Raw genomic sequence first — 50389 nt, 5'->3', positions numbered from 1 at the left:
CACCCAGGCGGCCGGCCAGGCGCGCGGACAACACCCCCCGCGCCAGCGCTCTCACCACGGGCTCGGCCTGGGGGGCTCGCGTCGCAGGCCCCACCACAATCACCCACCCATGCCCCGTGTCCACCGCTCGCACGCTTCCTTCGGATTCGAGCAGATTAACCACCACCCGAGGGGGCGGCTCACCTTCCCGTAGGCCCAGAAGTCGGGCCGCCTGTTGGAAGGGGGCATCCAGCAGGGGCAGCCAGGCGCGCTGCTCTGTCCGGAAGTCGGGCAGCGTCTCCGCCCGGAGCGCGGCCACCGGCCACTCGCGCTCCGCCCGGGCCAGGAGCGCCTCCAGCCCCACCAGCTCCCCGGCGGGACCTGGGACGTCGGGGCCGCCGAGGAGGCGCGCCAGGTAGACCTCCACGGGCTCCGGGTGCGCGGCGAAGAAGGCTCGCGCCGCCAGGAGGACTTCCGGGGGCGCCGTGGCCAGCCGCTCGCGGACGAGGGTGCGCGCGCGCCCGTAGCGGTAGGTGGGCACGGGGTGGGCCCGCTCCACGGGGCCCGCGTCATAGCCCGCGCGGTTCAGCAGGGCGAACAGGGTGAAGACGCGAACATCCGCGCGCACTTCCACGCCGCCCGGGGTGTACTGGTTGGCGAACCAGTCGTCCTCGGAGGCGATGGAACCCTGGGAGGTCGACCCGGCGTACGCGGGGGCCGACGCATGGACCCCGAGCAGTAGGAGGACGGCCAGGTGGGGGGCGCGCATACCGGGCCCCACGCTACCACGGGCCTCTCAGGCGGCCGGAGCCTTTCCGATGAGGGTCCGAATCATGTCCCGGTTGTCCCGGGCCTTCTGGCCGAAGAAGCCGACGATGCCCATCAGCAGCTTCACGCAGGCCTGGGGCTTGGTGGCCAGGAGCTTCTGGAAGTCCGAGGAGCGAATCTCCAGCGCGGAGACATCCGTGACGGCGGTGGCGGTGCACAGCCGCTCGCCCTTCTGAACCAGTGCCAGCTCTCCCAGGGGCTCGCCGGTGCCCACTTCGCCCAGCGACACGTCCTCGCCCGAGGGATTCCGGGCGCTCAGACGCACCGTGCCCTCACCGACGATGAGGAGCGACTCCCCCGTCTTGCCCTCGGTGAAGAGCGCGGTGCCCTTCGGGAAGGCCCGGGGCACCGCCACGCCCGCGAAGATCTGGATGCCGGTGTCGGTGAAGCCCTTGAAGAGGGGGCACGCCTTGAGGGTGTTCGCAGGCACGAGAGCCATGGGGCGGGTCCTAACACGGCGCGCGAGGGCCGGCGAGTCAGCGGCTGGAGCGGTACTCGTTGGCCAGCTCCACATAGTGGTGGGCCGACATCAGGAGGAACTCGCGCTCCGCCTCCGTGAGCAGCCGCTTCACCTTGCCGGGTGAGCCCATCACCATGGAGCCGGGCGGCACCTTCGTCCCGGGCGTCAACAGCGTCCCCGCGCCGATGATGCAGTCATCCCCTACTTCCACCTCGTCCAGGAGGATGGAGCCCATCCCCACGAGCACGCGGTTGCCCACGGTACAGCCGTGCAGCACCACGTGATGACCCACCGTCACGTCGTCGCCGATGAGGGTGCTCGACCTGCCTCCGGTGACGTGGAGCAGGGACAAATCTTGAAGGTTGGTGCGCTGGCCCACGCGGATGGGATTCACGTCGCCGCGCAGCACCGTGTTGAGCCAGATGGAGGACCCCTCCCCCAGCTCCACGTCCCCCACCACCTGGGCGGAGTCATCCACGAAGCAGCTCGGGTGGATGCGGGGGGACACCCCGCGGAACGACCTCAGCGCCATGCGGACACCTCTTGCGTGCGCGAGCCCTCAGGCCTCGGCGACGACATGGAACGGCGAGACGGGCGGCGCCACGGGCAGCGGCTCCACGGTGGGGAGCTGCAGCACCGCGAGCTGCTTGCCGGAGAGCTGGTTGGGCGTGGAGCGGTCCACCTTCACCGTCACGAAGGCTCCGGTGGGCGCGTCGCCCTCGAAGTTGACGGTGCGGTTCTCCGGCGTGCGGCCGAAGCGCTTGGCGGCGTCGTAGCGCGAGTGGCCCTCCACCATCACCTCCACCACCGAGTCGACGAGGGCCGCGGTCGTCTCCGCGCTGATGCGGCGCTGCAGCTTCTGCAGGCGCTCCAGGCGGGCGATCTTCACCTCGTGCGGAATGGGGCCCCAGTCCTTCTCGCGCAGCGCCGCGCCCGTCTTGGGGCGGGGGCTGTAGATGAAGGAGAACTGGTTGTCGAAGCGGACCTCCTCGGTCAGCTTCATCGTCATCTCGAAGTCCTCCTCGGTCTCCCCGGGGAAGCCCACGATGATGTCGGTGGTGACGGCGATGCCCGGCCGCGCCTCGCGCAGCTTGTTGAGCCGCTCCATGTACTGCACCACGGTGTAGTCGCGGCGCATCATCTTCAGGATGCGGTCGCTCCCGCACTGCACGGGCAGGTGGAAGTGCGGAGCGATCTTGGGCTGCGTGCGGAACGCCTCAATCAGCTCGTCGGACAGGTCATGCGGGTGGCTGGTGGTGAAGCGCACGCGCTCGATGCCCGGCACCTCCGCGGTGCGCAGGAGCAGTTGGGCGAAGGACACGCCGCCCAGGTACGAGTTCACGTTCTGGCCGATGAGCGTCACCTCGCGCACGCCGACCTTCGCCAGCGAGTCCACCTCCAGGAGGACCTCCGGGAAGGCGCGGCTGACTTCACGGCCGCGCGTGTGCGGGACGACGCAGAACGAGCAGACGTTGTCGCAGCCCTTCATCACCGTGACGAACTCGGTGACCTTGCCGCGGGACGTCTCCGGGTCCGCGCGCGGGAAGACGTACTCCTCCGAGTCCACGAAGGCCGTCTCGACGACTCGCTCCCGAGCCGCCTCCACGCGGCCGATGATGTCAGGCAGGCGGGCGATGTTGTCGGGGCCGAAGACGAAGTCCAGGTACGGCACCTTCTTGATGAGGCGGTCCTTCTCCTGCTGGGCCACGCAGCCGCCCACGCCGATGAGCGCGCCGCGACTGGCCTTCACCGGCTTGTAGCGGCCCAGGGCGGACAGCATCTTGTCCTCGGCCTTCTCACGGATGGAGCAGGTGTTGAGGATGATGAGGTCCGCGTTTTCCGGCACCGGAGTCGGCTCGTAGGACATCTTCGCCAGCACCTCGCTCATGCGGAGCGAGTCGTTGACGTTCATCTGGCAGCCGAAGGTGTGGATGAAGTAGCGCTTCATTGGGATTCTCTGAGCAAGAACGTGCCCTTATGCGACGGCCGGGCACGGAAATCAACCGAAGCGGGAGCGGCGGTCATCCCTGGCTGAGCAGGCCGGTCATCCGGGTGTGGAGGTCCAGGAGGGAGGCCTCGCGTTCCCGGAGGAGCGCCAGGGAGGCCTCGCCATAGCGGCGGCCCAGGGCCACCGTCTCCCGCTCCTGCTTGCCCAGCTCGTCCCGGACGCGGGTGCGCAGCTCCTCCGACGTGTCCGAGGCTGCCTCGAGTTGACGCAGCTTGTCGTCCAGCCTCCGGGCGGTCCACCGGCGGCCACCGAAGGCGCGCAGCATGGCGATGCCCTGCTCCAGGGCCCGGGCCTCCAGGCCCGAGGCAGTCTGGGCCAGGGCGTGGGCGCGGGCCAGGTTCTCCGCCCCCCGATCCGAGCCGGCATGGGACAGGAAGGCCTCCTGGTAGCGCACCAGGGCGTCGAGCAGGGCGCCGTCCACGGGCGGCATGGCCATGCGGAGGGTCCGGTCGTCCGCCGCGGAGAGGTTGATGCCCGTCTCGCGGTTGGGGACGTCCTGGTAGCCGTGGTCGTCGAAGAGTGAGGGGGCCATGGGACTCCTGGGGAAAGGCCAGGGATGTGTAACAGGGCCCGCCCCCTCACGGTAGGGCTCGCGGCTCCCCTCCCCACGGGGATTCCCATTCAAGGACAACACGGGGCCCGAACATACCTGACAGGCCGCTGTCACCCCGGGGAGGCAGGTTCGCTCCTCCTCTGCGCGGTCCAGGAGAACGCTCCATGAAGCTCTACTTCCACCCCTTGTCCGGAAACTCGCGCCGAGCCCTGCTCGTCGCCACCCACCTCGACGTCCCTCTCGAGCGCATCGTGGTGGACCTGCCAAAGGGCGAGCAGCGCGCGACGCCGCACCTGGGCCGCAATCCCAACGGGCTCGTTCCCGTCCTCGATGACGATGGATTCCTGCTCTGGGAGTCGCGCGCCATCATGCAGTACCTGGCCGAGATGACGCCGGGACAAACCCTGCTCCCCGCGGATGCGCGGGGGCGCGCTGACGTGACTCGTTGGCTCTTCTGGTGCTCGGGCCACATGGCGCAGGCATGCACCATCCTGGTCTTCGAGAACTTCGTGAAGGCGGTATCGGGCCGTGGGCCGCCGAACCCCACCGAGGTCGCACGGGGCGAGGCGCTCTTCGCGCAGCACGCACGCGTCCTGGACGAGCACCTCACGGGCAAGACGTGGGTCTCACAGGAACGCCTCACGCTCGCCGACTTTTCGTTGGCCGCGGCGTTTGCCCTCGCCGGACCGGCGCGCCTGCCACTCGGGGAGTATGCGAACCTCCGGACCTGGCTCGGCCGCGTGCAGGAGCTCGAGGCGTGGAAGCGCACCGCTCCGCAAATGCCGCCATCCTGAACGACGAGAGGGCGCGATGGCCAGACGGCGGGCACTTCATCCGATAAGCGATGCGGCGACAACGCCATCGACGCGCACCTCGTTGTTCTGTCCGCGATGCCTGCTAGCCTTTGCGCGCGGTCCTCATGCGTGCGGACCCGACAAGGAGCGTTCCGATGAAGGCGGCTTGGAGTGTCGCAATGGCCCTGACGGTGGGGCTCGTCGTGGGATGTGGTGCTGGTGCGATGGAGAAGGACCCCGGTGTGGAGGAGGCGCTCGCCACGTCGGAGTCCGAACTCGCCGTCTGTGGCGATGGGGTCTGCGAGCCCATCGAGCGACTGCGCTGTCCGGCGGACTGTCCTTCCGGCGAGTACTGCGGGAACAGGGCGTGCTGCCCTGGTGAAACGACACAGAACTGCCCCGAGGACTGCACCCAGGGAAACCCGGGCCAGTTCTGCTACCGATCATTCTGAGCCACCCCTCGCGAAGCGGCTTGCCGCGATGGCGAACCAGAACGACGACCGCTCGACGATGGGCGGTCTTCGTTACGGAGCGATGATCGTCCAAGCCGCCCTTGCTCCTCGAAGTATGGACTGACAGGATGCCCTGCCAAAGCAGGCGGCGTATCGACGTCGCTGGCAGGTTTGAGCTTGGGCTGTCGGCAACAGCCCCACCCCATCATTCCGAGTCCAAAAATACCATGGCACCTCTGCCTCTCGACGAAGCGCGGGCGTACGCGTACCAGGCCTTCATGTACGGTTACCCGCTGGCCGAGAACTACTCCATCCTGTGGCAGAGCACACTCGCCATCCAGCAGCAATTCAATACGTTCTACGGCAAGGCACAGCTCACGACTCCCGCCGATACCACCGTCGTCACTCCCAACAACGACACGGCGTACTCGCAAGGCTGGCTTGACCTGGGCGCCGAGCCGCTCGTGCTGCAGGTGCCGGCGGTGCCCCAGGAGCCACCGCGGTACTATAGTTTCCAGATCATCGATGCCTGCACCAACAACGTTGGCTACATCGGGACGTTGACGACCGGCGCGGCGGCGGGCAACTACGTGCTCGCGCCCCCCGGGATGGTGCCAGCCAGCGTCCCGAACGCAACGGTGATCCCTGTCCCGAGTCGCTACATCTTCCTGCTCGGGCGCACACAGATGTTGGGTCCCAACGACGTCCCGGCGACCCAGGCGATCATGGATGAATACGCGCTGGTCCCGCTGTCCCGGTTCCTCGGCCAGCCAGCGCCCCCACCCGCGCCCGCGACGCCCTTCCTGCCGGTGGCCCCCTCGTTCATCACGACACTGTCGTTCTTCCAGTACCTCAACCTGGCGCTGACCTTCCAGACGCCGCCGGCCGGGGATGCGCCGCTCCTCGAGCGCTTCGCGCGCATCGGCGTGGGGCCCGGCCTGCCCTTCAATCCGTCCACGCTCGATCCGGAACTGGCCGGTGCGCTCCAGCGCGGGATCCTCGAGGCCAGCAAGGCCATCACACACAAGGCCCAGGGGGGCGCGGTCGAGAACGGCTGGAACCTCCCGGAGGTGAACCTCCCCTACTTCGGCACGGACTGGTGGACCGACTATGACTTCCGGTCGCTGACGGCACGGGCGGGGATCTACGCGAACTCGCCCTCGGAGGCGATCTACTACCGCGCCTACCAGGACACGAACTCGCAGCCCCTCTCCGGCGCAAACCAGTACACGGTGACTTTCCCCGCCGGCCAGCTTCCCCCTGCCGCGGCCTTCTGGTCGTTGACCATGTACGGGGCGAATCAATTCCTGGTCCCCAACAGCATTGATCGTTACTCGCTCGGGACCCAGTCGAACCTGAGCGTCGCCGCCGACGGCTCCGTGACGATCTACATCCAGGCCAACGCCCCCTCGGCCGCCGAGATGCCGAATTGGTTGCCCTCGCCCCTGAGTGGCTCGTTCTACGTCGTGCTTCGCATCTACGGCCCGGAGAACACGTCCTACATCGCGCCGGGTCTGACGCAGGTCGGCGGTTCCGGTTCGTGACGGTCGTCCTCCCGAGCGCCCATCGAGGGCGCTCGGGAGGGTGTGCCTCTGGTGCCCCCAGGCGAGGTGGATGCCGCGTTACAAGGCCAGGGCGGGCAGACACTCCGTGATGGCGAGGAGGTTCACCCCACAGTTCACCAGACAGGGAACGAGGCTTGCCGCCGGAGCACTCGTCACACACAGCCCCACGCACGCACGTGCCGCCTGCGTCCCAGGGTTCAGACACGCGATGAACTCCTCGACCCCGGCAGCCTCGACGCCCGGAGCTTCAACAGGCGGCGCCTGCTCAGGAGTGGCGACCTCGCCGGCCGGTTCCATGGGGCCACAGCCCACGGCCGCCATCAACATGAACGCTCCAGCCAACCGCTTCATCGGATTCATCATGATGATACCTCCAGGTGTTGCATTGGAGAGCATCTCAGCTCAGCGGGTCACTCGATACCGGACTTCGGTACAAGGAGGCGTATCCATGGGGCGCCTGTCATTCCTTCATCTGAGATGAATCATCGGTGCGGGCCTCTTGCATGTATTCAGCGGTGGCTCCCTCCACCCGCATGCCCGCCCGCACATTTGATCGTGTCGAACCTCCGCACGGTCATTCGTCGTATGGAGGGATGGAGCCACGCCTCGCATCCCCACCCCAGGAGTCACCCGCATGCGCTTCATGCTCATCCCCCGCCCTTCCACGCCGGAGCCCACGCCCCAGGACGCCGCCTTCGACGAGGCCGTCTTCATCGCGCAGATGAGGTTCAACGAGGAGATGCACAAGGCAGGCGTGCTCATCGCCTCCGAGGGCCTCAGCCCGTCCCCAGGCGCGCACGTCGTCTTCAAGGACGGAAAGACCAGCGTGAGGGACGGCCCCTACGCGGAGACGAAGGAGCTCATCGGCGGCTTCTACGTGCTGGAGGTGGCGTCGAAGGAGGAGGCCATCGAATGGGCCCGTCGCTATCCGGGCGGCATGGGCAATGACGACGTGATGGAGGTCCGGCCCCTCACCGACACCGGGGACATCCCGCCGGAGCTGGTGGCGCTCATCGAGAAGGTAGCCCCCACCTGGAGCCGGACCTTCAAGAAGTCGCCGTGACGCGGCCTGCTGTCCATGAGCCACGGACAGCAGGACCCCAGGGTGCTGCCCGTCAGCGCGTCACGGCAACTGAGTGAGGCCGGGGACGAGCTTGTCGAGCGGCTCGCCATACCCCAACTGTCCATCCGAGTTGCTGCCCCAGGCCCACGCGGTGCCGTCCGGCAGGAGGGCCAGCATGTGCTCCCTGCCCGCGGCGAGGGCCATCACGCCCGTGGTGATTCCCTGGACGAGGACGGGGGCGAAGCGGGACGCCGTGGTGCCGTCACCGAGCTGTCCCCGTTGGTTGGAGCCGGCCGCCCACACGCGGCCGTCGGTGGTCGTCGCCATGCCCAGGCCGGGGCCGGAGACCACGTCGAGCAGTCCGGTGACACTCATGGGGACCGGGAGCAGGTCCTCGCTCTCGACACTCCCCATCCCGGCGCCTTGGTAATCCAGCCCCCAGGCCCATCCGCTGCCGTCGGACTTCACGGCCATGGCGTGAGAGTCGCCCCCCGCGATGGCAATGACATCCGTGAGCGTCTGGACCTGGACGGGGGTGTGTCTGTTTTCAGTGGTGCCGTCGCCGAGCTGCCCATCCGCGTTCTGTCCCCAGGCCCACACGGTGCCGTCATGGCGGAGGGCGAGCGAGAGTCCGGTCGCGGAGATCACCTTCACGACGCCGTCCAGGTTCAGGACCTTGACGGGAGTCGCGCTGGCCTGGGTCGTGCCATCGCCCAGGTTGCCCGCGCCGTTCTGCCCCCAGGCCCAGACCGTCCCGTCATCGGCGAGCACCAGGGCGTGGCTCCAGCTCACGGAGATGGCGACGATGGACGGCAGCCCTTCCACCACGTGAGGGACATCGCGTCCCTGTCCCCATGCCCAGACCGAACCATCATGCCGCAACGCGAGCGAGGAGCCCCCTCCCGCGCTGATGGCGACGACGCCGTCGAGCTCCGGGACTCGAGCGGGAAGCGGCCGTGTCGTCCGCGTTCCATCACCCAGTTGCCCGGACTCGTTCTTCCCCCAGGCCCAGACCGTTCCATCATGGTGGAGCAGCAGTGAGTGCATGTCGCCCGCCGCCACGGAGAGCGCCCCCGTCAACCCACCCTGCACGGGCGCGGGAACCGCATTGAGCGTGACGACTCCGTTCGCGAGCTGGCCATCGCGGTTGTTGCCCCAGCCCCAGATGGAGCCATCCGAGCGCAGGGCCAGCACGTAATCATGGCCCGCGGCGACCGCCGAGACGCCCGTGAGCCCTGGCACCTGGCTGGGCGTCGAGCGGAACTGCTTGGTGCCGTCACCCATCTGGCCCGCCTCGTTGCCGCCCCAGCTCCACACCGTGCCATCGGCCTTGATGACCTTTCCGGAGGAGGCGCTGCTCATGACGATGTCGATACAACCCGTCAGTCCCTCGATTCGGGTCGGCGTGGTGACGAGCCCTCCGAGCAGTGCGTCCGAGCCCCAACCCCAGACACTCCCATCCGAACGGATGGCGAACACGCTGGAGGCTCCCGCCGACGCGGCGACGACCCCCGTCATGCCAGGGACAGGGATGGGGACGGTGCTGTTGGAGAACGTGCCGTCACCGAGCTGTCCCGCGTGGTTCATGCCCCAGACCCACAGGGTGCCATCCGAGCGGATGGCGAGCGAGGTGTCAGCGCTCGTCGCGACGGCCACGATGCCGGACAGCCCCGGGAGCTGACGAGGCGTCGTGCGAGAGGTGGTCGTTCCATCTCCGAGCTGGCCACGGAAGTTGTCTCCCCAGGCCCAGACGGTGCCGTCGGTCTTCGTCGCGAGGGTGTGGTTGAAGCCCGCCGCCACGGAGTTGACCCCGCTGAGCCCTGGGACGAGGACAGGCGCGGCGCGGGTGCTCTGGGTGCCATCACCCAACTGCCCCCGCCCGTTGGCGCCCCAGGTCCAGACCGTGCCGTTGGAGCGGAGCGCGACGGAGTGGCTCCGGCCTGCCGCCACCGCCGTCACGGCCACCAATCCCTGGGCCTGGACGGGAGTCGAGCTGCTGATGAAGCCACCCGTGCCGAGCTGCCCTGACCTGTTGTCTCCCGCTGTCCACACCGTCCCATCCGAGCGGATGGCCAGGGAGTGCTGCGCGCCCGTGGCGATGCGTGCCCGTGGCCGGGTCCGCGCCACCGCCAGGGACTGGAGTTCTTCTGTTTCCGACGACACGGCCGCGGGCTGACCACAACCCGCGCCCAGAATGAGTCCCACCAGCAAGGACAGGACTCCGCCCCACTTCGATACCGCATGGTTTTTCATGTGTGTTTGTCTCCGTGTGCTTCGGGGAGACCGACGCCGGGTGCGTCCATGGATTCAACACATGACAGACAATAAGCGCGATTCACACGCGGCGACCTCATGAGCAGCCATTGTGTGGCAGCCCGGCCACATCGAGTCACGGCGCCCGCACCTCGCGGTGTCTCCATTCAGCCTCGGTCCTCTCGGAGGCGCGCTGGGCACAGGGCTTGCCTTGCTGTCGGGATCCGCGTCGCGAGTCAGACTGGAAACAGCTCGACGGGCAGCGTCCGCGGTCCACGAGCGACAAGCGAGGGGAGCCAATCGATGCGCTCCGTCCGCACTTCCACCCGACCCACCTGGGAGACCCACTCCTCGAGGGCGACTCGCGCATCCAGTCGCGCGAGCATCACCCCCAGGCAGAAGTGGGGGCCATGACCAAAGGTGAGGTGCGACGGCCCCTCGCGCCCCAGGATGAAGCGGTCCCCGTCCGGGAAGTACTTCTCATCGCGCGCCGCGGAGGCCAACGATACCAGGACCAGGCTTCCCCCGGGCACCTCCACTCCATCCACCATCGCGTCCTGAAGGCACACGCGCATCGTGGCCGCCGCGACGGGCTCGTAGCGCAGGGTCTCCTCGATGAAGCGGGGAATCAGCGCGCGATTCTCTCGCAGGCGGGGGAGCAGCTCCGGATGCATGGCGAACACCCGCGCGCTCTGGCTGATGAGGTGGGTCGTCGTCTCCAGACCCGCCAGGAACAGCATGAAGAGGAAGCCCATCAGCTCCCGCTCCGTCAGCACCTCCCCCTCCACCCGCGCGCCGAGGAGCTGGCTCGCCATGTCGTCCCCCGGCGACCGCCGCCGGTCGGCCAGCATCTCCTTGAAATACTGCTCCATCTCCTCGACGGTGCGACGGCACTCCTCCTTCCGCTGGGTGTCGTCGGGACGCACGGCGCTGAGGGACATGAGGTCGTGGGTCCAGCGCTTGAAGTGCTGCTCCAGGGAGGCGTCCAACCCGAGGATCCATCCCATGATGGTGGTGGGAATGGGCCTGGCGAAGGCGTCCACGAAGTCCACCCTCCTCTGCTCCATCATCCGGGCCACGGCGCGGATGCGCGGCTCGAACCGCGCCAGCGTCGCGGGCGTGAAGGCACGGCTGACCAGCGCCCGCAGTCGTCCGTGCGCGGGCGGGTCCAGGAAGAGGCATGACGATGCTGGGCTGGGCCAGCCAGCAGGGGCTCATCCTCACGGCGAAACATCGGGCCCGGGTGGAGCGGGCGAAGTATGCGTCATTCTCGGGCCGCAGCTTTCCCCATGCGGGGCCGGAGTTGCTCCAGGCCCTCACGGACTTCACCGCATGGCTGTTCATCATCGACGACCACGCCGTGGACCGGGTGGATCCGCTCAACGAAGCCACCCTGTCGCAGCTCACCGCCGTCCTGGACGTCCTCGACCTCGACGAGGCGAGCCCCGAGCCCGTCTTCGGGGAGCGGGCCTTGATGGACGTCTGCCGGCGCTTGAGAAGCCTCCTGTCCCCCGAGCACTTCGCGCGCTTCGCCCACGGCATCCGCATGTGGGCTGGCTCCGCGGGACTGCAGATCGTCGCGCAACTCCTGGGCAAGCCCCTCGCGATGCATCCCTACCGCGCGTTTCGCCGTCACACCGGGGGCGTGAATCCCTCCATGGCCCTCATCGACGCCGCCAACGCGGGGCCCTTGACGCCCGAGGAGTACAACCGCCCGTCAGTGGAGCGCCTCCGCCTGCACGTCAACAACATCGCCTCCTGGGCCAATGACCTGCACAGCCTCCACACCGAGGCGCGCGAGCCGGACCAGGGCCGGAACATGGCCATGATCCACGCGGCGCAGGGCCACTCCCTTCAAGAAGGCGCCAACTACACAGCGAGGCAGATCCACGCGGAGATCAGCGCATTCCAGGAAGAGGCGGCGGTGCTGGAGCGAGATGCGAGCAAGGAGCTGCGAGGATTCATCTCCGGCCTGCGTGATTGGCTGATCGGCTACCAGGACTGGGGGGACCACATCACCCACCGCTACCGGGCGGAGTACGCGGAGCAGGACGCCCATGAAGAGGACTCGCATCCCCCTGAATGCTTGGGAGTCGAAGGTGGGCGCGGCCCGCCACGCGGGGCGTAGGATGAGGCATGCCCTGTCCCAAATGACTCCTCCTGGCTGCCCTGGCATTCGCTTGCGTCGCCTCCGCGGCCAGCCCCGTTTCGCCGTGAGCGAGGAGCCCTGGGCATCCTGGCTCGGGGGCCCGCCGTGCGGATCCAGGGCTCAGGCGTAGAGGCCCGGGATCTCCTTCGGCGGCGGCAGGGCATCCGCCTCGACGACGGTTCCCGCCACGAGCCGTCGCTGATGGTCCAACCGGTAGAGCGCGAGCTTGAGCTGGTCGAGCTTGTCTTGCTTGATGAAGGTCTGTGCCTCGGTGAAGTAGTCGCCAACCTCGCTGGTTCCCGCCTGCGCTTTGTCCAGGAACGTGGCCAGTCGGTCGAGCTCATCGCCCGCCAGTCCGTTCTTCACCAGCAGCCCCGTGAGCGCCGCGAGCTTGGCCGGGGCATCGGAGCCGGGAAGCGTCGCATAGGTCGTCGTCCCCAGCTTCACCGACAGGTGGGGCCGGCCGGCGTTCAGCAGCAGGCTCGCGGTGTTGGCCCCTTCAAACAGCACGGGAAGCTGGGAGTGGAGGACGAGCTGTCGGAACAGGGCCGTCGGCAACGCGCCGGCGGTGGTCACGAGGATGACCTTCACGGCCGCGTTCGCGAGCGCCCCTTGCAGTGACGCCAGGGACGTGGGGTCAGCCACATCCAGGTTGATGACGTGGGTGCCCACGACCTGCGCGGCGCCCTCCCCGAAGGCTGGGAGCTTGCACGGAACGACGGTGATGAGCTTCTTCTGAGCCGCCAGCCTCGCCAGCGCGGTCGCGAGGTTCTTTCCGACGGTGGCGGGAGCCGCCGCTTGATGCACGCCATAACCGATGTGGAGTCGAGCATCGCCGCGCTGCTTCGCCGCGAGGAGCGCCGTGAAGAAGCCACGAAGGTTCTCGCTCGCGAGGTTCGCGGTGTCCGCGTCTCCCAGCGCCGCGACGTCGTAGACGTAGGAGGCCTGCTCGGGCAGGCACAGCCTTTCGAAGGTGGCGTCGTCGCGTCGCAGGTGGCGCGTGGTCGGCTTCCAGAGGAAGGGCTGGAGGACGAACTGGTCGGTGACCTTCATCATGGCCGCGAGTTCGTTGAGCTTCGCCCGCTCTGGCTGGGGCAGGCTCACGCCGATGTCGAATGCCGGCAGGATGCCGATGCGATTCGCGCGCGCGTTGGCGGTGAAGTCCTCCTTGGTGGCGAGGCTCTGGGTCGCGGCTCGAACGTTGGCGAGGTTGGGTTCGAGCTTCCTCAGCCGCGCGGCCGGACTCACCTCCTCACAGCTCAGGACGGTGAGCTTGAGGGAGAGGTTTCCTCCCGTGGCGACCAGGATGGTCTTCTTTGCCACCTCGTTGGAGATGGACACCTTGTCGGGGGCGAGCGCGACGACCGAGGCGTGGTTGAGCATCCCCTTCAGGACGTACTTCAGATGGAGCTGGGTCGTCTGGAAGTGATTGACGTCATCCGCCGCGTCGGCGGCATCCTCGACATCCGTCGCCACCACGGCCTGCCTGGCACAGGGCCTCAGCAACCGGATGGTGGCACTCATGCCTGTCCCATCCAGGAAGTAGCCCTGTTTCTCCTCGCCACTGTCCTCGCGCGCCTTGACCTCGAGCAGGCCTTCGATGACGGCGGGGAGGTATGCCGCCCAGAAGGCCTTCCGGCTCGCCGGGGTGTTCTTGCTCGCGTCCGGCAGGTTCATCGCGATGGAGTGCTCGTACTTCTCGAACTCGGTGTGGCTGTTCGCCAGGACGCGCACGAGCGGCTTCGGGTCCGGCGTGGTGGCGGCGGTCCGCTCAATCCGGTCGATGGCGCGCAGCAGGTCGAGACACGCGGCCTGGTTGCCATTGTTCGCGCCGTCGTCGACGTAGATGCGGATGTCCGCATTCGACAGCACGGCCTTCACCCGGGGATCGAGGTCCTCGGGCGGGGTGACCCAGTTCGACGCGAGCGTGAGCTGGACCCGTGAGTTCTTGCCCGGCGTCATGGGCACCGCCGTCCAGGGCTCGACCTCCTCGTGGTAGAAGTATTGGCCTCCCGCCGGGAGCTGGAAGCCCACCTCGAAGGTCTGTGGGGCCACCATCGGTGCGAGCACACGCGCCCTTGGGACTCCGAACGTCACGCGGCCATGTTTGTCGGTATCGAAGGGGCCGACAGTCTTTGCGCCCAGCCGGAGGCTGACCTTGATGCCCGCGACGCCCCGGTGCAGGCAGCACTCGACGACACGCACCCGGATGTGGAGGAACTCCCCACATCGTTGCTCGATGCCCAGCTCGTCGGGGGGTTCGGGATTGACGATGTCGACCTTGAGCATCAGCGCGCCGCTTCTTCTTCGTCGAGCGCGCGCACCGCGGCGTCGACGAACCGCTGGACCCGCTCGGCGGGCTCCAGGTGGATGTCAGCCAGCGGTCTGGCGAAGGGAGCCGTCCAGGGGGGCGGGCCGTAGGCGGCGAACACCGCGGCGACGGCTTCGAGTGTCAACCGGTCCGTCGCACGGCGGCGCTCGGACCACTCGAGGGAAAGCGCGACACAGTCGTTGATTGGCTGGGACGGGAGCGCGAGGCGCGATGGCCACCGCGTGCGGATGTTCTCACCCACCTCTGCTGCCACCACGCGGCGGCGCTCCTCGCGAAACGCATCCATTTGCGCCGATCGGATTTGCAGCAGGTGCATGTTTGACCCACTCGATGAACATCATCCTGGAGGAAGATTTCATGTTGGGTATAGCTGGGAATGCGTGATGCCGTCGAGGGAGGTCCTCTCGGACTGCTGGCTCCCCGTTGAGCCTCCCTTGACGCGAAGACCCCAGGTCCGCCAGGGTTTTGCGTCAATACCCCCGTGGGGTGAGGGACAGAATTCCAGTCCAGACCTATAGACGGGGGCATCCTCGCACACCCCTCGGGGTTGCCTGACAAGGAGACGCGGATGTTCAATCCGATGGACTTCAACTCTCGCGAGCTCATGGTCCGGGACGATGTCATCGCGTCCCTCGGCAGCGAGCGGACCATTCCGCGAGTCCTTGAAGCGGCCCGAGCGCAGATGCTCGAGTTCGCCCAGGCCGACGCCATGGCCCTGTGCCTCATGCGCTTCTCCCCGTCGCCCGACTTCCGATGGCACGTCCCGGGCCACCCCATCCCCATTCTCGATGAGTATGCCCGCCTGGTCGACCATGACTTCCTCCGGGCCCCCATCATCGCCCGGCCCGAAGTGCCCATCTGCGACACGCAGCTCATCTCCCGCGGGGAGTACGAACGAACCCCCATCTACCAACGCAGCCTGGAGCTGGCGCTGCCGTTCGAACACCTCATGGCCGTCCTCGTGCCCATCCGCCCCGGCCTCGTCGGCGCCCTCGCGTTCTACCGGCACAAGCGGTCCCCGTTCACGGCCCAGAGCATCACCGCCGTCGCCAGCGTCACCAGGCACGTGGCGACCTCCCTGGGCAGATGCCAGGACTTCCAGGACCTGGCCACCCGCGCCCAATTGATTCAAGCGCTCTACCAGCGCGAGGACTCCGCCTACCTTGTCGTGGAGCCTCCCTCTCGCGAGGTGTTCCGCTCCCCGCACACCACCGCCCTGCTGGAGCGCTGGTTCACCACTTCGGAGGTCGACGCCTCCGGGCTCCCTCACGTCCTCAAGGAGCGGCTGGACGCCCTGGTTCGGATGGACCCGGACTCGAGGCTCGGGAAGACCCTCTGGGTCGCCAACCATCCCGAGGGCTACCGCACGTGCCGGTTCGTCGAGATGCCCGCCGGTGACGACGGCCCCCGGCAATGGGCCCTCCTGTTGAGCGAGCTTCCCCACTCCATCCCCCTCCCCTTGCACATGCAGCGCGGACTCACAGACCGCGAACTCGAGATCGCGAGGGGCGTGCTCCGAAACTGGTCCAACGGACAGATCGCCGAGGATTTCGAGATCTCGGGGCAGACGGTGAAGACCCACGTGAGCAACCTCTTCAAGAAGCTGGGCGTCGACAATCGCGCCGACTTCCTCTACCAGGCAGCCCTCCTCAACAAGCCGGTGTGAGGCGGCCCGTGAGCCCTCGCGACGGGTGGAAAGCGCCGCGAGGGATTGCATGGGAAGGCGTCTCCCGAAAGCCAGGGTTCGAACGGGAGTTTTCCCCCAGCGTGCATGCGCTGGTGTCTACCTCGCGAGGGACAGGCTGGAGGCGCCGTCCTCACGGAAGATGCACGGGTAGACGCTCCGCGCGACGCGAGCCGAGAAGAGGATCGCCTCCTGGTCCTCTGCCTCCGTCAGCCGCTCGAAGAGCCGCGCCATCTCCGCCACGTGGTCTCCGTCCAGGGCCCCGTGGCTGCGCAGGAACGTCACGGACTTGTGGATGTTGGGAATGGTGGACACCTTCTTCAGTTGCCTGGCCCACACGCCCGCCCGCGTCTGCGACAGGTACTCCAGCACGTACGCGGTCCCCAACGCCGCCGTCGGCACGCCCGCGCGGGACGTGAAGAAGTTCCACCCCGTATAGGCATCCACCGCCGGGCTCCGCGCCGCCGTCTCCACCGTCTCCTCCGAGCACCCCAGGTTCTTGAGGTCCGACAGCAGCCACCGGTCGTGCCCCCGCTCCTCCTCCCCCTTCTGGATGAGCAATCGCGCCAGCTCCGGGTGCCGGCCCTGCCGCTTCAGCCGCTCGCCCGCCTCGGCGAGGATCGGCGTGCTCCAGCGGGCGTAGTGATACGTCTGGATGAGGTAGTGGATGTAGCCCTCCTTGTCGAGGGTGCCCTCGAGGATGCGTCGGCCGTCGGACCGCGCATCCACCGCCGCCACCAGCCCTCGCGCCTCCACGTCCAGCGCCGCCAACCAATTCGTTCCCACGTGATTCTCCGCCTGTGTTTGCACGTACGTCTCCTGTCCGGTGCCCATGGGGCTCCCGGTCACTGCGTGTTGAAGGTGAAGGGAAGAGAGGAACCGTCCCGGCCTAGGCGGCGGGACTCACGCAGTGCTCCAGCGCGTGGAAGCGCGCCAGGGAGTCCGCGGGGATTTCATCGAGCGCCATGACGAGCGGCAGCGTGAACCACTGGAAATACGTGTCGTAGAGCGGCGCCGCGATGAAGCGCGCCCCCATCGTCCTGGCGAAGAGCGCGGGCGCCCGGGGCAGTCGCAGTCCGTCCAACAGCCCCAGCGCGGCCTGCGCCCGCTCCTCCGGCGTGTAGTAGGGATTGCGGGGATGCACCGGGGGGCGACACGGGTCGGACACGGCCACGCGCCAGCGCGGACTCAGCCAGCCCCTGTGGGCCGCCACCTGCCAGGAGAGGTGCGCGTCCTCGGGTGAGTCCGTCTCCAGATTCGCGGAGGCAATCCAGTGCGTCACCCCGCGCCGCCGGCTCTCCGAGTACATGCCCGCCTGCAGCCACGTGACGGCCTCCGAGCGCCGCCACTTCGGCAATACACAGAAGCGCGAAGGCTCCGCGAACACCCTTCCCGGCTGGAGCAGGCCCGAGAGGTCCACGCGCTGCTCCATCTCGAGCCCCACCTTCCCGCCCAGGTTCGCCGCCACCTCCGCGTTGGGCAACGCCACTCGCATCGTCGCCACCGGCTCGTCGCCCGCGTAGACGAGCACGTGCACCGTGGTGTCGAGCGTGTCGACACACGTCACCTCTCGACGAGACAGCGCGGACTGCTCGGGCAGCAATCCCAGTTCTCCGCCGAAGACAGCCCAGCGGATGCGAGCCACGGCATCGAGCTCCCGCTGGGTGGTGGCGACACGCCAGCGCCAGTGCCTGCACGTCATGGGTACTCTCCTGGTAGCGAGGCGGGTCTGTGTCTCGCCGCCCTCCCACGTACTTTCGTCGCAGGTGACGTGAGTTCGACGGAGGCTCTGTGTGAACAGGCGCACGGGCGACGAGGTGGTCGAGTGCACCCCGCCCCCTGGGGCGTTGAGGTAGTGATGGCCGAACACCCCCGTCGAGCCGAGCTCAACATCCAGTGGCCGGCCAATATTGAAGGGCTCAAGGCCGAAGCGGGCGACTACGCCGTCCTGACGGCCATGCACGTCAAGGCGCCCATTGATTTCCCCACGTACACGTGGCTCACGGGCTTCACGAGCACGGACTTCTCCTGGGCGATTCCGGCGGATCCCCAACCGCTTCCCCAGAACCCGAACAACCTCCCTCTCGCCGGGACGTTGAACTGTCCTTTCATCCGCCGTGGGCTCCTGCGACTTGGCGGAAGCGGCGTCGCATAGACGGCAATGGATTGACAATCCACCATCCGCACCGCGCTGTAGCGCCCCACGCCACGAGTCGGGCGGATTCGTGGCGGGACGGGCCACAACCCGCTGTCCACCCGCCAACACTCACCCCTCCCGTCGGGGCAGGGAGGTCCGTGAGCCTTCCGGGGAAAACCAAAACTCCATGGCACAGGCACAAGACCTGCTTTGACAGACATCACATCCGACAATCCCTGTCGGCCGTGCCTCCTGTCTCATAAGGGGTTTCCCCATGTCATATCGTCCTGTACGAGGTCTCCTCGACCTCGTCCTGCTACCGCTGCGCCCGCTGCCCCTGTCCGTGCTCGCGCTCGGAGGCCTGTTGCTGGCCCCGGTGGCCCGCGCCGCAGACCCCGACCCCGAGGCGGAGAAGGGGGCCCCGGCGACCATCACCGGCCTCTTCCTGGAGGGTGAGGGACTGAAGGTCCGCATCCAGTGGGCCGACAATCAAGAGCTTCCCTCCAGCCTCGTGCTCTCCTCCTATGGCAACAGGGACGAGCCGACGGACAGCGTGGGGGTGACGCCGGAGCCCGGCAAGGAGACGGAGATCGAGCTGACGGGCGCCTCCAAGGAGTTCTGGAAGGAGGGCTGGTCCCAGCGGCTGGTGCTCGAGGACAAGGCGAAGGGCGAGCCCATCCTCACCCAGCCCTACAACTTCAACCTTGATTGCCCCGAGGACAAGGAGTGCCAGGTCACCGTGGCGCCGGGCGCGGCGACCAGCGGTGACGTGCTGCACGTGAGCGAGGAGCTGGACGAGGCGCTCACCAAGGTCGCGGAATCCGCTGGCGAGGGCAAGGAGGTCGACCTGGTGGACGCGGTGGTGGCCATCAACCCCACCCTGCGTGGCCAGGCGATGGTCTACGGCCTGTCGCTCTCGCGGCTCCAGGTCCTGGCCCCCTGCAACTGCGTGTGGCAGGCCGTGTACTCGCAGAACCCCTCGGGCTCCGGGTACGGCGTCTACATCAACAACAGCGGAGGCATCGTCAGCGGAACGAATGGCCCCGGCGCCAAGCACGCGCTCACCGCCCTGGGCCGCAACGGCATCTCCCACGGGTTCTCCGGCCTCAGCCAGGTCAACCTCAAGCTGTCCTGCACGCGGTGGCTCATCGCCTATTACATCGAGTGGGTCGTCACCTGGCCGTGGGGCCCGCGCTTCCCCATCCTCGTCCCCCGCATGTTCATCGCCCCGTGCACCTCGAGCTGCAAGGTGCGCTTCGACCACCAGGGCCGCATCAGCGGCTCCACCTTCGCCGCCTACACGAGCCCCGGCTCGGCCACCGCGTACGAGCAGGGTTCCTATCGCGTGGACGGCACGTATCTGTTGAACACGTCCGCCAGCAACGGCGGGTTCTTCAATCAAATCAGTGGCATGTCCGTGCTCTCCAACGTCGGGAGCATCGGCCGGGTGGACTCCTACGGCTACGTGTATGCCTACTCCCCGGTCTTCCCCTACTTCGCCTCGGCGTCCGTCTCGAATGGCCACTCCATCGCCATCCACGGCAACTCCTCGTGCCCGTTCGGCCCCTTTGGCCACGCCGCCGTGTGGACCTACGGCACGTCGCAGGGGACGCCGCAGACCACCAGCCTGCGCAACTCCATCCGGGGCTTCTTCCTGGGCTTCGGCATCTGGACCAATCCCTGAGGCCTGACGCGCGGTGATGGCGCCCCGGAGGTCGGCCCCGAGCACACGGGCCGGCCCACCGGGGCGCCGTCGTCTTCAGCGGCCCGCATGCCTGGGGCTCACAAGGATTTCACCCCTTCAGCCACTCGACGAGCCGCGTGCGCTGCCGGCCCCTCAGGCTCGTCATGACCGACATCTGGTCGAGGCTCCACTCGGTCCGAAGCTGCTTCGCCGCCCGGGCCATCCACTCGGGGAACCGCGAGGGCGCGCAGGCCCCCAGCCCCAGCGTGTCGTTCTGGAGCCCCTCGCTGTCGAAGTCGAAGACCGACACGATTCTCCCGGGCACACCGTCCGGGCCCCAGGAGGACATGGAGAAGCGGAACCAGACCGGAGCCCGGCTGTCGACCGTCAGGTGACAGTGGTAACGATAGGTCATCGACTGCCCGTCCCCCTCCTCGCCGCCCGTCGCGTAGAGTCTGAACCAGAAGACCTCTGGCTCGCCGAACCCCAGTTCGCGCGCCAGCTCGAGCGCCGGTGAGCGGGCGCGGCGCGCCTGGAGCAGCGCCTCCATCCGCTCGAACAGCGCATCCAGGGCCGGTGTGGAGCGCGCGTGGGTCCGCAGGTCCTCCAGCCGGTCCAACTCCCACCCCTGGCTCCGCACCGCCCGCTCGACATGCGGGATGAGCGCATCGAGCGAGGCCTCGGACGCGTCGATGGTCAACACCGCCAGCATGTCCAGGGCCACCTCCTCACTGGCCACGACCACGGTCTGGATCGCCTGGAGCAGCACCGGGTTCTCCGCCAGCCCCTGGAGCTTCGCCTTGCGCTGCTTCGAGCCCCAGCCATACGTCACATCCAGGTCCAGCATCCCCTGGAGCGCCATCCGCCACGACCCACGCAGGGCCTCGTCCGAGCCCTCCCGGTCCACGCTCTCGCGCAGGAAGTAGACCGCCGGACGCACGTCGCCCGCGAGCCGCTCCAGCACCGCGCGGATGACCGGCGCGGGGAGCTGCTGACAGTGACGCCCGAAGGACCCGAGGTATGAGCGGTCTTCCGGAATGAGCCGCAGCACCGCCCCCGCGGCGAGCATCGGGTCCACGTCCTCCGGAAGCTTCTTGAGCGCCTTGATGAGGCGCTCCCAATCCGGATTCGACTCACCCAGCAGCGCGTGGAGGTCTTCCGGGGCACGTCGTCGACTCATGTGTCCAGCTCTACCAGAGTCTCACCCGCACCGCTGACAAACGCATGGCGCCCGCGACCCTGTCAATGACTCGTCACGGCGGCCCGCGGCAACCCCTACCACCCCCTCGCGTGCCGCGTCACTTCCCCATCACTAGACACGATTGTCGCGCTCATCCCACAACTAAATCGAAATGGAAATTCATCCCAGACGTCCCCTTCGTGCAATTCGACACGAGGGGGTACCTTCCATGCGACGTCTGGTCGTCACCTCGCTGGCTCTGTTTCTTGGAGCCTGCGAATCAAACAACATCGATTCAGCGAGCGAAAAGCCACCTGAGACGCAACGGGCGGCGCTCACGATTCCCACCTTCACCCTGGTCAAGGACCTCAATGCGATGAGCCTGGGCCCCGCCCCCGGCTCGGTCGTGGCGGCCCACCAGCGCGTCTACTTCGGAGCCAATCACCCATCGGGAAGCGCGCTCTACAGCCTGGACCCGACGACGAGCGTGGCGACGCCCATCACCACCTTCCCCACCAGCACGGCGCCCACGCCCCAAGGCGTGTACAGACCCGCCGGCGGCACGGCGGACCTGCTGGTGTTCAGCGCCTTCGAGCCCGGCACGGGGATGGAGCTGTGGCTCTCGGATGGAACCGCCGCTGGCACCCGGCGGGTGGCGGACCTCAACCCGGGCCCGCTGTCGAGCAACGCGACGATGGTCGGGCAATTGGGTGACGCGCTCGTCTTCACCGCCATCCGGGGCAGCGACTTCCTCCTGTACCGAATGGACGCGCTGTTCCAGGTCACCCGGCTATCGAGCGAGCCGGTGACGGGACCCCCCGCGCTCCTCAACCAGCGCGTCCTCTTCGCCCAGTCCTCCGCCATCAACTCCGAGCCCTGGGTGAGCGACGGCACGGTGGCCGGCACCCAGCGCCTCAAGGACATCCATCCCACCGGCTCGTCGTCCCCCATCGGATTCACGGTCGTGGGCTCCCGCGCCATCTTCTTCGCCAACAACGGGACAGCGGGCGCGGAGCCCTGGAGCACCGACGGGACACCCGCCGGAACCTCGCTCCTCAAGGACATCCAGCCTGGCGCCAGCGGGTCGATGCCCTTCCTCGCGCAGTCACGCATCGCCAGCGTGGGCTCCACCGTCTTCTTCGCGGCGAACGATGGCGTGCATGGCGAGGAGCTATGGAAGACCGACGGCACCTCCACGGGCACCGTCCTGGTCAGCGACGCCGTTCCGGGCGCGACGGGCTCGGCCCCCACGGCGTTCACGGGGACCCCTGGCCGGCTGTTCTACACCGCCAGCCAGAGCACCACGGGCGGTGAGCCGTGGACGTCCGACGGCACCTCGGCGGGGACGTTCATGCTCAAGGACATCCTTCCGGGACCGAACCGGAGTGTCAGCGGCCGTTACGTCCCCTTCGGCGCGGGCGCGCTCTTCTTCGCCGACGACGGCATCCATGGGCGCGAGCCGTGGTTCTCCAACGGCCAACCCTCCGGCACCCAGTTGGTGAGCGACCTCTATCCGGGGAGCCGAGGGAGCGCGGACCTGCAGTTGCTATCGGTCGCGGGGGCTCGCGCCTACTTCGCCTGCACCACGCCCCTGGGCGTCAACGATCTGTGTGACACGGATGGGACGAGCGCGGGGACGCGCCGGCTGTCCCTGCCGGGTCCGGGCACCGCGCCCTCCGCGCCGACCTGGCTGGTCGCCACGCCCCAGGGCCGGGCGTTCTTCGCGGCCAGCGACGGCCTCACCGGCCGCGAGCTGTACGTCACCGACGGCACGCCCACGGGGACCCAACGATTGACGGACCTGTCCCCCGGTATCGCCGATGGCGTCACGGGGCAGATCTACGTGTTCGGCCAGAACGTCGTGTTCGCCGGCCGCACCCCGGAGCACGGCTCCGAGCTGTGGTTCTCCGACGGCACGCCACGGGGCACGCGAATGATCCGCGACATCCACCCCACGGCCGGCGTGGGCGCGTTGGATGGGATCGTCAGGACCTACGCCACCGTCCACGGCAACCACTTCTACTTCATCGCCAGCGACGGAGTGACGGGCAACGAGCTCTGGCGCACGGATGGAACCGAGAACGGAACGGAGCGCCTGACGGACGTGCTGCCAGGCCCGGCCCACAGCGCTGTCCCGGACCCGGCGCCCATCAGCTTCGGCGCCAGTCTCATCTTCACCGCACAGGACGCGCAGTTCGTCCGGTCGCTGTACTCCCTCGTTCCGGGGAGCCTCCCCGTCAGGCTCACCGCCCAGGGGCTGGGCGTCCTCAAGGCGATCCGGAATCAGAACAAGGTGTACTTCATCGCCTATCCGGTCTCGGGCACGGCAAGCACCGCGCCCGGCGGGCTGTGGTCGACCGACGGCACCCCTCAGGGCACGGTGTTCATCACCGGAGGCTCGTTCCGCGACCTCATCGCCACGGGAACGGAGGTGGCGCTCGCGGGCAGCGGCGTCCTCTACGCGTCCAATGGCACGCCAGGAAACCGCCGCCTCGTCTCGCTCGCGGGCCCGTCGAACCTGTATGACCCCGAGCCCCCCTTTGTGATGGTCGACGGCACGCTGACGTTCGTGGGCGGCAACGGGACGATGGGGGTGGGCCTGTGGCGCTCCGACCTCACGCGCCCCGGGACGACTCGCCTCTCGTCCAGCGCCACGCTGGACAGCTATGCGTGGGTGCACGCGGAGAAGGAGTACGTCTACTTCGTCGCCGACTCGGCCACGCAAGGACGAGAGCTCTGGATGTCGGACCTCACTGCGGCCAACACGCGCCTCGCCTACGACTTCGCGCCCGGGAAGCTCGACGGCTCACCCGGGCGTCCCATCCGCATCAACTCCACCCAACTGTTGCTGACCGCCAATGACGGCGCCCACGGCACCGAGCTGTGGCGCATCGACGAGGTGACCCCATGATTCCCTTCCTGACCCTGGCGCTGACCGCCACCCTCTCCAGCGTCTGCACGGGCGACCCGGCCCCTCCCGCGGGCACGGAGCTCACCGTCGTCAAGGTCCACTACCCGATGTCCACGGGGGACGTCTGGATGCTCAAGAGCTCCCCGGGGTACGAGTGGATGCGGGACACCGAGGTGGCCGATCGGAGCACCGCCACGTTCTGCGCCTACGTCCCCACCACCACGGCCGCCGTCCAGGTGCGGGCGTACCGCGATGAGGTCGCCAGTAAGGGCGCGATGTACCCCGTCTCGCGAGGCAAGACGGTCCACATCTACCCCTACTTCTCGACGGACTCCGGGCAGCTGACGACGGTGTTCCCGGCGTTCCACTCCAACGCGCTCGACAACGACCGCACCATCTGGGCCTGGCTGCCCGCCGGCTACAGCGAGAACCCGCTGCGGCGGCACCCCGTCATCTACATGCATGACGGCTGCAACCTCTTCGACGCGGCCCTGTCCATCACCGGCGACGAGTGGGAGGTGGACGAGGCCGTGGACGCGGGCATCGCCAAGGGCGCGGTCGACGAGGTCATCGTCATCTTCGTCAACCGGACCGGACAGCGCATGGCCGAGTACGTCCCTGTCACGGACCCGTCCTACCCGGACGTCCCGGCGTTGGGCGACCTGTACGTGCGGATGTTGGTGGAGGAGCTGAAGCCGCGGATCGACGCCACGCTCCGCACCCGGACAGACGCCGCCAGCACGGGCATCATCGGCTCGTCGCTGGGCGGGCTCATCTCCGTCCACGCCGCGCTGCGCCACCCGCAGATCTTCGGCCGGGTGGGGGCGCTGTCGCCCTCCGTCTTCTGGGGCAACCGTTTCATCGCCAGCTCCGCCGCCGCCAGTCCGGCGCCGGGCGCCTCCACCCGGCTGTACATCGACGAGGGCAGCCAGGAGTCCAACATCTACGCGTTGGCCCTGGCGGACGCGTTCCGCTCCGTGGGCTACACCGACGGCACCACGCTGCGGTACGTGAACGAGGCGGGCGGCTACCACACCGAGCCCTCCTGGGCCCGGCGCATGCCAGGCGTCCTGCACTACCTGTTCCCCGGCCGCTCCAACACGGCGCGGGCCCCGAGTGAGCTGAGCTCGGAGCCCTAGCCAACGGGCGACATGGGCCTCAGGGGACCCGTGGCGCGACGCGACGCAGCGTCTCGCCCGGGAGGAGTGAGCCCCACCGCGCCCCCGGAGTGAGTCACACGGGGGCGCGGCGCGGTGCCGGGCCTTACTTGAATCCGAGGAAGGTGGGCACGGGGCGGAAGAACTTGAGTCCCGGGGCCTCGCTCCGCCCGTCGCTCGGCAACGTGGAGACGTGCTGCTGGGGCGCGTCATCCGGGGAGTAGACCAGTTGGGAGGAGCCGCCTCCGTCCAGCAGGAGGATGTCCCGCGCGCCCAGGGAGTACAGGTAGCTGGCCATCGCGAAGGTGGAGGCCCCGTTCGTTCCGTCCCGCACGCATCCGCCGGGGCTGTCGTCCATGAAGTCCCGGCCCGGGTTGACGACCGCGATGAACAGCATCTTGCCCGTGTCGTTCAAGCCCACGATGGTCCTGGGGCGTCCACACTCCGGGGTGATGTCGGAGGGCGGGCGGATGTATTTCTTGTCCTTGACGATTTGGAACCCCGAGACGGCCTGGCGGAACCGGCTCGCGTCTCCGCCCGTGAGGTCCGTGCGTATCTCCGCGGGCCGGTTGCGCTGCCGGGCCTCGCTGGTTGAATAGAACACCAGCGTCGCGAGCGCCTTGCCGAACAAGCTCCCCGAGGGAGAGGCGACCACCCCGTCGCTGATGGACAGGCCGAAGGCCTTCGTGCACAGGTCCACGTACGGGAGGTAACCCTCGGAGAGGTTGAAGAAGTTGGCGTTGATCATCAACTGGATGTCTGGATGCTGGTCCATCCAACTGCCAGTGCTCATCATGCCCGTCTCCGTCATCACCTCCGGGTCGTTGTACCCCACGGACCTGTAGATGCTCGGGTAGCCAGGAGGGCACCAGGCGGCGTCGGCGGCGGGGACGACCGGCTGCACCCGCGACAGGTTCACCCTGGCCGAATACCCCTGGGTGATGAGGGCTTCGCCCTGGTGCCTGTCGCTGAAGGACACCGGCGTGCAGCAGTTGATGGCGATGGGCACGCAGCGCGGCATCTGCCGCCCCTGGTAGACGACCTCCAACCCGTCGTTGCAGACGAGTCTCTCGACCAGACAGCTATTGGAGATGTCCGGGTCGCAGTTCGCGTCCCAGACGCTGGAGTAGCAGGGCTCCTGCTCCTCGCCGCCGCAGAAGGAGGCGCTCGTCGAGCGCCGGGAGGGGCTCTGGTGGGGCGCGCCCTCGCTGGTGTCCTGGAGCCCCAGGAACGCGCCATCCATCAGCGTCCCCGTCCCGCCGCCGTCCTCCCAGCGCACATAGCGGACCCCCTCGAATCCCGCTGAGAAAGCATGGGACAGCACCTCCCAGTCAGGCACACCCGAAACACACGCGGCCCACTGGGGCCCCGAGTCCCACGTGGCCAGCACCGCCTGGGCATCATCCAGCAGCGTCACCTTGAGGGAGAACGGCGTCACGCAATCAGAAGGCTTGTACAACCCGGTGGCGTGAATGGTCCGCGCGGAGTCGAGCGCCTCCTCGGCGACTTCTTGCGCCAGCAGGTCCACGACCTGCGTGCGCCGCGCCTCGGTGCCCGTCGCCTGGAGGGCGAGGTTGCCGGCGATGCCGTCTCGCGCGGCCGCCGTCACCGAGGCCGAGCCCGCCACCGCGAGCTGCCAGCCCGTGAGGTCTCCGGTCTGCATGCCGGGGTTCACCAGGCGGTTGTCGCCGAAGACGACCACGGCGGCGTCGTCGAGGATGGCGCCGTAGTGGCCACCCCAGTACTCCAGGTCCTTGCCGCCGTCCTCGAAGCGCACATAGCGGGCGCGCGGGCCATAGTCCGCGAAGACGTGGGAGAGCGTCACCCAGTCGTGGGGGCCCCAGGTGCACGGGCCCGTCAGGGTCCTCACGCCGGAGTCATACGAGGCGAGGACGGCCATGTTCTCATCGAGCACCTGCGCCTTGAGGAAGAAGGTGTCGGGGCAGTACGCCTGGGTGAAGCGTTCGGAGACGCGGATGAGGGGCTGCTTCGCGAGCGTCTCCGGGTCGAAGCCGTGGGCCCACAGGTCCACCAGCTGGTGGCGCGTGTTCCAGACGTATGAGGTGATGAAGTAGTCCTGCACGGGGTCATCCACCGCGAGCCAACCGGCGCCGCCATTGCCGTCCACCTGCCAGCCGCTCAGGTCTCCGGCCTCCGCGCCGCCGTTCTCCAGCAGGTTGGTGAACCAGGCGGCGTGGTTGTCGTCGAAGACGCGCAGGGACGCGTTGTCCATCGCCACGCCATAGTGGCCGCCCCAGAACTCGCTGTCCTTGCCGCCATCGGACCAGCGCACGTAGCGCACGCTGGGGCCGTAGTCGCGGAAGGTATGGGACACGACGTTCGCCTCGCCCAGGCCCGGCACGCACGGCCCCGTCGTGGTCCTCACGCCGGAGTCCCAGAACGTCACCACGTTCCAGTCCGCGTCCAACAGCTCCACCCGGATGCCGTAGGTGTCCGGGCAGTACACGTGGCGGAACTCCTCACGGAGGGTGATGAGGGGCGCGGTGGCCATCGTCTCGGCGGTGAAGCCCTTCGTGTACAGGTCCACCACCTGCTCGCGGCTGTCCCAGAGGTACGACGTGCGGAAGACGAAGTCGCCTGGGGCGCCCGACACCGTCCATCCCGCGCCACCGCTGGCGGTAATCGTCCACCCGCTCAGGTCCCCTGTCTCGGCGTCCGGGTTCACCAGCAGGTTGGAGAAGAACGGCTGCTGCGCCTGGACCGGAGTGGCGAGCAACGAAGTCACGACGAGGAAGAGGCAGGGCCACGCGGAACGTGGCCACCACCCCGGGATGCGCGAGCGCATGCGGGAGCTCCTGATGAACGGTGGTGGGTGGAAACGGTCCGGAGGGCCGGCCAGACCAGGGCCGAGAGCGACTCCGCCAGCATGGGCCGAGCCCGTGTCACATGTAAACAACTTGAGACATGAGGCAGACCTGTGTCTGTTTTCACCCGGCCCGAGCGGGCGCCGTCATCCCGCCTGCCTCACGGCGGAGGACGCATCGACCGCGGGGAAGACCCCGGCGGCCGTGCCCAGAACGGCCCCGGGAATGGTAGTCTCATCTGTCTGGCCCAGGCCGCGCGGGTCCGAGGAGCATGGGAGGTCCACATCATGCGTGCAAAGGCTGGCTGGATCGCGACCGTGGGAGTCGTGACGGCCCTTGGAGTCGCCGTGCTGCTGCGCCAGGAGTTGACGGCGCGAATCCATCCGCCTCCTCCGGCGGCGCTCGCGCCCGTCCTCTCCGCGCCCGAGCCGCGTCCACCGTTGACGCCGCCCACGCGCGATGGGACGGGACTCGCCGAGGTCCGCGTCGTCTCCGCCCAGGACCAGCGGCCGCTCGCGGGAGCCATGGTCGCCATCATTCGCGAGCCCGTCGACCTGGCCAATCCCTTGGAGTCCGCGCTCACGGATGAGCAGGGCCTGGCCCGGTTCCCCACCGCCCTCCCCGGCCACTTCCACCTCTGCGCGCGTGGCGCGGGGCATGGCGAGGACTGCGAAGCAGACGTGGGCCTCGTCGCCGGAGGAACCATCACCGCCCACCTGGCGCTGCCTCCCGGCGCCACCATCACCGGACAGGTACGAAACCAGGATGGGACGCCCGCCCAGGGGGTGCGCTTGATGGCCAAGGGCGAACGCTCGGTCGATAAGTGGATGCCCACCCAGGCCATCACCGACGCTCAAGGCCACTACCGCCTGGATGGCGTTTCGCCAGGCCTCGTCTACATCCATCCCTTCGTTCCCGAGGGGCAAGGTGTGAGTCGCGACCTCGAGGTCAAGGCGGGAGAAGAGGCTCGGCTGGACATCCAGCTCGCGGGCTTCTCCACCGTGACAGTCCAACCCTTGCGCAGCCACAATCGCCGCTGGTCCCGGTTCAAGAAGTCCCAAAACGTGGATGTCATCGAAGCCGTCTCCGTCACCGTGCAGTTGCGGCGGCAGGACGATGGCACTTGGACTGGCAACGTCGAGGCGGGAAGCCACGTCGCGAGCTTGAGCGGCGTCCACGGTTGGACGACCCTCCACGGCGGGAAGAAGGTGGAGCTGACCGCCGGAGTCCCGCTGTCCATCGAGCTTCCGTATGACTCGAACATCCACGGGCCCGATAACGTGCCACCCCATCCTCCGGTGCCGCACTACTTCGAGCTGGCGGGCCATGTCCTCATGCCGGACGGCACGCCCGCGAAGGGGGCACGCATCTCCGTGATGAAGCCCACCGAGCACTGGAGAAACTGCAGTCAAAGTCCTCGCCATTACAGCCAGATCCGCTTCGAGGGTTCGGCCTTCGTGGTGAATCCCGTCATGGGGACGCAGACCCTCCATGCGTGGCTCGAGGACGGCCGCGCCGGCAAAGTCACCGTCACGGCCACCGAGGGCCAGCGGGTGGTCGCGGACATCCGCCTGGAGAACACCGGCGCCGTCGTCGGCGGCGTCGACGTCACCCTCGAGGGGCCGTATATCGTGGGCCCGATCGTGATCGTCGACGACTGGCACTTCCACCCCATGTCCTTCCGGGAGTGGGACGGGCGCTTCATCGTGGCGGGCCTTCTGCCGGGAGAGCACTTCCTGACGATGGAGGGAAAGCTCGACAAGCGCCCCTTCGTCATCGAGGCCGGGGCTCGCACGGACCTGGGGCACCTCAAGGCGGACACGCTGGCCCAGCCCCCCTGACGCGCGCGAAGCCCTCGCGTCGGGTCACCCGCGAGGCGGAGACTTTCTCTGCGTGCTCCACCTTGGGTCCATCCTCTTGAGGCAATTCTGAGATCACCTCTAGTGTTCCAGGGATGAACCCTGACGCTCCCCTGCTTCGTCGTATCGTCCGTGGCAGTGCGGTGTATGACCTGGTCGTTACCCTTCCGTTCGCGACACCGTGGACAGCGGACGCGGTGCTTTCGCTGATGCGTCAGGTGCATCAGGCACTGGCGCTGGGCGGTGAGCCCATGCCGTCGTTCGCGCCCATGCCGCTGTTCTTCACCTCCCTCTTCGGCGTCCTCGCGGTGCTGTGGGCGGGGGTCCGCATCATCCAGCCGACGGTGTTCCACGGCATCGTGGACACGCTGGGCCGTGCGGTGGTCGCCTTGTGGATGATCCTGGCGCTCTCGCAGGGGGCGACGCAGGTGCTCATCGCGTTCCTCGTGATGGAGTTGGCGGGGATGTTCGCGCAGGGCAGTGTCCTCCTGGGGGCCAGGACGAGGCTCGAGGGGGTGGTCACCGCGACGGCCCGTTGAACGGGAACGTCCTGCCGCGGACGCCGGTCCATTCCAACGGGACTGTCGTCTTCACTCTGGGGCCTGCCTATATTCACTCGCGTTCTTCACACCGATGGAGGCAGGCGCGATGGCCAGGAAGATGAAGGCGGTGCAGGTGAAGCAGTCGAAGGGGCCGCTCGAGGTCGTGGAGCGGGACGTACCCGAGCCCGGCCCCGGACAGGTGCTCATCGCCGTGGACGCATGTGGCGTCTGCCACAGCGATGCCATCGTCAAGGAGGGGTGGATGCCCCTGCAGTACCCGCGGGTGCCCGGCCATGAGGTGGTGGGCCGCATCGACAAGGTGGGTCCCGGGGTGACGGCCTGGAAGGCAGGACAACACGTCGGTGTGGGCTGGCACGGAGGTCACTGTGGCCAGTGCTCCGCGTGCCGTGTGGGCGACTTCGTCACCTGTGAGTTCCAGCAGATCTGCGGCATCAGCTACGACGGTGGCTATGCCGAATACATGCTGGCCCCGCAGGAAGCGCTGGCCCGCGTCCCGGACGGCATGAAGTCCGAGGACGCCGCGCCGCTCTTGTGCGCGGGCGTGACGACGTTCAACTCGCTGCGGAACATGGGCGCGAAGCCGGGTTCGCTGGTGGCGGTGCAAGGCATTGGTGGCCTGGGACACCTGGCCATCCAGTTCTCGCGCAAGCTGGGCTACCGCACGGTGGCCATCTCGCGAGGGGCGGACAAGCAGAAGCTGGCCACGGAGCTGGGCGCCCACGACTACATCGACACGGAGAAGGGACCCGTGGGCAAGGCGCTCCAAGCGATGGGCGGCGCGCGCGTCATCATGATGACCGCGTCGAGCAGCAGCCTCGCGGCGGACATGATTGGCGGCCTGGGTCGCGACGGCGTCCTGCTGCTCCTGGGCGCGGGCTCGGAGCCCATCCCCGTCACCAGCCTTCAGCTCATCATGAAGCGCCAGCGCGTCCAGGGCTGGCCCAGCGGCATTCCCCAGGACTCGCAGGACACCATGGACTTCAGCGCGCTCACGGGCGTGCGCTCCCAGAATGAGGTGTTTCCCATGGAGCGCGCTGGCGAGGCCTACGAGCGAATGATGAGCAACCACGCCCGCTTCAGAGTGGTGCTCAAGATGCGATGAGCGGTGCACTCGCCCCTCGGAGGTCCGCCAGGCAATCGCTTCGTGTCGATCCCCGCACCGCCCAATCGTCGCGCTCTTGAAGGCGCCCTGCCGGCGTCCTCTCATTCCCAGAGGAGCATCCCATGTCCTACATCGATGGTTTCGTCATCGCCGTGCCGACCGCGAACAAGGAGAAGTTCATCGCACATGCCCGCAAGGGCGACCCCGTCTTCATCGAGTGCGGTGCCCTCCGAGTGATCGAGTGCTGGGGAGACGACGTGCCGAGCGGCAAGCTCACCGACTTCCGCAGGGCCGTGCAGGCCAAGGACGATGAGACGGTGGTCTTCTCGTGGATTGAATGGCCCGACAAGGCCGCGCGCGACGCTGGCATGGAGAAGATGATGAAGGACCCACGAATGAGCCCCGAGGAGAACCCGATGCCCTTCGACGGCGCGCGGATGATCTACGGCGGCTTCGCGCCGGTGGTGATGCTGGACAAGTAGCTCGCTGGCGCGGGTCCAATACGGCGTATTCCAGGGGTGAAGCTGCCGGCCTCGGCGGCTTCACCTTCGTGTACGCGAAGGGCTCGTCCTATCCGCAAGAGGCTCAAGCCGGAACGAGCTGGTCCGCGATGCGAGCCAGGTCGGAGATGGACGTCACGACCACGGCCTGGTGACAGTGCTTCTCGTAAGTGAGCATCTCGCTGTCACCGATGCCCCAGTTGCCGCGCTCCTCGGGGCAGATCCACAGCACGCGCTTCGCCTTGCGGCGCAAATCCTTCAGCGCCCAGACGTTGTTGGCGTTGTAGTTGTTGCGCCCATCACCAATCACCATGACGGTGGTGCGGCGGGTGATGCTGCCCAGGTGGTCCCGGGTGAAGTCCGCCAGCGCGCGGCCATAGTTCGAGTTGGCGCTCAGGGACACCGTCTTCCCCGCCGTCGCCATGTCGATGGCCTCGTCCACGTCGAGGTCCTTGAAGTACTGCGTCACCTCGCCCACGTCGGACACGAAGACGAACGAGCGCACGCGCACGAACAGCGACTGCATCGTGTGCATGAACAGCAACATCATCCGCGCCGCGTTGCGGACGGAGTCGGACACGTCACACAGCACCACCAGCTCCGGGCGCTCCGGGCGGCGGCGCCGGAACTGGGGCAGCATGGGCACCCCACCCCACGTCATGTTCTTGCGCAGCGTGCGACGGACATTGAGCGCGCCCTTGCGGTGCGAGCGCTGCCGACGAATCAAGCGACTGCGCAGCTTCTCCGCCAGCGTGCGCACGGCGGACTGCATCTGGTCCACCTCCGCCTGGGTGAGCAGGTGCAGCGGCTTGTCCTGCACCGTGTCGGTGCGACGCCGGATGCGAGCCTCCGCCTGACGCTTCACCTCCTGGCGCGCGGCGTCTTCAATCTTCCGCATCGCCGCGGCGACATGGCGGGACACAATCTCCACGCCCTCGGGAGACAGGCCGCGCGCATGCAGCTCGTCCTCCAGCGACTTCATGTCGGAGCGAGCCCGCTCCATGCCCGCGCCCGCCAGCATGCGCCGCGAGAAGAAGCCCGCCTGGAGCGGACTCTCCAGCTTCGACAAGTCCAACTGGAGCGAGGCCATCCGGAAGATCTGCGCCAGCCGCGCCCGGTCTCCCTCCAGCACCGCCTGCGCGAGCGGAGACATCTCCGGCAGCAGGAGGTTCATCTGGTAGATGACCATCTTCAGCGTGTCCCCCTCCAGGTAGCCCTCTTCCTGGAGCTGCGCGGCCAGGGACTTGTCGATGGCCTCGAACGTCGCCGCCGCGCCGGAGAAGAAGAAGTCGAAAGCGCGGTTGAACGTGTCCACGTCCAGTTCGCGCTTCACCAGCGTCGTCCGCATCACCGCGCGGAACAGGGCCCGGTCCACCAGCCCCACCTCGGCGGTGGCCCGCAGTGCGTCCTGCACCTCGGAGGTGCTCACGCGCACGCCGTTCTGTCGGAGCACCTCGGCGAACTCGACGATGCGCGCGTCCATCAGCTTCCCTTCCCCGTGCCCGGCCGCTCGAAGGACATCACGGCCTCCACGTGGTGCGTCTGGGGGAACATGTCCACGACCTGGAGCGCCTGCGGCTTGTAGCCCGCCTCCACCAACCCCGCCGCGTCGCGCGCGAGCGAGGCCGGGTCACACGCCACGTACACCACCCGGCGGATGCCCAGCGCCACCATCCACTTCGCCAGGCCTGGAGCCCCCGCTCGCGGCGGGTCCGCCAGACACACGTCGAAGCGCCGGCCCTCGGACACCAGCCCGTCGCACACCTTGCGCGCATCCCCCTGCACGAAGCGCACGTTGCCCACGCCCGCCTCGCGAGCACTGCGCAGAGCCAGTTCCACGCCCACCGGGGACGACTCCACGCCCAGCACCGACGCGGCTCCAGCCGCCAGCGGGAAGGTGAAGTTGCCGTTGCCCGAGTACAGCTCCAGCACGGAGTCCTCGTCCCGCGCCGCCAGCTCGAAGATGGCCGAAGTGACGAGCCCCACGTTGGCCTCCGCGTGCGCCTGCGCGAACGAATCCGGCCGCAGGTACAGCGGCACCTCCGGTCGCAGCGGCGAGTACGAGCGCAGCGCCGGCTTGCCCAGCACCCGGGGCGAGCCCTCCTTCGGCACCAGCACCGCGCCCTCCAGTCGCAGCGCCCGCACGGCGGCCTCCGCGGCCTCCACGTGCCGCGCCGTCACCTGCCCCGTCAGGTTCACCGCGAACGCGGCCTTGTCCCCCTCCGCGAGCAGGAGCACCTCCTCGGTGTCCTTCGCCAAGGGCTTGAGCAGCGGCGCCAGCTTCCCCGGCAGCGCCGTCAGCACGGGCGTGAGGGCACCGCACTCGGACACCGCGAGCCGCTCGTGGCTGCGCCGGCTGAAGTAGCCCAGCGCTCCCTTCCCCGCCGGATGCAGCACCGTGCGTCGGCGATAGCCCCAGTCCCGAGGCGCCACCAGGAGCGGCCGGACGGTGAAGTCCTCGCGCCTCAGGTGGCCCAGGTGCTCCAGGGTGGAGAGGACGATCTCCTGCTTCGCGCTCCGCTGCGCGGACTCGGCCAGGCCCAGCCAGTCACAGCCACCGCACTCGCCGGCCAGGGAACACGGGGCCACGCGGCGGTCCGGCCCGGGGGAGACCACCTCACGCAACAGGCCGCGCAGCACCCGCCCCTGGGACTCCAGGTGGACGCGCACGGTGTCGCCGGGGAAGGCGCCAGGGATGAAGACGGTGCGCCCCTGCCAGGAAGCCACGCCTTCGCCAAGCTGGCCGAGGCGGTCGATCGTCAGTGAAACGGGAGTCTCAGGGAGGGGCAGCATGCAGGCGCTCGGTGGGGGCGCCCGCGCGGGCCGCCGTTACTTCCGGGTCGCTTCCGACGGGAGCTCCGAGCGCAACCGCTCCACGAACTCCCCGATGCGCGACCGCTTGTCTTCGTCAACGTCCAGGAACTCCACCGCCATCCCCGGCAACTGCGAGGGGGCGGCGCCGAGCGCGTTGGTGCGCGTCACCCGGCCCTTCAGCTCCACCGGGAAGTGCGCTCCCGGCAGTGTCACCAGCAGCTTCACCACCGTGTCCACCGGCAGGGGCTTGTCGGTGTTGATGTAGAGGCCGCCCTTGGAAAGGTTGACGGCCCAGTCCGTCACGAAGCCGGCCACGCTGCGGTAGGCCACCGGCAGCTCGTATTCGACTCGCGGCGCGCGGTGGTCGATGGGGTTCAACTTCTCCGAGGTGTCGGCCATGAAAGGGGCTCCGCCGGGGAAGTCGTCCATACCACCCTCCCCCAGCGGCGCACCTTAGCCTTGAGCGCTCAGACTTTCATCTCGCGCACGTCCGGCGCGATTTTCAGCTTCGGCTCGGTGAGCTTCTGGACCAGCTCCACCGTCACGCCCGGGGCCAGCTCGCGCAGGACGAGCCCCTCCGGCGTCACGTCCAGGAACGCATGGTCCGTGACGATGTGGTGCACGCACTTCAGGCCTGTCAGGGGCAGCGAGCACTTCTTGAGGATCTTCGGCTGACCCTCCTTGTTCGCGTGCTCCATGGCCACGTAGATGCGCTTGGCCCCCACGGCCAGGTCCATGGCGCCTCCCATGCCCTTGACCATCTTCCCGGGAATCATCCAGTTGGCCAGGTCCCCCTCTTCGGAGACCTCCATGGCGCCCAGCACGGCCATGTCGATGTGGCCGCCCCGAATCATCCCGAACGACAGGGCCGAGTCGAAGAACGCGGCGCCCTTCACCGTCGTCACCGTCTCCTTGCCCGCGTTGATGAGGTCCGGGTCTTCCTTGCCCGCCTCGGGATACGGCCCGATGCCCAGCAGGCCGTTCTCCGACTGGAGCACCACCTCCACCCCCTCGGGGATGTAGTTGGGGACCAGCGTGGGGATGCCGATGCCCAGGTTCACATAGAAGCCGTCCCGCAGCTCCAGGGCGATGCGCTTCGCGAGTTGTTCACGAGTCAGTGGCATGGGGTCCTCAGGCCGTCTTGCGGACGGTGCGCCGCTCAATCCACTTCTGGAGGTTCTTCGCCTGGACGATGCGCTTCACGAAGATGCTCGGGAGGTGCACCTGGTCCGGGTCCAACTCGCCGGGCTGAACAATCTCCTCCGCCTCGACGATGGTGACCTTGGCCGCCATGCACATCATCGGGGAGAAGTTGCGCGCCGTCTTGTTGAAGATGAGGTTGCCGTGGGTGTCCGCCTTCGCCGCGTGGATGATGGCGAAGTCCGCCTTCAACGGCGTCTCCAGGACGTGCAGCCGGCCGTCGATGATGCGCGACTCCTTGCCCTCGGCCACCTGCGTCCCCGCGCCCGTGGGCGTGAAGAAGCCACCGATGCCGCAGCCGCCCGCGCGGATGCGCTCGGCCAGGGTTCCCTGCGGGTTCAGCTCCACCTCCAGCTCGCCGGAGAGGTACTGCCGCTCGAACTCCTTGTTCTCTCCCACGTAGCTCGACACCATCCGCTTGACCTGCTTGTTCTGGAGCAGGATGCCCAGGCCGAGCTCGGTGGTGCCGCAGTTGTTGGAGATGATGGTGAGGTTCTTCACGCCCTTGCGGTGAAGCGCCTCGATGAGATTCTCAGGATTGCCACACAACCCGAAGCCGCCGCTCATCAGCGTGCAGCCATCCGGGATGTCGGCGACCGCCTCGTCCGCGCTCGCGTAGACCTTGTTCATTCGCCCTCCCGATAACGGAAACGGGGTGAAGGCCACCAAGGCCCCCACCCCGTCCCTCTCCCCGCGGGGAGAGGGTTGACTACCGCTCCACCATCAGCGCGATGCCCTCGCCGCCGCCGATGCACAGCGACGCGACGCCCCGCTTCTTGTCCTGGTCCTTCATCGTCTGCAGCAGCGTCACCAGCACGCGCGCACCGGAAGCGCCGATGGGGTGACCGAGCACCACCCCGCCACCGCGCACGTTCACCTTCGCCGGATCCAACCCGAGGATCTTGTTGTTCGCGAGCGACACCACCGCGAACGCCTCGTTGATCTCCCACAGGTCCACGTCCGCCACGCTCACGCCCTTCTTCTTCAGGAGCGTGTTGATGGCGTCCGCCGGGGCAATCGTGAACTCCACCGGCTTGCGCGCGGCCTGCGCGTAACCGGTGATGCGGCCCAGAATCGTGCGGCCCTCGGCCTTCGCCTTCTCCTCGCTCATCAGCACCAGCGCCGCGGCGCCGTCGTTGATGGAGGACGCGTTGGCGGCCGTCACCGTGCCGTCCTTCTTGAACACCGGCTTGAGGCCCGGAATCTTGTCCGGCTTGGCGTTGCGCGGGCCCTCGTCCTCGGAGACCGTCGTCACCTCGTCCGGCTTCTTGCCGGGGATCTGCACGGGGACGATCTCGGCGGCGAACAGGCCTTCCTTCTGGGCGTGAATCGCGCGGCGGGTGGACTCCAGCGCGAACTCGTCCTGCTGCGCGCGGCTGATGCCCTGCGACGTGGCGCACTCCTCGGCGCACAGGCCCATGTGGACGTTGCCATACACGTCCCAGAGACCGTCGAGGATCATCGCGTCCTTGAACTCCACGTTGCCCATGCGAGCGCCACCGCGCATCGTGTGGCTCACGTAGGGCGAGTTGCTCATGGACTCCATGCCGCCGGCGACGACGACGTCCGCCTCACCCAGGGCAATGGCCTGCGCGCCCGCGATGACGGCCTTGAGGCCGGAGCCACAGACCTTGTTCAGCGTGGTGGCGGGAACTCCCTCGGGGAGGCCGGCGAAGATGGTGGCCTGACGGGCAGGCGCCTGGCCGACACCCGCCTGGAGCACACAGCCCATGATGACTTCCTGGACGGTCTCCGGCTTCACGCCCGCGCGCTCCAGCGCGGCCTTGATGGCCACCGCGCCCAGCTGCGGCGCCGTCAGCTTGGCGAGCGCTCCCTGAAAGGCGCCGATAGGGGTACGGGCCGCGCCCACGATGACGACGTCACGAGCCATGAAAACTGCCTCCTCTTGAGGATGTACGGATGTCCTTCGATAACAGCGGCGGTGGCCCTTATCACCGGGCGTTCCCCGGAGTTCAAGCGTCCTCGCTCGCCGTCCGGACATGAGCGTCCACTGCTCGCGACGCACCGCGAAACCGCCCCCAACCGCGCGAAGTTCCTCCTCCTTCCGGACACCCACCACCCGACCAGTCGGTCGCTCGCGCCACGCTCGTGGCCCGTATTTGACCTTGAGGTACAAAACGACCTAACACCCCGGGCATGGCACGTCCGAGGAAGTTCCAGGCCGAGGCGGCGGTGGCGAAGGCGATGGAGGTCTTCTGGGAGAAGGGCTACGCGGCGGCGTCTCCCCAGGAGCTGGGGGAGCGGATGGGGCTGGGTCGGGGCAGCCTCTACAACGCGTTCGAGAGCAAGCAGGGCCTCTTCGAGTGCGTGCTGCGCCACTACCACACGCACGAGGCGCCCAAGCTGCTCGCGTTCCTGACGCGGCCCGGCCCCATCAAGGCGCGCCTGCGGGCCCTGTTCCTCGCGGTCATCGAGATTGACGTCGCGGACCCCGAGCGCCGGGGATGTCTGGCCATCAACACCGCGATTGAACTGGCGGGACGCGACGCGGGCGCGGCCCGGCTCGCGGCGCGGATGTTCGAGCAGACCGAAGCCGCCTTCCTGTCGCTCCTCGAGGAGGGCCAGCGCACCGGCGAGGTCGACGCCGCGCGTGACGCGAGAGAGCTCGCGAGCTTCCTCCTCAACAACCTCACCGGCCTCCGCGTGCTCGGAAAGACGGCGGAGGACACCACCCGTCTCACCCGCATCGTCGATGCCCTCATGAGGTCCTTCTAGTCATGCGCGTCTCCCCCGCCCTCCTCCTCTCCCTGCTGTCCCTCACCGGTGGCTGCGCGCACCAGGCGACGACGTCCAACACCTCGCCTCCAGCGCTGCGCCTCTACGCGCTGGATTGCGGACGCATCGACATCCACGACATGGGGTTCTTCACGGACGGGAGTCATCCCAATGGCCAGAAGGGAGAGATGTCCGGCCCCTGCTTCCTCATCCGCCATCCCCAGGGCGCGCTGCTCTGGGACACCGGGCTGGATGACGTCATCTCCCGGAGCCCGGACGGCGTGACGGATGCGGTGGGCTTTCGCGTCCACGTCCAGAAGACGCTGCACGCGCAGCTCGCCCAGTTGGGCCTGAAGCCCTCGGACGTGCGCTACGTGGGCTTCTCCCATCTGCACGCGGACCATGCCGGCAACGCCAATGCCTTCACCGGCTCCACGTGGCTGCTCCAGCGCAAGGAGCTGGCGTGGGCCACCGCGACGCCCGCGCCGCCGGGCGTGGACCCGACGAAGTTCTCCACGTGGCGCGAGGCGAAGGTGGAGCCGCTTGAGGGAGATCGCGACGTCTTCGGCGACGGCAGCGTGCGAATCCTCTCCACGCCGGGACATACGCCGGGCCACCAGTCGCTGCAGGTGAACCTCCCTCGGACGGGGACCGTCGTCCTGTCGGGGGACCTCTGCCACACGCGAGAGAACTGGGAGCGCCATGTCGTGCCTGGCTTCAACACCAGCCGCGAGCAAACCCTCTCATCCATCGACCATGTGGAGACGCTGGTGAAGGACGCCAAGGGCCGATTCATCGTCCAGCACGCGCCCGAGGACTTCCGCGCGCTGCCCTCGTTCCCTGGCTACCTGGAGTAGGCGTCTGGAACGGCAACGGCCGGGCCCCCTTTCGGGAACCCGGCCGTCACGCCGTGAGGCGATGCTGAGCGAAGACTACTTCTTCGTCAGCTTGCCCATCACGTCGCCGAGGCGCGCCTTGGAGCCTTCCGCCTGCTTGCGGAGGTACTCGCGGTAGTCGTCGCCTTCGCCGATCAGCGCCTTCATGGACAGGGCGACCTTCCGGTCCGGCGTGTTGATGTCGATGATCTTCACCTCGACATCCTGCGCCTCCTGCACCACGTCACGCGGGTTCTCGACACGCTCCTCCTTCAGCTCGGAGACGTGGACGAGACCCTCGATGCCCGGCTCGATCTCCACGAACGCGCCGAAGTCGGTGACCTTGGTGACCTTGCCCTTCACGCGGCTGCCGACAGGCAGGCGCTCGGACAGCGTCTCCCAGGGGTCCGGCTGGAGCTGCTTGATGCCCAGGCTGAACCGCTCGTTCTCGACGTCGATGTTGAGGACCACCGCCTCGACCTCGTCGCCCTTCTTGAACATCTCGCCCGGGTGCTTGATGCGCTGGGTCCAGGAGATATCGGACACGTGCACCAGGCCGTCCACGCCCTCCTCGACGCCGACGAACACGCCGAAGTCGGTGACGTTGCGGATCTGACCCTTGATGACGGAGCCGATCGGGTACTTGTCCTCGAGCAGCGTCCAGGGGTTCTGCTCGATCTGCTTCATGCCCAGCGCGATGCGCTTGGCCTTGGGATCGATATCCAGGACGACGGCCTCCACCTCCTGGCCGACCTCCAGGATCTTGGACGGGTGCTTGAGGCGCTTGGTCCAGGACATCTCGGACACGTGGACGAGACCCTCGACGCCCTGCTCGATCTCGATGAACGCGCCGTAGTCGGTGATCGACACGACCTTGCCCTTGACGCGGGTGCCGACCGGGTACTTCTCGTCGGCGCGGTGCCACGGGTCCTCCTGGATCTGCTTCAGGCCCAGGCTGACGCGCTCCTGCGTCGGGTCGAACTTGAGGACAACGACGCGGACCTCGTCGCCCACATTGAACATCTCGCTGGGGTGACCGATGCGGCCCCAGGACATGTCCGTGATGTGGAGCAGGCCGTCGATGCCGCCCAGGTCGATGAAGGCGCCGTAGTCCGTGAGGTTCTTGACGACACCCTTGAGGACCGCACCCTCCTTCAGGTTCTTGAGGGTCTCCTTCTTCATCTCCTCGCGCTGCTTCTCGAGGAGGACCCGGCGCGACAGGACGATGTTGCCGCGCTTCTTGTTGAACTTGATGACCTTGAACTCGAATTCCTTCGAGATGTACTGGTCAAGGTTGCGCACGGGCCGGATATCCACCTGGCTGCCGGGCAGGAACGCCTTCACGCCGATGTCGACGGAGAGGCCTCCCTTCACGCGACCCACGATGGTGCCCTTGACGATCTCATCGCGCTCACAGGCGGCGCTGATCTCGTCCCAGATGCGCATCTTGTCGGCCTTCTCCTTGGAGAGGACGACCATGCCGGTGTCGTTCTCGCGGCTCTCCAGGAGGACCTCAACGGGGTCGCCCGCCTTGACGGAGACCTCTCCGCGAGGATTGGTGAACTCGGAGATCGGGACCTGACCCTCGGACTTGTAGCCGATGTCGACGATCGCGAAGTCCTTCGTCACCTGCACCACGGTGCCCTTGACGATCTCCCCTTCCTTCAGGATGCCGTCGCCACCGCGCTGCTTGAGCGACTCTTCGAACATCGCCGCGAAGTTTTCTTCCCCGGCGTCAGTCTCGACCTGCTGGTTCACGTTCTGCTGCATGGAAATGGAAGTCCTTTGATACGGCACAGCTGCCCCCTGATTTGAGGAACGCGGGCCCATGCGGGGCGCAACGAGAGTCCGCGGACGTCCCCACCTCTGGGGACTTTTGAATGGTGCTGAATGAAGCCGCGCACCCTAGACACCGGTTATTCCGGTAGTCAAGCGAGCACGTGCCCCATGTGCTGTTCGGTGGATGCGATCACCCGGAACTGTCAAGACCCGGGACAGCCATCCGCACCCATCTTTCTAAGAACGCTCGCCCACCTTCGCAGCCCTCCCGCTTCAGAGGACCCCGCGAGCGTCCGCTTCGCCTGTTCGGCCAGCGAGCGCGACAACCTACTCGAAAAATCCACTGAAATGCGACCCACATCGTGCGGCCGCGTTCCGCTCGTGGGTCGAGGTCCACGAGTCCAGTGCCCGGCATGAGTCATGGGGGGTGCGCCCGGGGGGGTGGACTGTTCCCACATGTCGGCGGCCGCGGGCCTCTTCCTTCCCTTCCTGTCTGGGATTCCCTGAGCAAGGCATTGGCCGCGTCGAGCGCGCACGCCCGTGCGTCCGCGAGGGACGCGAATCACCCACATGGCCAGGGGCGCTGTCCTCTGGAGCCAGTCCCCCACCCTTCCGGGCATGAGCGCTGCACTGGGGCCGTCCCCGTCAGCCCACCTCTCATCGGCCAGGACGCGACTTCATGATTCGGATCGACAAGGGCGGTGCGCCCGGAGGCGCCCGGGAGAAGTGCGCGGAAATCACCCAGGAGCTCCGGGACATCTACGCGCAGTTGGAGGGCCAGTACCGGGCCAGGACGGGCAAGGGGCCCGTCGCCTTCGACAAGGAGGCCATCGTCGAAGAGCTGCTCGGCCCTCGACCCACGAAGGCCCAGAAGCAGCGCCTGCTGGGCAAGCTGGGGCTGGTGAAGTTCGGCGAAGAGCTGGTGGAGGTGATGAACGAGCGGCTCCTCGACGAGCAGGTGCTCCATCAGCTCCAGGGAGACTGGAGGGCGCGCTTCGGCGCGTACCTGGACGGCTTCCATGCCGTGGCGCTGGAGGCCCGGAAGGTCTGGGACGCGAAGCTGTCCGGCATGTCACCGGAGGCCCGCCACCAGCTCCTCGGCGTCATCCGCCCGCTCTACCAGCAGTCCGTGCTGACCTCCGGGCGTCCCTGGCTGAGCGCGCCCGCCATCAACGCGCTGGAGCTGCCCTGGTTCGCGCCACAGGAGCTCGCGGGGTGGACCTTCCCTCCGGCGTTGAACTCGATGTCCCTGGATTTCAAGGTGGGAGCCGTCGCGGCCCATCAGGCGCAGGTGGCCGACTTCCGGGAGCGCTGCCGGACTTCGGAGGCCTTGCGCAAGTACACGTCGCTGGCGTGGATGTGCGGCACGCCGGACGGCCTTCCCGCCGAGGGGGCCTTGTGGGGCTTCGCCTTCGACTTCCACGCCGGCTACCTCAAGAAGGGCAAGCACCCTCCCCGGGACATGGGGGACGCGGACCTTCGCGCCATGGCGACGGCGCCCGAGCCCGTGCGTGGCGCGCTCGCCTACTACGCGTTGTCGGTGCGCCTCATGGGGGACCTCATCGACGAGAAGATGGCGGGTGCCTGGAAGACCGTCACCCGGCCGCTCATCGGCTTCAAGTCGGAGATCTTCAGCAGCGACTACTACTCCGGACACGGCATCAAGGAGGCGCTGCTCAACTCGCACCACGGCAAGTGCGCCTTCTGCGAGTCCAAGGTGAAGTACCTGGCGCACGGGGACGTGGAGCACTTCCGCCCCAAGGCGGGCTACGAGCAGGGATATGGCTTCAACCTGGATGGGTATTTCTGGGAGGCCTACGCCTGGGAGAACCTCTACTACTCGTGCCAGGTCTGCAATCAGATCCACAAGGGGAACAAGTTCCCCGTCCTGCTGAATGACCAGCTCGTGGAGGTGCGCTCCACCGCGACCCGCAAGGTGTCCGAGGAGCGCTCCGTGCTCATCGACCCGGGCCTCGAGGACCCCCGGCTGGCGGTGCGCTTCAACGTGTGGACGGGCGAGGCCTATCCCTACGACTTGCTGCGCTGGTTCCTGGACACGCGCAAGGGCCGGCAGGACGCGGACGAGTTCGCCTGGAGCGAGCCCAAGGCGATTCCGTCCATGCAGGGGCGGTACGAGGTGAAGGTCCACCCGACGAACAAGTCGTTCGTGGTGACGGGCAACGGGCACGAGATGTTCCAGGTGGTGCACCAGGCGCCGCCGGTGGCGCTGCGGGGAGTCCGCACCATCCAGATACTGGGGCTCAACCGGCCGGAGCTGGTGCTCCAGCGCGTGTCCCACCTGCGCCACCTGCGCGGCGTGTTCTGGGCCTTCCTCGTCGAGCAGTCGGAGAGCGCGGCGGCCCGGGCGGCGCTGGACGATTCGCGCAGGCCCTCCGCCGAGTTCAGCTCGCTCGCCATCGACGCGTGGGAGACGTGGGGCCGCGAGGTGACCCGGGTCAAGGCCCAGGTGTCCCAGCAGCAGGTCAACCCGATGAACGTAGGCCTCGCCGTGGACGCGTGGCTTGCCCAGTACACGGCGCTGATGCGGCAGCAGCCCGTGTACGCGGACACACCGGACGAGAGCTGGGAGATGAGCGACGCCATCATGTACCACGTCGGTCCGCACCAGGTGAACGCGGACGAGCGCGGGCTGGTCTACCTCAAGGGCGACGAGGAGTTGGAGAAGTCCGCGGGCTGGTACCTGGGGATTCCCGAGGAGGACCACGGGCTCAAGGTCCACTTCTACGACGAGGATGACGACGAAATCGAGCAGATGACGCTGAAGCAGATCATCGACGCCAAGCAGGCCTGGCGCAGCTTCAACAAGGCGACGTCGGTCCTCGTGAAGGGCCCCTTCAAACAGAAGCTGGGCTTCTGACCCCGCGCGAGGTGGATGGACATGGCGGAAGACAAGGTCCGGGTCGCCGAGGCGGGTGATTCGGTGGAGAGCATCGCGTCCGAGCACGGGCACATCTGGCAGACATTGTGGGAGCACCCTCGCAATCAGGCGCTGCGCGAGCTGCGTGGGAATCCGCACACGCTCCTGCCGGGAGACGAGGTCTTCGTCCCGGCGCTGCGCCAGCGGATGAAGCAGGTCCTCACGGGGCGAAAGCACACCTTTGTGCGCAAGGGCATTCCCTCCAAGCTGCACCTGGTGCTGCGCGTGGGGAGCGAGGTGTTGAAGGACACGCCCTATGCGCTGGAGGTGGACGGGGTCATCCTGAAGGGACGCAGCGGTGCGGACGGGAGCATCGTGCACTCGGTGTCGCCCACGGCGGCGACGGGGATGCTTCGGATTGGAGAGGGCTTCGCGTCGCGCCTCATCCCCATCTCATTGCGGCACCTGCACCCGCTGGACACGGTGAGCGGTGTCCAGGGGCGACTGAAGAACCTGGGCTATCCCGTGGATGAGGTGAGCGGCGAGCTGGATGGACCGACGCAGGCGGCGCTCCAGAAGTTCCGGGCGGACCAGCAATTGCCCTCGGGGACGGGCATCGATGATTCGCTGAGGTCCGCGCTCCAGCGGGTGTATGGGCATTAGGGTGACAAGGGGCCCACGACGCGTCAGACGTCGGAGACGCGCACCACGAGCTTGCCGAAGTTGCCGCCCTCCAACATGCGGATGAGCGCCGCCGGCGCGTTCTCCAGCCCATCGACGCGGTCCTCTCGCAGCTTCACGCGGCCGTCGGCGACCCACGCGTCCATGTCGCGACGGAAGGCGTCGTAGCGGTCACCGTAGTGGTCGAGGATGATGAGGCCCTGCATGCGGATGCGCTTCTGCTGCAACACCGCCAGCACCTGCGGCAACCGATTCGGGCCCGGTGACGTGTCGCCGTTGTAGCTGGAGATGGTCCCGCACAGCGGCACGCGAGCCCAGTGATTGAGCAACGGCACCACCGCCTCGAACATCTCACCACCGACGTTCTCGAAGTAGACGTCGATGCCGCGCGGGCAGGCGGCGGCGAGTCGCTCGGCCAGCCTCGGCTCGCGGCGGTCGAGGCACACGTCGAAGCCCAGCTCCTCGACGGCGTAACGGCACTTGTCCGTGCCCCCGGCGATGCCCACCACCCTCGCGCCCTTCAATCTGGCGATCTGCCCCACCACCGCCCCCACGGCCCCCGTCGCCGCGGCGACGACCACCGTCTCTCCTGGCTTGGGCTCGCCAATGTCCAGCAAGCCCACGTGGGCGGTGAACGCGGGCATGCCGAGCACGCCCAGGGCCAGTGACGGCTGCTTCATCTCACCGAGCGGGACCAGGTCCTGCCCATCCGACAACGCGTAGTCCTGCCAGCCGGAGTTGCCCAGCACCAGGTCCCCGACCTGGAAGCGCGGATGCCTGGAGGAGACGACCCGGTCGACCGTGCCGCCCACCATGGGTTCACCGACCCGCACCGACGACGCGGCATACGCCGGGGGGACATCGTTCATCATCGGGCGCATGTACGGGTCCAGCGACAGGTACAGGGTGCGCAGCAGCACCTGTCCTTCCCCCGGAGCGGGGACGTCGGCTTCTTCGAGACGGAAGTCCCGCGATGTCGGCATGCCGTGAGGACGCGCGGCGAGGACGACACGACGATTGCGGGTATCGCTTTGAGGCATGGGTGCTGACTCCAGGGGTGTGGCGAGAAAACGTTCAGCGCACCCTGTCCCGGCAAGCCGTGAGCGAGCGCGCACGAGCCACTCACGGTGTGCCACCGCGAGCAGCTCGGCCGACGAAAAAGAAGGTGACGAAGCGAAGACGCGTCTTCGACGCGGACGCGTTATGCGAGTCCCAGCAACCGCCGTGTACCAACCATGGCCGTGTCCAGCGGCGTGCGGTCGCGGGAAATCTTGGCCAGCAGCCCCGCGCCCAGCCAGGACTGGTAGAGAGTGATTGCGACCGCCCGCGTGTCCAGCGGAGCCGTCAGCGAACCGTCCTCCCTCCCTGCATCAAGACAGCGCGACAGTCTGTCGATGATGCCCTGAGTCCCGCGCTCCAGCGCCGCGCGCATGCTCCCGGACAAGTCACAGACCTCCGCGCCGAGCTTCACCACGAGACATCGGCCCCGGGCCTCTTCGTCGAGCTGAGAGGCAAGCCAGTCCTGGAAGTACCCCAGCAGGCGCTGCGCGGACGTGCCCGGCACCGCCAGCAACACCTCCATCCTCGCCAGGTAGTCCGCGAAGTACGTCTCCAGCACCGCCTCGCCGAAGGCCTCCTTCGAGTCGAAGTAGTAATAGAACGAGCCCTTCGGGACCTTCGCCGCCGCCAGCACCTCCGCCAGGCCCACCGCGGTGAAGCCCTTGCTCGCGAACAACGGATGGGCCGCATCGATGATGTGCCGACGGGCATCCTGCTGGGGGGCCGCGCTCACGCTCATGGCCCTTTGCTAACGACCAGTAGACCGGTCGTCTAGTCGATTCGTGGCAAGTTCAGGGAGTCTTCCAATCCCCGTAGCAGCCCACGAGCCCACACGAAGGACACCGGCATCCCACATAGAACCAGCGGACGTCCGTGCTGCCTTCGTAGAACGCGGACCCCACGGTGAGCTCGAAGCGAGTTCCCCCACAAGGGCACTCGCATTCCCCCAGCTCCGCGTCGTCGAGGTACTCGGCGCTGTCCCCCACGGGAATCTGATGCTGGCACGTCGGGCACGTCTGGACGGCCGCGCCCTCGTCATCATCGAGCAACAACTCCAGCACCTCGGAGCCACAGGGGCACCGCAGGTCTTCCATCCGCGCGATGGGGTACTTGTTCTTCTCGCTGTAGCCCGCCAGGAAGGTCCTGAGGTCCGCGCGCGAGTCGCCGTACGAGTAACGTCCCTTCCGCTTCAGCCCCATGGGTCCACTCCTCCCTGGCCGCGAAGCGGAAGAACGAAGCCTCGCCTCAGCCCAGCAGTTTGAAGCTCTCGCGGGCAATCACCATCCGCTGCACCTCGCTGGTGCCCTCGTAGATGGTCTGCACGCGCGCGTCGCGGAAGTACCGCTCCACCGGGAACTCGTCGATGTAGCCGTAGCCGCCGTGAAGCTGCACGGCCTTGTCACAGACGCGATTGCTCGTCTCGCTGGCGAACAACTTCGCCATCGACGCCTCGCGGGTGAACGGCTGCTTCTGGTCCTTCATGTACGCCGCGCGCAGCGTCAGCAGCTCCGCCGCGTCGATCTGCGTCTTCATGTCGGCGATCATGAAGCGCGGCCCCTGGAACTCGCCAATCGCATGACCGAACGCCTTGCGGTCCTTCACATAGGACACGGTGGCCTCCAGCGCCGCGCGAGCCACGCCACACGCCTGCGAGGCGATGCCGATGCGCCCGCCATCCAGCGCGACCATCGCCAGCCGGAACCCCTGCCCTTCCGAGCCCAGCAGGTTCTCCGCCGGAATCACGCAGTCCTCGAACGTCAGCGCGACGGTGTTCGACGAGCGCAGCCCCATCTTGTCCTCGTGGCGACCGATGATGAGACCCTTCGTCCCACCCTCCACGATGAAGCACGACAGGCCCTTGTTGCCGGCCGGCGACGTGCGCGCCCACACCACCATCACGCCCGCGTACGCGCCGGACGTAATCCACTGCTTGCTGCCGTTGATGACCCACGAGTCGCCACGGCGGACCGCGGACGTCATCAGCGCGCCCGGGTCGGAGCCCGCGTGCGGCTCGGAGAGCGCGAACGAACCCGCCACGGCCTCACCCGACGTCAGCCGCGTCACGTACTTCTCGCGCTGCGCCTCGGTGCCGAACGCGTTGATCAGCTCCGCGCACATGTTCGTCACGGCCATCGCCACGGACGTGGACGCATCCGCCGCGGCCATCTCCATCATCGCCAGCGCGTAGGACACGGCGCCCGCTTCCGAGCCGCCGTACTTCGCCGGGATGTTCACGCCCAGCAGCCCCAGCTCGCCCAGCTCCTTGAAGATTTCGGTGGGAAAGCGCTCCTGGCGGTCCAGTTCGCGGGCGAGCGGCGCCACGCGCTCCCGCGCGAACTTGCGGGCCGTCTCGCGAATCAGCGTCTGCGTCTCGGTCAGCTCGAGGTTCACGTCGGTCGTCCTACTCGATGGCCTTGAGGTTGAACGGATACTCGATGGGGTGGTCGGCGCCGTCCGGAGGCTTGGGGAACGTCATGGACGACAACACGGCCACCACGCAGTCATGAAGGTTCGGGTCCTTCAGCGTGCTGCCCTTGCGCACCTTCGCGCCCTTCACCAGACCATTGGCGTCGATGGTGAAGGACGTGAGCAGCTTGCCCTCCGCCTTCTTGTTCTTCTCCGCCATGTGGTCCTCGTAGCACTCCTGGATCCGCCCCTGGTTGTACGTGACGACCTGGCGGATGGAGTCCGGAGTGAACGGCAGGCGGGCCACGTCCGGCGCGTCGCTCTTCGCGGGCACCTTCGTGGTGGGGGCCGGCTTCCCGCCCTCGGGCTTCTTCGCTGGAACGCTCTCCGCGAACGCGGCGGTCGAGACCAGAATCAGAACGGGAAGCAGTGCCCTCTTCATGGTGCCTACTCCTTCAGGACGTTGGCGGAGATGACGATGCGCTGAATCTCGCTCGTCCCCTCGTAGATCTCGGTGATGCGCGCGTCACGCACGTGGCGCTCGGCGTCCATCTCCTTGCTGTAGCCCATGCCGCCGTGCACCTGGAGGGCCTTGTTCGCCACGCGGCTGGCCATCTCGCTGGCGTACAGCTTCGCCATCGCGCTCTCCGCGCTGTGGCGCACGCCCTTGTCCTTGAGCAGCGCCGCGCGCCACACCAGCAGGCGGGCCGCGTCGATCTCCATCGCCATGTCGGCGATCATGAACTGGATGGCCTGGTGCTCGCGGATGGGCTTGCCGAAGGACTTGCGCTCACCCGAGTAGCGAACGGCCTCCTCGTACGCCGCGCGGGCGATGCCCAGCGCCTGCGAGGCAATGCCAATGCGGCCACCGTCGAGCGTGGACATGGCGACCTTGAAGCCCTCGCCCTCCTTGCCCAGGATGTTCTTGGCCGGCACGCGCATGTCCTCGAAGAACATGGAGCAGGACCAGGCGGCGCTGATGCCCATCTTCTTGTCGGGCTCGGCGCGGGTGAAGCCGGGGGTGTTGGTGGGCACCAGGAAGGCGGTGATGCCCTTGTTGCCCGCCTCCTTGTTCGTCATCGTGAACAGGACGATGGCGTCGGCCTTGGGGCCGTTGGTGATCCAGTTCTTGGAGCCGTTGATGACGAACTCGTCACCCCGGCGCACCGCGACGGTCTGCTGGGCGGCGGCGTCGCTGCCGGCCTCGGGCTCCGTCAGGCCGAAGCAGCCGAGCTTGTCGCCCCGGGCGAACGGCGCGAGGAACTCTTCCTTCTGGGCCTCGGTGCCGAACTTCGACACCGGGTCGCAATAGAGCGAGTTGTTCACGCTCATGATGACGCCGGTGGAGGCACAGCCTCGGCTGATCTCCTCCATGGCGAGCGCGTAACAGACGTTGTCCAGACCGGCGCCGCCGTACTTCTCGGAGACGGCCACGCCGAGCAGCGACAGCTCGGCGAGCTTCTTCACCGCATCCGTGGGCCAGGTGTGGTGTTCATCCCACTTCCGGGCGTTGGGGGTCAGTTCCTTGGCGGCGAACTCGCGGCACATCCGCTGGATCTCGCGCTGGACATCGGTCAGCTCGAAGTTCATGAGGGCTCCATATTACGGGGGGTGCTCCCAGGGAATAGCGAAGACGCTCCGCCAGCCCCCAAGCGAGGGTTGCCGTGCCGATTAGCCGACGACCGCCCGCCGGGCCCCCTGGAATCCAGGGGTGAGCCCAGGAACATGTTCAGTGGCACCGTGACGTCCAGGGAGAGGTCCATCCGCGCCCCCTCCCCCGTCCAGGCCCGGCGAAGCACCACGGACACCGTCCAGGGCTTCGTATTCGGACCGCGTTCAATCCAGTCTGTCTCTTATAAACATCTCCGAGCCCACGAGACGCGTAGTAACCTCGTATGCCGCCTTCTGCTTGAAAAAAGAAAC

At 67.7% G+C, this 50389-nt stretch carries 45 protein-coding genes; 18 read left to right on the top strand and 27 right to left on the bottom strand.

Translation table 11 applies throughout. The features are described 5' to 3' along the window. The 5 genes from HUW62_RS12560 to HUW62_RS12540 all read right to left on the bottom strand — a co-directional run. Nucleotides 1–748, bottom strand: a 748-nt coding sequence (locus HUW62_RS12560) for a hypothetical protein (RefSeq protein WP_176434571.1), incomplete at its 3' end; no start/stop codon positions are given. Between the two features lie 27 nt (nt 749–775). Then, nucleotides 776–1246, bottom strand: coding sequence for a cyclic nucleotide-binding domain-containing protein (locus HUW62_RS12555; protein WP_163867340.1), 471 nt, complete (start codon nt 1244–1246; stop codon nt 776–778). 37 nt (nt 1247–1283) lie between these two features. Beyond that, nucleotides 1284–1799 (bottom strand): gamma carbonic anhydrase family protein, encoded by a 516-nt coding sequence (locus HUW62_RS12550; protein ID WP_163867339.1) that lies wholly within the window; start codon nt 1797–1799, stop codon nt 1284–1286. Between the two features lie 27 nt (nt 1800–1826). Next, nucleotides 1827–3215 (bottom strand): tRNA (N6-isopentenyl adenosine(37)-C2)-methylthiotransferase MiaB, encoded by a 1389-nt coding sequence (gene miaB, locus HUW62_RS12545; RefSeq protein WP_176434570.1) that lies wholly within the window; start codon nt 3213–3215, stop codon nt 1827–1829. 73 nt (nt 3216–3288) lie between these two features. After that, nucleotides 3289–3807 (bottom strand): hypothetical protein, encoded by a 519-nt coding sequence (locus HUW62_RS12540; RefSeq protein WP_176434569.1) that lies wholly within the window; start codon nt 3805–3807, stop codon nt 3289–3291. Nucleotides 3808–3992: 185 nt separating this feature from the next. Between HUW62_RS12540 and HUW62_RS12535 the strand changes: the two genes are divergently transcribed. The 3 genes from HUW62_RS12535 (at nt 3993) to HUW62_RS12525 (ending at nt 6618) form a co-directional block, all read left to right on the top strand. Next, nucleotides 3993–4622: a glutathione S-transferase family protein gene (locus HUW62_RS12535; RefSeq protein WP_176434568.1), complete on the top strand. Its 630-nt coding sequence runs from the start codon at nt 3993–3995 to the stop codon at nt 4620–4622. 179 nt (nt 4623–4801) lie between these two features. Continuing rightward, the gene (locus tag HUW62_RS12530) at nt 4802–5074 is read left to right on the top strand and encodes a hypothetical protein (protein WP_163867335.1); all 273 of its coding nucleotides are present in this window, start codon (nt 4802–4804) and stop codon (nt 5072–5074) included. A gap of 227 nt (nt 5075–5301) precedes the next feature. Continuing rightward, a complete protein-coding gene (locus HUW62_RS12525) occupies nt 5302–6618 on the top strand; it encodes a DUF1254 domain-containing protein (protein ID WP_176434567.1) in 1317 nt (438 codons plus the stop codon). A 78-nt stretch (nt 6619–6696) separates the two neighbouring features. Here the strand turns inward: HUW62_RS12525 and HUW62_RS12520 are convergent, their stop codons facing one another. Continuing rightward, a complete protein-coding gene (locus HUW62_RS12520) occupies nt 6697–7002 on the bottom strand; it encodes a hypothetical protein (RefSeq protein WP_163867333.1) in 306 nt (101 codons plus the stop codon). Between the two features lie 271 nt (nt 7003–7273). Between HUW62_RS12520 and HUW62_RS12515 the strand changes: the two genes are divergently transcribed. Further along, on the top strand, nt 7274–7702 hold the full coding sequence (locus HUW62_RS12515) for a YciI family protein (RefSeq protein WP_176434566.1): 429 nt from the start codon (nt 7274–7276) through the stop codon (nt 7700–7702). A 60-nt stretch (nt 7703–7762) separates the two neighbouring features. Here the strand turns inward: HUW62_RS12515 and HUW62_RS12510 are convergent, their stop codons facing one another. Together HUW62_RS12510 and HUW62_RS12505 are read right to left on the bottom strand one after the other, a co-directional pair. After that, on the bottom strand, nt 7763–9955 hold the full coding sequence (locus HUW62_RS12510; protein ID WP_176434565.1) for an RCC1 domain-containing protein: 2193 nt from the start codon (nt 9953–9955) through the stop codon (nt 7763–7765). 236 nt (nt 9956–10191) lie between these two features. After that, the gene (locus HUW62_RS12505; protein WP_368670395.1) at nt 10192–11127 is read right to left on the bottom strand and encodes a cytochrome P450; all 936 of its coding nucleotides are present in this window, start codon (nt 11125–11127) and stop codon (nt 10192–10194) included. 8 nt (nt 11128–11135) lie between these two features. Here HUW62_RS12505 and HUW62_RS12500 point away from each other — a divergent pair, with 8 nt between their 5' ends. Continuing rightward, nucleotides 11136–12083 carry a sesquiterpene cyclase gene (locus tag HUW62_RS12500; protein ID WP_163867330.1) on the top strand — a complete coding sequence of 316 codons (948 nt, stop codon included), beginning with the start codon at nt 11136–11138 and terminating at the stop codon, nt 12081–12083. 141 nt (nt 12084–12224) lie between these two features. Here HUW62_RS12500 and HUW62_RS12495 read toward each other — a convergent pair whose 3' ends face one another. Next, entirely contained in the window at nt 12225–14393 is a 2169-nt protein-coding gene (locus tag HUW62_RS12495) for a hypothetical protein (protein ID WP_176434563.1), read from the bottom strand. Beyond that, nucleotides 14393–14752, bottom strand: a complete 360-nt coding sequence (locus tag HUW62_RS12490) for a hypothetical protein (RefSeq protein WP_163867328.1) — start codon at nt 14750–14752, stop codon at nt 14393–14395. The genes HUW62_RS12495 and HUW62_RS12490 overlap by 1 nt, the downstream gene beginning before the upstream one ends. Before the next feature lie 252 nt (nt 14753–15004). Here HUW62_RS12490 and HUW62_RS12485 point away from each other — a divergent pair, with 252 nt between their 5' ends. Beyond that, on the top strand, nt 15005–16102 hold the full coding sequence (locus HUW62_RS12485) for a helix-turn-helix transcriptional regulator (RefSeq protein WP_176434562.1): 1098 nt from the start codon (nt 15005–15007) through the stop codon (nt 16100–16102). A 117-nt stretch (nt 16103–16219) separates the two neighbouring features. On the opposite strand, the gene HUW62_RS12480 is transcribed toward HUW62_RS12485, so the two are convergent. After that, nucleotides 16220–16930, bottom strand: coding sequence for an iron-containing redox enzyme family protein (locus tag HUW62_RS12480; protein WP_368670394.1), 711 nt, complete (start codon nt 16928–16930; stop codon nt 16220–16222). Nucleotides 16931–17009: 79 nt separating this feature from the next. Beyond that, nucleotides 17010–17822, bottom strand: coding sequence for a GNAT family N-acetyltransferase (locus HUW62_RS12475; RefSeq protein ID WP_176434560.1), 813 nt, complete (start codon nt 17820–17822; stop codon nt 17010–17012). Nucleotides 17823–17978: 156 nt separating this feature from the next. Here HUW62_RS12475 and HUW62_RS12470 point away from each other — a divergent pair, with 156 nt between their 5' ends. Together HUW62_RS12470 and HUW62_RS12465 are read left to right on the top strand one after the other, a co-directional pair. Continuing rightward, the gene (locus HUW62_RS12470) at nt 17979–18275 is read left to right on the top strand and encodes a hypothetical protein (RefSeq protein ID WP_176434559.1); all 297 of its coding nucleotides are present in this window, start codon (nt 17979–17981) and stop codon (nt 18273–18275) included. Nucleotides 18276–18531: 256 nt separating this feature from the next. Continuing rightward, nucleotides 18532–19941 carry a hypothetical protein gene (locus HUW62_RS12465; RefSeq protein ID WP_163867323.1) on the top strand — a complete coding sequence of 470 codons (1410 nt, stop codon included), beginning with the start codon at nt 18532–18534 and terminating at the stop codon, nt 19939–19941. Between the two features lie 109 nt (nt 19942–20050). Here the strand turns inward: HUW62_RS12465 and HUW62_RS12460 are convergent, their stop codons facing one another. Next, nucleotides 20051–21121: a hypothetical protein gene (locus HUW62_RS12460; protein ID WP_163867322.1), complete on the bottom strand. Its 1071-nt coding sequence runs from the start codon at nt 21119–21121 to the stop codon at nt 20051–20053. Nucleotides 21122–21350: 229 nt separating this feature from the next. Here HUW62_RS12460 and HUW62_RS12455 point away from each other — a divergent pair, with 229 nt between their 5' ends. Further along, complete coding sequence (locus HUW62_RS12455; protein ID WP_176434558.1) at nt 21351–24032, top strand: ELWxxDGT repeat protein; 2682 nt, start codon at nt 21351–21353, stop codon at nt 24030–24032. Then, nucleotides 24029–25171 carry an alpha/beta hydrolase gene (locus HUW62_RS12450; protein WP_176434557.1) on the top strand — a complete coding sequence of 381 codons (1143 nt, stop codon included), beginning with the start codon at nt 24029–24031 and terminating at the stop codon, nt 25169–25171. The genes HUW62_RS12455 and HUW62_RS12450 overlap by 4 nt, the downstream gene beginning before the upstream one ends. Nucleotides 25172–25295: 124 nt before the next feature. On the opposite strand, the gene HUW62_RS12445 is transcribed toward HUW62_RS12450, so the two are convergent. Further along, nucleotides 25296–27995: a phosphodiester glycosidase family protein gene (locus HUW62_RS12445; protein ID WP_176434556.1), complete on the bottom strand. Its 2700-nt coding sequence runs from the start codon at nt 27993–27995 to the stop codon at nt 25296–25298. Nucleotides 27996–28301: 306 nt separating this feature from the next. Between HUW62_RS12445 and HUW62_RS12440 the strand changes: the two genes are divergently transcribed. From HUW62_RS12440 to HUW62_RS12425, 4 genes are all read left to right on the top strand, one after another. Then, a complete protein-coding gene (locus tag HUW62_RS12440) occupies nt 28302–29855 on the top strand; it encodes a carboxypeptidase-like regulatory domain-containing protein (RefSeq protein ID WP_176434555.1) in 1554 nt (517 codons plus the stop codon). A 113-nt stretch (nt 29856–29968) separates the two neighbouring features. Continuing rightward, nucleotides 29969–30412: a hypothetical protein gene (locus HUW62_RS12435; protein WP_163867317.1), complete on the top strand. Its 444-nt coding sequence runs from the start codon at nt 29969–29971 to the stop codon at nt 30410–30412. A 109-nt stretch (nt 30413–30521) separates the two neighbouring features. After that, complete coding sequence (locus HUW62_RS12430; protein WP_163867316.1) at nt 30522–31538, top strand: alcohol dehydrogenase; 1017 nt, start codon at nt 30522–30524, stop codon at nt 31536–31538. A gap of 122 nt (nt 31539–31660) precedes the next feature. Continuing rightward, the gene (locus HUW62_RS12425; RefSeq protein WP_163867315.1) at nt 31661–32020 is read left to right on the top strand and encodes a DUF1428 domain-containing protein; all 360 of its coding nucleotides are present in this window, start codon (nt 31661–31663) and stop codon (nt 32018–32020) included. A gap of 103 nt (nt 32021–32123) precedes the next feature. Here HUW62_RS12425 and HUW62_RS12420 read toward each other — a convergent pair whose 3' ends face one another. From HUW62_RS12420 to HUW62_RS12395, 6 genes are all read right to left on the bottom strand, one after another. After that, nucleotides 32124–33521: a VWA domain-containing protein gene (locus tag HUW62_RS12420; protein WP_176434554.1), complete on the bottom strand. Its 1398-nt coding sequence runs from the start codon at nt 33519–33521 to the stop codon at nt 32124–32126. Then, nucleotides 33521–34831, bottom strand: a complete 1311-nt coding sequence (locus tag HUW62_RS12415; RefSeq protein ID WP_176434553.1) for a class I SAM-dependent RNA methyltransferase — start codon at nt 34829–34831, stop codon at nt 33521–33523. Before HUW62_RS12415 ends, HUW62_RS12420 begins: the two co-directional genes overlap by 1 nt. A gap of 36 nt (nt 34832–34867) precedes the next feature. Continuing rightward, nucleotides 34868–35251 (bottom strand): TIGR02266 family protein, encoded by a 384-nt coding sequence (locus tag HUW62_RS12410; protein WP_163867312.1) that lies wholly within the window; start codon nt 35249–35251, stop codon nt 34868–34870. Between the two features lie 68 nt (nt 35252–35319). After that, on the bottom strand, nt 35320–35976 hold the full coding sequence (locus HUW62_RS12405; protein WP_141644398.1) for a CoA transferase subunit B: 657 nt from the start codon (nt 35974–35976) through the stop codon (nt 35320–35322). Between the two features lie 7 nt (nt 35977–35983). Then, entirely contained in the window at nt 35984–36682 is a 699-nt protein-coding gene (locus tag HUW62_RS12400) for a CoA transferase subunit A (protein ID WP_163867311.1), read from the bottom strand. 79 nt (nt 36683–36761) lie between these two features. Next, nucleotides 36762–37943: an acetyl-CoA C-acetyltransferase gene (locus HUW62_RS12395; protein WP_176434552.1), complete on the bottom strand. Its 1182-nt coding sequence runs from the start codon at nt 37941–37943 to the stop codon at nt 36762–36764. Nucleotides 37944–38209: 266 nt separating this feature from the next. Here HUW62_RS12395 and HUW62_RS12390 point away from each other — a divergent pair, with 266 nt between their 5' ends. Then, the gene (locus HUW62_RS12390) at nt 38210–38788 is read left to right on the top strand and encodes a TetR/AcrR family transcriptional regulator (protein WP_163867309.1); all 579 of its coding nucleotides are present in this window, start codon (nt 38210–38212) and stop codon (nt 38786–38788) included. 2 nt (nt 38789–38790) lie between these two features. Continuing rightward, complete coding sequence (locus HUW62_RS12385; RefSeq protein WP_176434551.1) at nt 38791–39645, top strand: N-acyl homoserine lactonase family protein; 855 nt, start codon at nt 38791–38793, stop codon at nt 39643–39645. A 75-nt stretch (nt 39646–39720) separates the two neighbouring features. On the opposite strand, the gene HUW62_RS12380 is transcribed toward HUW62_RS12385, so the two are convergent. Next, nucleotides 39721–41433, bottom strand: coding sequence for a 30S ribosomal protein S1 (locus HUW62_RS12380; protein ID WP_141644393.1), 1713 nt, complete (start codon nt 41431–41433; stop codon nt 39721–39723). Nucleotides 41434–42121: 688 nt separating this feature from the next. Between HUW62_RS12380 and HUW62_RS12375 the strand changes: the two genes are divergently transcribed. Both HUW62_RS12375 and HUW62_RS12370 read left to right on the top strand, forming a co-directional pair. After that, nucleotides 42122–44320, top strand: coding sequence for a hypothetical protein (locus HUW62_RS12375; protein ID WP_163867307.1), 2199 nt, complete (start codon nt 42122–42124; stop codon nt 44318–44320). Nucleotides 44321–44341: 21 nt separating this feature from the next. Beyond that, complete coding sequence (locus HUW62_RS12370; RefSeq protein ID WP_176434550.1) at nt 44342–44983, top strand: hypothetical protein; 642 nt, start codon at nt 44342–44344, stop codon at nt 44981–44983. A gap of 23 nt (nt 44984–45006) precedes the next feature. Here the strand turns inward: HUW62_RS12370 and HUW62_RS12365 are convergent, their stop codons facing one another. From HUW62_RS12365 to HUW62_RS12340, 6 genes are all read right to left on the bottom strand, one after another. Then, entirely contained in the window at nt 45007–46041 is a 1035-nt protein-coding gene (locus tag HUW62_RS12365; protein WP_176434549.1) for an NADP-dependent oxidoreductase, read from the bottom strand. A gap of 161 nt (nt 46042–46202) precedes the next feature. Then, nucleotides 46203–46799 (bottom strand): TetR/AcrR family transcriptional regulator, encoded by a 597-nt coding sequence (locus HUW62_RS12360; RefSeq protein WP_163867304.1) that lies wholly within the window; start codon nt 46797–46799, stop codon nt 46203–46205. Nucleotides 46800–46851: 52 nt separating this feature from the next. Then, nucleotides 46852–47259: a hypothetical protein gene (locus HUW62_RS12355; RefSeq protein ID WP_163867303.1), complete on the bottom strand. Its 408-nt coding sequence runs from the start codon at nt 47257–47259 to the stop codon at nt 46852–46854. Nucleotides 47260–47305: 46 nt separating this feature from the next. Further along, nucleotides 47306–48451, bottom strand: a complete 1146-nt coding sequence (locus HUW62_RS12350) for an acyl-CoA dehydrogenase family protein (protein WP_176434548.1) — start codon at nt 48449–48451, stop codon at nt 47306–47308. A gap of 10 nt (nt 48452–48461) precedes the next feature. Then, nucleotides 48462–48908 (bottom strand): AgmX/PglI C-terminal domain-containing protein, encoded by a 447-nt coding sequence (locus HUW62_RS12345; RefSeq protein WP_163867301.1) that lies wholly within the window; start codon nt 48906–48908, stop codon nt 48462–48464. A 5-nt stretch (nt 48909–48913) separates the two neighbouring features. Further along, nucleotides 48914–50056, bottom strand: a complete 1143-nt coding sequence (locus HUW62_RS12340; protein ID WP_163867300.1) for an acyl-CoA dehydrogenase — start codon at nt 50054–50056, stop codon at nt 48914–48916. Nucleotides 50057–50389 lie beyond the last annotated feature (333 nt).

The sequence above is a fragment of the Myxococcus sp. AM011 genome (assembly GCF_013372595.1).
Classification (GTDB): domain Bacteria; phylum Myxococcota; class Myxococcia; order Myxococcales; family Myxococcaceae; genus Myxococcus; species Myxococcus eversor.
Note: the sequence above shows the minus strand (reverse complement) of the source record. Positions and strands in the feature narration are given on the sequence as shown.

Excerpts from the sequence above, each read along its gene's own strand:
- HUW62_RS12555 (WP_163867340.1), bottom strand. The coding sequence starts at position 1,246 with ATGGCTCTCGTGCCTGCGAACACCCTCAAGGCGTGCCCCCTCTTCAAG.
- HUW62_RS12550 (WP_163867339.1), bottom strand. The coding sequence starts at position 1,799 with ATGGCGCTGAGGTCGTTCCGCGGGGTGTCCCCCCGCATCCACCCGAGC.
- miaB (WP_176434570.1), bottom strand. The coding sequence starts at position 3,215 with ATGAAGCGCTACTTCATCCACACCTTCGGCTGCCAGATGAACGTCAAC.
- HUW62_RS12540 (WP_176434569.1), bottom strand. The coding sequence starts at position 3,807 with ATGGCCCCCTCACTCTTCGACGACCACGGCTACCAGGACGTCCCCAAC.
- HUW62_RS12535 (WP_176434568.1), top strand. The coding sequence starts at position 3,993 with ATGAAGCTCTACTTCCACCCCTTGTCCGGAAACTCGCGCCGAGCCCTG.
- HUW62_RS12530 (WP_163867335.1), top strand. The coding sequence starts at position 4,802 with ATGGCCCTGACGGTGGGGCTCGTCGTGGGATGTGGTGCTGGTGCGATG.
- HUW62_RS12525 (WP_176434567.1), top strand. The coding sequence starts at position 5,302 with ATGGCACCTCTGCCTCTCGACGAAGCGCGGGCGTACGCGTACCAGGCC.
- HUW62_RS12520 (WP_163867333.1), bottom strand. The coding sequence starts at position 7,002 with ATGATGAATCCGATGAAGCGGTTGGCTGGAGCGTTCATGTTGATGGCG.
- HUW62_RS12515 (WP_176434566.1), top strand. The coding sequence starts at position 7,274 with ATGCGCTTCATGCTCATCCCCCGCCCTTCCACGCCGGAGCCCACGCCC.
- HUW62_RS12510 (WP_176434565.1), bottom strand. The coding sequence starts at position 9,955 with ATGAAAAACCATGCGGTATCGAAGTGGGGCGGAGTCCTGTCCTTGCTG.
- HUW62_RS12500 (WP_163867330.1), top strand. The coding sequence starts at position 11,136 with ATGACGATGCTGGGCTGGGCCAGCCAGCAGGGGCTCATCCTCACGGCG.
- HUW62_RS12495 (WP_176434563.1), bottom strand. The coding sequence starts at position 14,393 with ATGCTCAAGGTCGACATCGTCAATCCCGAACCCCCCGACGAGCTGGGC.
- HUW62_RS12490 (WP_163867328.1), bottom strand. The coding sequence starts at position 14,752 with ATGCACCTGCTGCAAATCCGATCGGCGCAAATGGATGCGTTTCGCGAG.
- HUW62_RS12485 (WP_176434562.1), top strand. The coding sequence starts at position 15,005 with ATGTTCAATCCGATGGACTTCAACTCTCGCGAGCTCATGGTCCGGGAC.
- HUW62_RS12475 (WP_176434560.1), bottom strand. The coding sequence starts at position 17,822 with ATGACGTGCAGGCACTGGCGCTGGCGTGTCGCCACCACCCAGCGGGAG.
- HUW62_RS12470 (WP_176434559.1), top strand. The coding sequence starts at position 17,979 with ATGGCCGAACACCCCCGTCGAGCCGAGCTCAACATCCAGTGGCCGGCC.
- HUW62_RS12465 (WP_163867323.1), top strand. The coding sequence starts at position 18,532 with ATGTCATATCGTCCTGTACGAGGTCTCCTCGACCTCGTCCTGCTACCG.
- HUW62_RS12460 (WP_163867322.1), bottom strand. The coding sequence starts at position 21,121 with ATGAGTCGACGACGTGCCCCGGAAGACCTCCACGCGCTGCTGGGTGAG.
- HUW62_RS12455 (WP_176434558.1), top strand. The coding sequence starts at position 21,351 with ATGCGACGTCTGGTCGTCACCTCGCTGGCTCTGTTTCTTGGAGCCTGC.
- HUW62_RS12450 (WP_176434557.1), top strand. The coding sequence starts at position 24,029 with ATGATTCCCTTCCTGACCCTGGCGCTGACCGCCACCCTCTCCAGCGTC.
- HUW62_RS12445 (WP_176434556.1), bottom strand. The coding sequence starts at position 27,995 with ATGCGCTCGCGCATCCCGGGGTGGTGGCCACGTTCCGCGTGGCCCTGC.
- HUW62_RS12440 (WP_176434555.1), top strand. The coding sequence starts at position 28,302 with ATGCGTGCAAAGGCTGGCTGGATCGCGACCGTGGGAGTCGTGACGGCC.
- HUW62_RS12435 (WP_163867317.1), top strand. The coding sequence starts at position 29,969 with ATGAACCCTGACGCTCCCCTGCTTCGTCGTATCGTCCGTGGCAGTGCG.
- HUW62_RS12430 (WP_163867316.1), top strand. The coding sequence starts at position 30,522 with ATGGCCAGGAAGATGAAGGCGGTGCAGGTGAAGCAGTCGAAGGGGCCG.
- HUW62_RS12425 (WP_163867315.1), top strand. The coding sequence starts at position 31,661 with ATGTCCTACATCGATGGTTTCGTCATCGCCGTGCCGACCGCGAACAAG.
- HUW62_RS12420 (WP_176434554.1), bottom strand. The coding sequence starts at position 33,521 with ATGGACGCGCGCATCGTCGAGTTCGCCGAGGTGCTCCGACAGAACGGC.
- HUW62_RS12415 (WP_176434553.1), bottom strand. The coding sequence starts at position 34,831 with ATGCTGCCCCTCCCTGAGACTCCCGTTTCACTGACGATCGACCGCCTC.
- HUW62_RS12410 (WP_163867312.1), bottom strand. The coding sequence starts at position 35,251 with ATGGCCGACACCTCGGAGAAGTTGAACCCCATCGACCACCGCGCGCCG.
- HUW62_RS12405 (WP_141644398.1), bottom strand. The coding sequence starts at position 35,976 with ATGCCACTGACTCGTGAACAACTCGCGAAGCGCATCGCCCTGGAGCTG.
- HUW62_RS12400 (WP_163867311.1), bottom strand. The coding sequence starts at position 36,682 with ATGAACAAGGTCTACGCGAGCGCGGACGAGGCGGTCGCCGACATCCCG.
- HUW62_RS12395 (WP_176434552.1), bottom strand. The coding sequence starts at position 37,943 with ATGGCTCGTGACGTCGTCATCGTGGGCGCGGCCCGTACCCCTATCGGC.
- HUW62_RS12390 (WP_163867309.1), top strand. The coding sequence starts at position 38,210 with ATGGCACGTCCGAGGAAGTTCCAGGCCGAGGCGGCGGTGGCGAAGGCG.
- HUW62_RS12385 (WP_176434551.1), top strand. The coding sequence starts at position 38,791 with ATGCGCGTCTCCCCCGCCCTCCTCCTCTCCCTGCTGTCCCTCACCGGT.
- HUW62_RS12380 (WP_141644393.1), bottom strand. The coding sequence starts at position 41,433 with ATGCAGCAGAACGTGAACCAGCAGGTCGAGACTGACGCCGGGGAAGAA.
- HUW62_RS12375 (WP_163867307.1), top strand. The coding sequence starts at position 42,122 with ATGATTCGGATCGACAAGGGCGGTGCGCCCGGAGGCGCCCGGGAGAAG.
- HUW62_RS12370 (WP_176434550.1), top strand. The coding sequence starts at position 44,342 with ATGGCGGAAGACAAGGTCCGGGTCGCCGAGGCGGGTGATTCGGTGGAG.
- HUW62_RS12365 (WP_176434549.1), bottom strand. The coding sequence starts at position 46,041 with ATGCCTCAAAGCGATACCCGCAATCGTCGTGTCGTCCTCGCCGCGCGT.
- HUW62_RS12360 (WP_163867304.1), bottom strand. The coding sequence starts at position 46,799 with ATGAGCGTGAGCGCGGCCCCCCAGCAGGATGCCCGTCGGCACATCATC.
- HUW62_RS12355 (WP_163867303.1), bottom strand. The coding sequence starts at position 47,259 with ATGGGGCTGAAGCGGAAGGGACGTTACTCGTACGGCGACTCGCGCGCG.
- HUW62_RS12345 (WP_163867301.1), bottom strand. The coding sequence starts at position 48,908 with ATGAAGAGGGCACTGCTTCCCGTTCTGATTCTGGTCTCGACCGCCGCG.
- HUW62_RS12340 (WP_163867300.1), bottom strand. The coding sequence starts at position 50,056 with ATGAACTTCGAGCTGACCGATGTCCAGCGCGAGATCCAGCGGATGTGC.